Annotated in this window: 47 protein-coding genes, 2 tRNA genes and 2 pseudogenes (1 of these 51 running past the window's edge); 17 read left to right on the top strand and 34 right to left on the bottom strand. The window is 61.6% G+C overall.

The window, feature by feature from the left end:
* The 3 genes from ABID44_RS00255 to ABID44_RS00245 form a co-directional block, all read right to left on the bottom strand.
* Window positions 1-255, bottom strand: the 5' portion of a protein-coding gene (locus tag ABID44_RS00255; RefSeq protein WP_354149691.1) for a YkvA family protein. It extends 135 nt beyond the left edge of the window; 255 of the gene's 390 nt are visible here — the first part of the coding sequence; it begins with the start codon at window positions 253-255; its stop codon lies beyond the left edge, outside the window.
* 365 nt (window positions 256-620) lie between these two features.
* Entirely contained in the window at window positions 621-1,049 is a 429-nt protein-coding gene (locus ABID44_RS00250) for a hypothetical protein (protein ID WP_354149690.1), read from the bottom strand.
* 134 nt (window positions 1,050-1,183) lie between these two features.
* Entirely contained in the window at window positions 1,184-1,351 is a 168-nt protein-coding gene (locus ABID44_RS00245) for a hypothetical protein (RefSeq protein WP_354149689.1), read from the bottom strand.
* A gap of 200 nt (window positions 1,352-1,551) precedes the next feature.
* Between ABID44_RS00245 and ABID44_RS00240 the strand changes: the two genes are divergently transcribed.
* On the top strand, window positions 1,552-2,340 hold the full coding sequence (locus ABID44_RS00240; RefSeq protein WP_354149688.1) for an NAD kinase: 789 nt from the start codon (window positions 1,552-1,554) through the stop codon (window positions 2,338-2,340).
* A 188-nt stretch (window positions 2,341-2,528) separates the two neighbouring features.
* Window positions 2,529-4,040 carry a DEAD/DEAH box helicase gene (locus ABID44_RS00235; protein WP_354149687.1) on the top strand — a complete coding sequence of 504 codons (1,512 nt, stop codon included), beginning with the start codon at window positions 2,529-2,531 and terminating at the stop codon, window positions 4,038-4,040.
* A gap of 171 nt (window positions 4,041-4,211) precedes the next feature.
* Here ABID44_RS00235 and ABID44_RS00230 read toward each other — a convergent pair whose 3' ends face one another.
* The 4 genes from ABID44_RS00230 to ABID44_RS00215 form a co-directional block, all read right to left on the bottom strand.
* A complete protein-coding gene (locus tag ABID44_RS00230; protein WP_354149686.1) occupies window positions 4,212-4,799 on the bottom strand; it encodes an ABC-type transport auxiliary lipoprotein family protein in 588 nt (195 codons plus the stop codon).
* A 94-nt stretch (window positions 4,800-4,893) separates the two neighbouring features.
* Window positions 4,894-6,267: an MlaD family protein gene (locus ABID44_RS00225; protein WP_354149685.1), complete on the bottom strand. Its 1,374-nt coding sequence runs from the start codon at window positions 6,265-6,267 to the stop codon at window positions 4,894-4,896.
* Between the two features lie 14 nt (window positions 6,268-6,281).
* Window positions 6,282-7,100: an ABC transporter ATP-binding protein gene (locus ABID44_RS00220; protein WP_354149684.1), complete on the bottom strand. Its 819-nt coding sequence runs from the start codon at window positions 7,098-7,100 to the stop codon at window positions 6,282-6,284.
* Window positions 7,100-8,287: an ABC transporter permease gene (locus ABID44_RS00215; RefSeq protein WP_354149683.1), complete on the bottom strand. Its 1,188-nt coding sequence runs from the start codon at window positions 8,285-8,287 to the stop codon at window positions 7,100-7,102. The genes ABID44_RS00220 and ABID44_RS00215 overlap by 1 nt, the downstream gene beginning before the upstream one ends.
* Window positions 8,288-8,364: 77 nt before the next feature.
* On the opposite strand from ABID44_RS00215, the gene dgcA reads away from it, so the two are divergent.
* The 3 genes from dgcA (at window position 8,365) to ABID44_RS00200 (ending at window position 12,879) form a co-directional block, all read left to right on the top strand.
* Window positions 8,365-9,348, top strand: a complete 984-nt coding sequence (gene dgcA, locus ABID44_RS00210; RefSeq protein WP_354149682.1) for an N-acetyl-D-Glu racemase DgcA — start codon at window positions 8,365-8,367, stop codon at window positions 9,346-9,348.
* Window positions 9,349-9,452: 104 nt separating this feature from the next.
* The gene (locus ABID44_RS00205) at window positions 9,453-11,801 is read left to right on the top strand and encodes an NADP-dependent malic enzyme (RefSeq protein WP_354149681.1); all 2,349 of its coding nucleotides are present in this window, start codon (window positions 9,453-9,455) and stop codon (window positions 11,799-11,801) included.
* A gap of 64 nt (window positions 11,802-11,865) precedes the next feature.
* Window positions 11,866-12,879: a DUF2865 domain-containing protein gene (locus tag ABID44_RS00200; RefSeq protein ID WP_354149680.1), complete on the top strand. Its 1,014-nt coding sequence runs from the start codon at window positions 11,866-11,868 to the stop codon at window positions 12,877-12,879.
* On the opposite strand, the gene gltX is transcribed toward ABID44_RS00200, so the two are convergent.
* The 3 genes from gltX to ABID44_RS00185 all read right to left on the bottom strand — a co-directional run bounded on the left by gltX (window position 12,842) and on the right by ABID44_RS00185 (window position 16,395).
* A complete protein-coding gene (gltX, locus tag ABID44_RS00195) occupies window positions 12,842-14,215 on the bottom strand; it encodes a glutamate--tRNA ligase (RefSeq protein ID WP_354149679.1) in 1,374 nt (457 codons plus the stop codon). The genes ABID44_RS00200 and gltX overlap by 38 nt on opposite strands.
* 90 nt (window positions 14,216-14,305) lie before the next feature.
* Window positions 14,306-15,988, bottom strand: a complete 1,683-nt coding sequence (locus ABID44_RS00190; RefSeq protein ID WP_354149678.1) for an NAD+ synthase — start codon at window positions 15,986-15,988, stop codon at window positions 14,306-14,308.
* 47 nt (window positions 15,989-16,035) lie between these two features.
* A complete protein-coding gene (locus ABID44_RS00185; RefSeq protein WP_354149677.1) occupies window positions 16,036-16,395 on the bottom strand; it encodes a diacylglycerol kinase in 360 nt (119 codons plus the stop codon).
* A gap of 341 nt (window positions 16,396-16,736) precedes the next feature.
* Between ABID44_RS00185 and ABID44_RS00180 the strand changes: the two genes are divergently transcribed.
* Entirely contained in the window at window positions 16,737-17,783 is a 1,047-nt protein-coding gene (locus ABID44_RS00180) for a GGDEF domain-containing protein (RefSeq protein ID WP_354149676.1), read from the top strand.
* Between the two features lie 89 nt (window positions 17,784-17,872).
* On the opposite strand, the gene ABID44_RS00175 is transcribed toward ABID44_RS00180, so the two are convergent.
* A complete protein-coding gene (locus tag ABID44_RS00175; protein WP_354149675.1) occupies window positions 17,873-19,246 on the bottom strand; it encodes a class II 3-deoxy-7-phosphoheptulonate synthase in 1,374 nt (457 codons plus the stop codon).
* Between the two features lie 570 nt (window positions 19,247-19,816).
* On the opposite strand from ABID44_RS00175, the gene ABID44_RS00170 reads away from it, so the two are divergent.
* Together ABID44_RS00170 and mgtE are read left to right on the top strand one after the other, a co-directional pair.
* Window positions 19,817-21,712 (top strand): ABC transporter ATP-binding protein/permease, encoded by a 1,896-nt coding sequence (locus tag ABID44_RS00170; protein WP_354150171.1) that lies wholly within the window; start codon window positions 19,817-19,819, stop codon window positions 21,710-21,712.
* Window positions 21,713-21,918: 206 nt separating this feature from the next.
* The gene (mgtE, locus tag ABID44_RS00165) at window positions 21,919-23,283 is read left to right on the top strand and encodes a magnesium transporter (protein WP_354149674.1); all 1,365 of its coding nucleotides are present in this window, start codon (window positions 21,919-21,921) and stop codon (window positions 23,281-23,283) included.
* Between the two features lie 21 nt (window positions 23,284-23,304).
* Here mgtE and gor read toward each other — a convergent pair whose 3' ends face one another.
* The 3 genes from gor to rpiA all read right to left on the bottom strand — a co-directional run bounded on the left by gor (window position 23,305) and on the right by rpiA (window position 26,095).
* Entirely contained in the window at window positions 23,305-24,696 is a 1,392-nt protein-coding gene (gene gor, locus ABID44_RS00160; RefSeq protein ID WP_354149673.1) for a glutathione-disulfide reductase, read from the bottom strand.
* A gap of 110 nt (window positions 24,697-24,806) precedes the next feature.
* A complete protein-coding gene (locus tag ABID44_RS00155; RefSeq protein ID WP_354149672.1) occupies window positions 24,807-25,376 on the bottom strand; it encodes a DUF2059 domain-containing protein in 570 nt (189 codons plus the stop codon).
* A 20-nt stretch (window positions 25,377-25,396) separates the two neighbouring features.
* Window positions 25,397-26,095, bottom strand: coding sequence for a ribose-5-phosphate isomerase RpiA (rpiA, locus tag ABID44_RS00150; protein WP_354149671.1), 699 nt, complete (start codon window positions 26,093-26,095; stop codon window positions 25,397-25,399).
* 150 nt (window positions 26,096-26,245) lie between these two features.
* Here rpiA and ABID44_RS00145 point away from each other — a divergent pair, with 150 nt between their 5' ends.
* From ABID44_RS00145 to yghX, 4 genes are all read left to right on the top strand, one after another.
* On the top strand, window positions 26,246-26,926 hold the full coding sequence (locus ABID44_RS00145) for a phosphoglycolate phosphatase (RefSeq protein ID WP_354149670.1): 681 nt from the start codon (window positions 26,246-26,248) through the stop codon (window positions 26,924-26,926).
* 122 nt (window positions 26,927-27,048) lie between these two features.
* Window positions 27,049-27,123 (top strand) — tRNA-Val (locus ABID44_RS00140).
* 222 nt (window positions 27,124-27,345) lie between these two features.
* A complete protein-coding gene (locus ABID44_RS00135; protein WP_354149669.1) occupies window positions 27,346-27,627 on the top strand; it encodes a hypothetical protein in 282 nt (93 codons plus the stop codon).
* Window positions 27,628-27,742: 115 nt separating this feature from the next.
* Window positions 27,743-28,630 (top strand): YghX family hydrolase, encoded by an 888-nt coding sequence (gene yghX, locus ABID44_RS00130; RefSeq protein WP_354149668.1) that lies wholly within the window; start codon window positions 27,743-27,745, stop codon window positions 28,628-28,630.
* A 272-nt stretch (window positions 28,631-28,902) separates the two neighbouring features.
* Here the strand turns inward: yghX and ABID44_RS00125 are convergent, their stop codons facing one another.
* The 10 genes from ABID44_RS00125 to ABID44_RS00080 form a co-directional block, all read right to left on the bottom strand.
* A complete protein-coding gene (locus ABID44_RS00125) occupies window positions 28,903-29,376 on the bottom strand; it encodes a YciE/YciF ferroxidase family protein (protein WP_354149667.1) in 474 nt (157 codons plus the stop codon).
* A gap of 196 nt (window positions 29,377-29,572) precedes the next feature.
* Window positions 29,573-30,373 (bottom strand): twin-arginine translocase subunit TatC, encoded by an 801-nt coding sequence (gene tatC, locus ABID44_RS00120; RefSeq protein ID WP_378226783.1) that lies wholly within the window; start codon window positions 30,371-30,373, stop codon window positions 29,573-29,575.
* A 56-nt stretch (window positions 30,374-30,429) separates the two neighbouring features.
* On the bottom strand, window positions 30,430-31,074 hold the full coding sequence (gene tatB, locus ABID44_RS00115) for a Sec-independent protein translocase protein TatB (protein ID WP_354149665.1): 645 nt from the start codon (window positions 31,072-31,074) through the stop codon (window positions 30,430-30,432).
* A gap of 29 nt (window positions 31,075-31,103) precedes the next feature.
* Entirely contained in the window at window positions 31,104-31,319 is a 216-nt protein-coding gene (locus ABID44_RS00110) for a twin-arginine translocase TatA/TatE family subunit (protein WP_354149664.1), read from the bottom strand.
* A 155-nt stretch (window positions 31,320-31,474) separates the two neighbouring features.
* Window positions 31,475-32,206, bottom strand: coding sequence for an SMC-Scp complex subunit ScpB (gene scpB, locus ABID44_RS00105; protein ID WP_354149663.1), 732 nt, complete (start codon window positions 32,204-32,206; stop codon window positions 31,475-31,477).
* Window positions 32,203-32,994 carry a segregation and condensation protein A gene (locus ABID44_RS00100; protein WP_354150170.1) on the bottom strand — a complete coding sequence of 264 codons (792 nt, stop codon included), beginning with the start codon at window positions 32,992-32,994 and terminating at the stop codon, window positions 32,203-32,205. The genes scpB and ABID44_RS00100 overlap by 4 nt, the downstream gene beginning before the upstream one ends.
* 104 nt (window positions 32,995-33,098) lie before the next feature.
* Entirely contained in the window at window positions 33,099-34,118 is a 1,020-nt protein-coding gene (nagZ, locus tag ABID44_RS00095) for a beta-N-acetylhexosaminidase (protein WP_354149662.1), read from the bottom strand.
* A 106-nt stretch (window positions 34,119-34,224) separates the two neighbouring features.
* On the bottom strand, window positions 34,225-36,921 hold the full coding sequence (locus ABID44_RS00090) for an SPOR domain-containing protein (RefSeq protein ID WP_354149661.1): 2,697 nt from the start codon (window positions 36,919-36,921) through the stop codon (window positions 34,225-34,227).
* 101 nt (window positions 36,922-37,022) lie between these two features.
* Window positions 37,023-38,780, bottom strand: coding sequence for an arginine--tRNA ligase (gene argS / locus ABID44_RS00085; protein ID WP_354149660.1), 1,758 nt, complete (start codon window positions 38,778-38,780; stop codon window positions 37,023-37,025).
* A gap of 80 nt (window positions 38,781-38,860) precedes the next feature.
* A complete protein-coding gene (locus tag ABID44_RS00080) occupies window positions 38,861-40,093 on the bottom strand; it encodes a deoxyguanosinetriphosphate triphosphohydrolase (RefSeq protein ID WP_354149659.1) in 1,233 nt (410 codons plus the stop codon).
* Window positions 40,094-40,186: 93 nt separating this feature from the next.
* On the opposite strand from ABID44_RS00080, the gene erpA reads away from it, so the two are divergent.
* Both erpA and xth read left to right on the top strand, forming a co-directional pair.
* On the top strand, window positions 40,187-40,534 hold the full coding sequence (gene erpA / locus ABID44_RS00075) for an iron-sulfur cluster insertion protein ErpA (RefSeq protein WP_354149658.1): 348 nt from the start codon (window positions 40,187-40,189) through the stop codon (window positions 40,532-40,534).
* Window positions 40,535-40,776: 242 nt separating this feature from the next.
* Window positions 40,777-41,571 (top strand): exodeoxyribonuclease III, encoded by a 795-nt coding sequence (gene xth, locus ABID44_RS00070; protein ID WP_354149657.1) that lies wholly within the window; start codon window positions 40,777-40,779, stop codon window positions 41,569-41,571.
* 200 nt (window positions 41,572-41,771) lie between these two features.
* Here the strand turns inward: xth and ABID44_RS00065 are convergent, their stop codons facing one another.
* The 4 genes from ABID44_RS00065 to ABID44_RS00050 all read right to left on the bottom strand — a co-directional run bounded on the left by ABID44_RS00065 (window position 41,772) and on the right by ABID44_RS00050 (window position 48,982).
* Window positions 41,772-42,560, bottom strand: coding sequence for a tetratricopeptide repeat protein (locus ABID44_RS00065; protein ID WP_354149656.1), 789 nt, complete (start codon window positions 42,558-42,560; stop codon window positions 41,772-41,774).
* A 479-nt stretch (window positions 42,561-43,039) separates the two neighbouring features.
* Entirely contained in the window at window positions 43,040-44,185 is a 1,146-nt protein-coding gene (locus ABID44_RS00060) for an outer membrane protein transport protein (RefSeq protein ID WP_354149655.1), read from the bottom strand.
* A 424-nt stretch (window positions 44,186-44,609) separates the two neighbouring features.
* Window positions 44,610-47,393 carry a valine--tRNA ligase gene (locus ABID44_RS00055; protein WP_354149654.1) on the bottom strand — a complete coding sequence of 928 codons (2,784 nt, stop codon included), beginning with the start codon at window positions 47,391-47,393 and terminating at the stop codon, window positions 44,610-44,612.
* 80 nt (window positions 47,394-47,473) lie between these two features.
* Window positions 47,474-48,982, bottom strand: a complete 1,509-nt coding sequence (locus tag ABID44_RS00050; RefSeq protein ID WP_354149653.1) for an NAD(P)H-hydrate dehydratase — start codon at window positions 48,980-48,982, stop codon at window positions 47,474-47,476.
* A 299-nt stretch (window positions 48,983-49,281) separates the two neighbouring features.
* On the opposite strand from ABID44_RS00050, the gene ABID44_RS00045 reads away from it, so the two are divergent.
* The 3 genes from ABID44_RS00045 (at window position 49,282) to ABID44_RS00035 (ending at window position 51,643) form a co-directional block, all read left to right on the top strand.
* On the top strand, window positions 49,282-49,620 hold the full coding sequence (locus ABID44_RS00045; RefSeq protein ID WP_035025932.1) for a P-II family nitrogen regulator: 339 nt from the start codon (window positions 49,282-49,284) through the stop codon (window positions 49,618-49,620).
* Window positions 49,621-49,667: 47 nt separating this feature from the next.
* Window positions 49,668-51,077, top strand: a complete 1,410-nt coding sequence (gene glnA, locus ABID44_RS00040) for a type I glutamate--ammonia ligase (RefSeq protein WP_354149652.1) — start codon at window positions 49,668-49,670, stop codon at window positions 51,075-51,077.
* A gap of 476 nt (window positions 51,078-51,553) precedes the next feature.
* Window positions 51,554-51,643 (top strand) — tRNA-Ser (locus tag ABID44_RS00035).
* On the opposite strand, the pseudogene ABID44_RS00030 reads toward ABID44_RS00035, so the two are convergent.
* From ABID44_RS00030 to traA, 6 genes and pseudogenes are all read right to left on the bottom strand, one after another.
* Window positions 51,611-53,237, bottom strand: a pseudogene (locus ABID44_RS00030) (recombinase family protein). The gene ABID44_RS00035 and the pseudogene ABID44_RS00030 sit on opposite strands and share 33 nt — an antisense overlap.
* A 41-nt stretch (window positions 53,238-53,278) precedes the next feature.
* A complete protein-coding gene (locus ABID44_RS00025; protein ID WP_354149651.1) occupies window positions 53,279-53,611 on the bottom strand; it encodes a type II toxin-antitoxin system HicB family antitoxin in 333 nt (110 codons plus the stop codon).
* Entirely contained in the window at window positions 53,608-53,862 is a 255-nt protein-coding gene (locus ABID44_RS00020; RefSeq protein WP_354149650.1) for a type II toxin-antitoxin system HicA family toxin, read from the bottom strand. Before ABID44_RS00020 ends, ABID44_RS00025 begins: the two co-directional genes overlap by 4 nt.
* Window positions 53,863-53,878: 16 nt before the next feature.
* Complete coding sequence (locus tag ABID44_RS00015) at window positions 53,879-54,193, bottom strand: hypothetical protein (RefSeq protein WP_354149649.1); 315 nt, start codon at window positions 54,191-54,193, stop codon at window positions 53,879-53,881.
* Window positions 54,183-54,410: a helix-turn-helix transcriptional regulator gene (locus ABID44_RS00010; protein ID WP_354149648.1), complete on the bottom strand. Its 228-nt coding sequence runs from the start codon at window positions 54,408-54,410 to the stop codon at window positions 54,183-54,185. The genes ABID44_RS00015 and ABID44_RS00010 overlap by 11 nt, the downstream gene beginning before the upstream one ends.
* A gap of 137 nt (window positions 54,411-54,547) precedes the next feature.
* Window positions 54,548-57,506, bottom strand: a pseudogene (traA, locus tag ABID44_RS00005) (Ti-type conjugative transfer relaxase TraA).
* Window positions 57,507-57,671 lie beyond the last annotated feature (165 nt).

Below are 57,671 nucleotides of genomic sequence, written 5' to 3'. Positions count from 1 at the left end.
CGTGTTCCGAACATCCTGCGGCAGTCGTTTTGCGATGAAGCCGACCAGCAACGGCACGATCACCAGATCGTCGATCACTCCGAGCACCGGTACGGGGAAGGGGATGAGATCGATCGGGCTCAGCAGATAGAGCCCCGCAAACAGGCTCGCCGCCTTCAGGTAGAACGGTGTGCGCCGATCGCGAAAGGCGTACCACAGCATCACGGCTTCGCGGCGGAAAAGTAGGAAACGCCGTTTCAGCAGGTCCAAGATCATCGCAATTCCTGTTTTCGAAATGAACTGCTGTTTCTGAAAATTGGTTTTCAGCGCGCAGAAGTGCGTGATGTAGGGCCCTCCTGGAGGGAATCGACGCCATCCTCGAAAATATTGACGTCAGTGGCGGCGAAAAGATCGAAAGCCGGCGCAAGGCCGTGGATAATGCGTCTTCTCAATACCAACGGCGAGATGATCAAGATCACGATATCTGGAGGCGTTGCGATACGAGGCCCCCAGGACAGGGACTTTTCACGCCAATTTACGGACCTTGCGCTCTACGCAGCAAAACAAGGCGACCACAATCGTGTCGAGATCAGCCCTCGGCCGCATCGGGATGACCTGCGGCGTCAACGCTCCCGACTGATTCAAGCGGGCGGGAGCTTGAAAACCTTCTCGCCGTTGCCCTGCTTTTGCTCATAGCCGATGATGCGGAACCATCGGGCAACCTCGGGACCATCCAGCCAGCTCCGCGACAGGATGGGCAGGTTGCCGGTAAGTTCCTGTATGCGCCTTATATGCTTCTTGCAGAAACGGACAGTCGAAGCGCTGAAGAAGCCTTCACGCGCCGCGAACGCCGTCTCCGCCGCATGATCGGTCTCATGCCAGGTGATGATGGCCACCACCGTATCGCCGTCCAGCAAGGCATGGGCGCGGCCTTCCTTCAAATCCATCATCAGGCTGTCCTGCGCGCCCCGCAAGGTAAGGCCTGCCGCGACATAGTCTGCCGACATGCGACCGGAAAGGTCGCGAAATACCGTCTCAAGATCGCCGATCGTGGCCGTGCGCGCCCTCATTCCATCTCCTTCGCCGAAAGAGGCATTATGACGTCCAGAAGCGGTCTGGCCAAGCAAACTATGTCCAGCCGGACCGGATAATGGAAAAACCTGTCCCGTTTGCGTGACATGGGAATGACTGCATGGGGGAATGACTACATGGGCCGCTTGGTGGGGCAGGCCACTCCGGCCGCCTCGCCGCAGGTGAGAGATGAAGAATCCGGGCGCGCATCCACGGAATCGGTGCGTTTCGCCAGATTCGAAAACCCGACAGCAAAGGCGGCCATGATCAGCGCGACGATGAACATACGTGTAAACGGCAATGGCGGTCCCTGTCGGCCAGGCCCCCGCCCTCCGTATCCCGGGCAGCATCAACTGCATGCCTTTACGGCACCTTAAAGCCAATCCCGGGAATCGCAAACTGATCCGGGCGGCTCTCTGCCCTCCATGGACGCCTTTGCCAGTTTTCTCCAGCCGTGTTAGTTCCTCGCGGCCATTTCGATCGGGAATCATCACCAGAACAATGACAAACATGCCAGGAACGAAGAAGCCGAGGCAGTTCGCGTTCGTGTCGTCCGATGCCCAGGACGCCTGCGCCGCTCTGGCGGAACTCTCCGCCGAATATGGTCATGTCCCCGTGGAAGAAGCCGATATCGTCGTGGCGCTGGGAGGCGACGGTTTCCTCCTGCAGACGCTGCGCGACACCATGGGGTCGGGCAAGAAGGTGTACGGCATGAACCGAGGCACCATCGGCTTCCTGATGAACGAATATGCCGTCGATGCCCTTCCCGAACGTATCGGCGCCGCCATTGCCGAAACCATCCGCCCGCTCGAAATGCGCGCCACCACCATGGACGGCGAAACGGTGACCGCGCTTGCCATCAATGAAGTCGCGCTGTGGCGCCAATCTTACCAGACCGCCAAGATTCGTATTTCCGTCGACAGCAAGTTGCGTATGGAGGAACTGAGCTGCGACGGCGTTATGGTGGCGACGCCGGCCGGCTCCACAGCCTACAATCTGTCGGCCCACGGGCCGATCCTGCCGCTCGATGCGCCGCTTCTGGCGCTGACGCCGGTGAGCCCGTTCCGGCCACGCGCCTGGCGCGGCGCGCTCCTGCCCAACCGCTCGGAAGTTCGCTTCGACGTCCTGGAGGCGGACAAGCGTCCGGTAAACGCCGCAGCCGATCACACCGAGGTCAAGAGCGTCCGGTCCGTCACCGTACGGCAATCGAAAAAGGTCACGGCCACACTGTTGTTCGACCCGAGTCATTCCTGGAATGAGCGCATTCTGAAGGAACAATTCAGGTATTGATGGCGATTTTTTCGCTATAAAATCGGTTTGATTAAGCTTAGCCACGGGAAATGCTGCAATTTCGGCCCGTTTCTGTTGACAAGAGGCAGGCTTGGGCATATCGCGATGCACATTATAGCGTGTCCGTATGGCACGCCGCGACGCAGACCGCCGCGCACCTCCGAACCAGCCAAAGACAGCAAGCGAACTTGTCCTCAGACACCCAGACCGCTCAAGAAGCGTTGACATTCGCGGACCTCGGCCTGTCGCCGAAGGTTCTTTCCGCCGTGACCGATGCCGGCTACACGCAGCCGACTCCCATTCAGGCAGGCGCAATTCCCCATGCCCTTCAGGGCAAGGACGTTCTGGGCATCGCCCAGACCGGCACGGGCAAGACCGCCTCCTTCGTGCTGCCGATGCTGACGCGCCTTGAAAAGGGCCGCGCCCGTGCGCGCATGCCGCGCACGCTCATCCTCGAGCCGACGCGCGAACTCGCGGCGCAGGTCGAGGAAAACTTCATCAAATACGGCAAGAACCACAAGCTCAACATCGCCCTGCTGATCGGCGGCGTTTCCTTCGACGAGCAGGACAAGAAGCTCGAACGCGGCGCGGACGTGCTGATCGCCACGCCGGGCCGCCTTCTGGACCATCGCGAGCGCGGCAAGCTGCTGCTCAACGGGGTCGACATCCTGGTCATCGACGAGGCCGACCGGATGCTCGACATGGGTTTCATCCCCGACATCGAGCGCATCTGCGAGATGATCCCCTTCACCCGCCAGACGCTGTTCTTCTCGGCCACCATGCCGCCGGAGATCACCAAACTCACGGAGAAGTTCCTTCAGGCTCCCGTGCGCGTCGAGGTCGCCCGTGCGGCGAGCACCGCCACGACCGTTACGCAAAAGCTCGTGAAATCGGGCTCGAAGCCATGGGAAAAGCGCGATGTGCTGCGCAGCCTGATCAAGCAGGAGGAGGATACGCTCAAGAACGCGATCATCTTCTGCAACCGCAAGGTGGATGTCTCCGAACTGTTCCGCTCGCTGACCCGTCATGAGTTCAATGCAGGCGCACTGCATGGCGACATGGACCAGCGGGCCCGCATGACCATGCTGAGCAATTTCCGCGACGGCAAGCTGAAGCTGCTGGTGGCGTCGGACGTCGCCGCGCGCGGCCTCGACATTCCCGATGTCAGCCACGTCTTCAACTACGACGTGCCCATCCACGCCGAAGATTACGTCCATCGCATCGGCCGCACCGGCCGTGCCGGCCGCCTCGGCAAATCCTTCACCATCGCCACGCGCAACGACACCAAATATATCGACGCCATCGAAAAGCTGATCGGTCAGACGGTCGAATGGATGGATGGCGACCTTTCGACCGTCGAGGAAAGCGCCGCCGAAGTCGACGCGCCCCGCCGGGGCAGAGGCGCGCCGCGTCGCGGTGGACGCAAGGACGAAAGCCGCGAGAAGAAGCCGCGTGGCGGTCGCCATCATGAGGCAGCCTCCGATGACGCCAGCGCAGACGCGCAGGAACAGCCGGTGCAGAAAGCCCCAGCCCAGACGGTGAGCGCCGATCGCAAGCCGCGCGAGTGGGCCAACGACGACTCGAGGCCGGCTCGCGACAATCGCAATCATCGCCGCCGCTACGACGACGATGATGGCCATACGCCGCTTGGTTTCGGCGACGACATTCCGGCCTTCATGCTGATCGAGGCCAAGGTCTGATAAGGAAATTCTCTGACTAAAAGGGCGGATCAGGTGATCCGCCCTTTGGTTTTTTCAGCTATCGATCCGTTGGAACGTTTCCGCTTTTCCCCAAATGGCGGGAATGCTCCAACTCATTGTTTTAACGCCGTTCCGAACCCAAAACCGGCACGCACTTTTTCTGGGATCGCTCTAGATGGTGCTTGCGGTCCAGCTCGCGATCTGTGCGGCGGCATCCCGGAAAGCGCGGTCGAGCGCCGCGACATATGCCTGATTTCCCGCGCCCGAGACAGCCGCCGACGCGGTGAAGCTCCGCCCCGCCCTCACCTCGCCGGTGCGGTCGTTGAGCAGGCGCACGAACAACTCCACGACCGCCCGCTCGCCGCCTGATACCCGCACCTCGAAGGAACGGATTTCGGCTATCACCTGATAATCGATCGCTAGCCCCTCGCCCGGCTTACCGACACCGGCGAAGCGGCCCGAGCGCTGGAATGTTTCGGCCAGCCTCGCCTGAACCATCAGCGGCAGGCGGTCCGCCCATTGCGCGCCCTTCAGGTACTGGATCGAGCCGTCCGAAGGCTTGATGACGATGTTCTGGCCGTCGAACGCCTTCAACGCCGAGGGCTCGGCGATCAATATCTGGCGACGGCTGCTTCTGGCGGAATCGACGTTCGCGGCAGACAGCTCAAATGTGTCGAGCGGCGCAGGACCGCCGCCCGGCAATGCCGCACACCCGGCGAGGCCGCCGGCCAGCAGCATGGCGATGAGACGAAATTTCATGGGCCCCATGATGCGTACCCCGCCTTCAAAGGCTCGGTTTCCGGCAAAACCCGGATGATTGCGGACGGCCTTGCAAACCGGAAAGGAAACGGCGTCAACGGCGAACCCTTCCGTCATATTGCCTGACCTCGCCGTCCCCGCCTGAAAGGATGCGCTGGGGGTTGCGCTGCAGGTCGGAGACCGCCTGCTCGATCCGGTTGATGGAACGACGGCTGTCATTCACCAGCGCCTCGACATTTTGCAGACCCTTGCCCGAAAAACGCTCCAGATTGGCGGTGATCGTACCAAGCCGCGCATTGAGCGTGTCGGCCACCTGCCTGAACGACTTCAGCGTCTCCCGCGCATCGGCCATCACGCCATTTGCCTGGTCCGACCCCAGCAGATTGTCGACCTTAGCCAGAATGCCATCGACCCGAACCGAGGCGTTGTTGAGCCGCTCGGCCAGTTGCTGCGCATCCGATATCGTCTGATCGATGTCATCACCCCGGTTGCTGAATTTCTCCGTGATCTGCGCCACGTCAGCAGCCGCCTTGTTGGCGTTTTCGCTGGCGGTGCGGATGTTCGACAACGCCTCGCGGACGTCCTTCGGATCGACGCCATCCAGAACGCCATCCACCTTGGCCAGCGTCGTCTGGGTGCGTTGCGCAAACTCATTTATGGAAGCGACGGCCTTGTCGACGCCATCGATGATATCGTCGAACTTCTCGCCGGACCGGTTCAGGTTCTTCGTGAAGTCGTCGATATTGGTGACGATCTGCCTGACACGGTCCTGATCGATTGAATTGAGCAAGCCCTCGGCGGCCTTGATGGTGCCGTCAAGCTTGCCCGAAACGCCTTGAAGCTCCTCGGACAAGGCGCTGACGCTACTCAGGAATTTGTCGATGGAATCGGCATTGCCGGCCAAAGCGTCCGAGAATTTTTGGGCATTCTGCACGGTCTGCGTCAAAGGTCCGCGCACATCGGTGGCGAAACCTTCCAGTTCGGACAAAACCTTGTCGGCCCGCGAGAAGATGTCCTGCGCGGTTTGCAGCAGGTTGGTCACCGCCGAGGGGTTTGCGGTGATCTCGGCAATCCTGCCTTCCGCCTCGGCTTCATCCAGCAGCTTCGGTTCGTTACGGTTCGCGCCTTTCAGTTCGATATTGGCCTGCCCCGTGAGGCCCGCCAGGCCGATGTCGGCCTGTGTGGAACGGGTGATGGGCGTCAGGCGGTCGATCTCGGCATCGGCGATGGCGACGCTTGGATTGTCCACATCGATATAGACGCGGCGCACATCGCCAACCTTCACGCCGTTGAACAGCACGAAGCTGCCGCGCCCCAGTCCGGAGGCGGATCCGGGAATGCGCACCCGCACCATCACGGTCTCGCCGCGCTCGCCGATCGCCGCCGTCCAGTAGACGAAACCGAACGCGGCAAGAATCGCCACCAGAGTGAAGATGCCGACAATGACGTAATTGGCTCTTGTTTCCATTAGATCACTTATCGCTATGCACGACCTTTGAGATCAAGCTGCCGAGCCCGTTTTCCGCGGAAATAGGATTTTACCCACGGTTCTTCGCTCTTGAGCATATCTTCGATCGTGCCTTCGACGATGACGTGCTTCTTGCCGAGAACTGCGATCCGGTCACAGGCAGTGAAAAGCGAATCAAGATCGTGCGTCACCATATAGACGGTAAGCCCCATAGTATCGCGCAGCTTGATGACCAGTTCGTCGAACTCGGCCGCGCCGATCGGGTCGAGACCGGAAGTCGGCTCGTCAAGAAAGACGATATCGGGATCGAGCGCCAGCGCCCGCGCCAGCGCCGCACGCTTGATCATGCCGCCGGATAGCTCGGAAGGAAACTTGTATGCGGCATCCGCCGGCAGGCCGACCAGTTCGATCTTCAGCATGGCCAGTTCGTCCATCAGCTTGCGCGGCAGATCGAGATATTCGCGCATCGGCACCTGCACGTTTTCCAGAACGGTCAGCGCCGAAAACAGTGCGCCATGCTGGAATAACACGCCAAGGCGCATATCGATCCGCATACGTTCAGCGTCGCTGATTTTATCGACATCGACCCCGAACAGACGGATCGTACCGGAACGCTTGGTGGTGAGGCCGAGCACGGTCCTCAGCAGCACCGACTTGCCGGAGCCGGATGCGCCGACAAAGCCCAGGATTTCGCCGCGGCGCACCTCCAGCGAGAGATTTTCTAGAACGGTCTTCGTGCCGAAAGCGACCGTGATGTCGTGCGCGGACAGGACGATCTCGCCCTGCTCCTCCGCCTGCGGCCTCTCCACCGGATTTGCGATAACAGCCACCATCAGAAATCGATTGCCGCATAGAACATGGCGAACAGGCCATCGAGCACGATGACCACGAAGATCGCCTTCACCACCGAGGTCGTCACCTGACGCCCAAGGGATTCGGCGCTGCCCCCCACTTTCATGCCCTCGACCGAGGCGATCGTGCCGATGATGATGGCCATGAACGGGGCCTTGATGAGACCGGCCGAGATGGTGCTGACGTCGATGGCCACGCGCAACCTGTCGATGAAGGCGGCGGGCGGGATGTCGGAATAGAGCCATGCCGCCAGTATGCCTCCGCCAATCGCGGCAAAATTGGCCAGTATGGTGAGACAAGGCAGCGCGATCACCAACGCCACCAGACGCGGAAACACCAGCACACCGATCGGGTTGAGGCCGATCACCTTCAGCGCGTCGATCTCTTCACGCATCTTCATCGAGCCGATCTCGGCCGTGATGGCGCTGCCGGAGCGGCCGGCGATCATGATTGCGGTCAACAAAACGCCAAGTTCACGCAACACCAGTACGCCAACCAGATCGACCACGAAAATATCGGCCCCGAAGTAGCTGAGCTGATAGGCGCCTTGCTGCGCGACGATCGCCCCCACGATCGACGACATCAGGAACACGACGGGAATAGCGCCCACGCCCATGCGGTCGATCTGGTTGAAAATCGCCGCCGGGTTCACGGCATGGCCGCGGCCAAGCTTCATCTGCGCGCCGCGGATGGTCGCGCCCAGAATGTTCATCCCGGCGATGAAATCGTCACGCATCGAATAGACGCCACGACCGACGGCTTCGAAGAAGCGGATGACGATGTTGGCCGCGGGTTCCGGCGCCGTCTCCGTCTTGCGTCGCGAAATCTCGCATACCGCGCCCAGCAATATTGCCGCGGCATCGCTCTGGCCGATCACGCGGACCTGACTGCCCTGCCTTTCATGGGCCGAAACCAGCCGGTCGATCAGCCATGCGCCGGCGGTATCGAGTTTTTCGACGCCCGAGAGGTCGATGACCAGAGCTTGCCCCGCGGAACGACGCTCCGCCTTGCGCATCCCGCTATCGATGTCCGCCACAGTGCGTGTCGTCCAGACGCCCGAGAGCGTACAAACCAGCGCGCCGTCGCGCTCGCCGAGATCGACGCGCGGGCCATGCGTGTCGTCTCCTGCCTTAGCTGCGCTTGCGTCGCGTTTGCCGATGGTCAACATGGCACCTGTTTACCCCGGCAATGCCGGGCTGTCGATTTGCAGGCAACCTCCGAGGGGTGCCCGGGAGAAAGAAAGATATGGCGCGTGTCATTTCAGTCGAGGTCGAAAAATTCCCGATAGCGGGTAGTTTCACCATTTCGCGCGGGTCCAAGACCGAAGCTGAAGTGGTGACCTGCACGATTCGGGATGGCGAGAATGTGGGGCGTGGGGAATGTGTTCCATACAAACGCTATGGCGAATCGGTGGAGGGTGTTCAGGCCGCCATCGAAGGAATCGCCACGCAAATCGCATCCGGGCTGGATCGCCGGTCGCTGCTCGACGCCATCCCCGCAGGCGCGGCGCGCAACGCCGTGGACTGCGCTCTTTGGGATCTGGAAGCCAAGGCTTCGGGGCGAACGGTTGCAAGCGTCCTGGCTCCGCAAGCCGCGCCCCTGGAAACCGCTTACACCCTTTCCCTTGGCGAACCCGAAACCATGGCCGCGCAAGCGCGGCTCAATGCCGACCGGCCGCTTCTCAAGGTAAAGATCGGTGGTGGTGGCGACGATGCGGCTCGCATCCGCGCGGTTCGCGACGCCGCGCCGCACAGCCGCATCATCATCGACGCCAATGAAGGCTGGACGAACGCCGATGTCGAGCACAACCTCGCGGCGGCAGCAGAACTCGGCGTGGCTCTGGTGGAGCAGCCTCTGCCCGCGGGACAGGACGAAATCCTGCGCCGAATCGCCCATCCCGTTCCCATCTGCGCCGATGAAAGCGTGCATCAGGCTGCCGATCTGGATGCTCTCGCCGGTCTTTATGACGCGATCAACATCAAGCTCGACAAGGCCGGCGGCCTCACATCAGCGCTGTTGTTGCGCGATCGCGCCCGGGAACTTGGCCTGAAGATCATGGTCGGCTGCATGGTCGGAACGTCGCTGGCCATGGCGCCCGCCGTATTGCTGGCTCAGGGCGCGGATTTCGTGGACCTCGACGGGCCTCTCCTGCTCGCCCGGGACCGCCAGCCCGGCCTTGAATATCGTGGCTCTCTCGTGTTCCCCCCGACACCGGAATTGTGGGGGTGATCAATACCGATCGCGCCTGGGTCAAATCGGCGGCGCACCTGCCTCGCATTTGCCATGGTGCGTGCTAAAACACCTCTCGCAGTGAGTCAGGGGGACAGTTTTTGATGGATAACGGCAACGGCAAGAGAACACGCTCCGACATCGAGGAGGCCGCGCTGTTCTTCCACCAGCATCCGGTGCCGGGAAAGCTGGAGATCCAGGCCACCAAGGCTTTGGGCAACCAGCGCGATCTCGCGCTCGCCTATTCGCCGGGCGTGGCGGCCCCATGTCTCGAAATTCAGGAAAATCCCGAATCGGCCGCCCTCTACACCACCCGTGCAAATCTGGTCGGCGTGGTCTCAAACGGCACCGCGGTTCTTGGCCTCGGCAATATCGGACCGCTCGCCTCCAAACCCGTCATGGAAGGCAAGGCTGTCCTGTTCAAGAAATTCGCCGGGATCGACGTCTTCGATATTGAGATCGACGCGCCAGAGATCGACCAGATGGTCGACACCATCTCCGCGCTGGAGCCAACCTTCGGCGGCATCAATCTGGAGGATATCAAGGCGCCCGAGTGCTTCGAGGTGGAGGAGCGGCTGAAAGCCAAAATGAACATTCCGGTCTTCCATGACGACCAGCATGGAACGGCCATCATCGTCGCAGCCGCCATCCTCAACGGTCTGGAGATCGCGGAAAAGAAGATCGAGGACGTCAAGATCGTCACCTCGGGCGCGGGAGCGGCGGCGCTCGCCTGCCTCAACCTGCTCGTTTCGCTTGGTGCGAAGATCGAGAACATCTGGGTCACCGACCGCTTCGGCGTCGCCTACAAAGGCCGCGTCGAGGAGATGGACCGCTGGAAGGAGCCCTACGTCAAGGACACCAAGGCCCGCAAACTGGCCGATGTGATCCGGGGCGCGGACGTGTTCCTCGGCCTTTCGGCTGCCGGCGTCCTGACGCCCGATCTGCTGAAGCTGATGGCGGACAAGCCTCTGGTGCTTGCTCTTGCAAACCCTTCGCCCGAGATCATGCCTGAAGTGGCGAGCGAAGCACGGCCGGACGCCATGATCTGCACGGGCAGGTCCGATTATCCCAATCAGGTCAACAATGTACTGTGTTTTCCTTACATATTCCGGGGAGCGCTGGACTGCGGCGCCAGAGCGATCAACGAAGAAATGAAGATGGCTGCAGTGCGGGCCATTGCCGGGCTTGCCCGCGAGGAGCCATCCGATGTCGCAGCGCGCGCCTATTCCGGCGAAACGCCCATGTTCGGACCGGAGTTCCTGATTCCCTCGCCCTTCGATCCGCGCCTTATCCTGCGTATCGCCCCCGCAGTGGCCAAGGCCGCCGGCGAGACCGGCGTCGCCAGCCGCCCGATCACCGATTTCGCGGCCTATATCGACAAGCTGAACCGCTTCGTCTTCCGCTCCGGCCTGGTCATGAAGCCTGTCTTCTCCGCAGCCCGAACCTCGACGAAGAACCGCATCGTCTACGCCGATGGCGAAGACGAGAGAGTGCTGCGCGCCACGCAGGTGGTGATCGAGGAAGATATCGCACGTCCCATCCTGATCGGACGCCCGCATGTCGTGGATGTGCGTCTGAAGCGCTACGGCCTGCGTATCCGCGCCGGCGAGGACTTCGAACTCATCAACCCTGAAGACGATCCACGCTATCGCAACTATGTCGATCTGCTTATCGAGATCGCAGGCCGGCGCGGCGTTACGCAGGAAGCCGCCCGCACCATGGTGCGCACCGACAATACGGTGATTGCGGCGCTCGCCCTGCAACGCGGCGATGGCGACGCCATGCTGTGCGGACTGGAAGGGCGCTTCGGCAAGCATTTGCGCAATGTCTCCCTGATCATCGGGCCGAGGCCGGGCATCCGCGACCGCGATCTGTCGACGCTGTCCATGCTGATCACCCAGCGCGGCCCCCTGTTCTTCACGGATACTTATGTGACGGTCGATCCGTCGGCCGAGGAGATCGCGCAGATCACCGTTCTGGCGGCCGAGGAAATCCGCCGTTTCGGCATCGAGCCAAAGGCCGCGCTGCTTTCGCATTCCGATTTCGGCTCGCGCGATACGCCCAGCGCCCACAAGATGCGGCGCGCCGCCGAGATCATCCATGAGATCGCGCCGGAACTCGAATGCGATGGTGAAATGAATGCCGATTCCGCCCTGTCACCAGCGCTGCGGCAGCGCGTCTATCCGCATTCGCGCCTGAAGGGCGAAGCCAACCTGCTGGTCTTCCCCAATCTCGATTCGGCGAACATCGCCATGGCGACCGTCAAGCAGATGATGGATGCGCTGCATGTCGGCCCGATTCTGCTCGGCGCAGCCATGCCCGCGCACATTCTGACACCGTCCGTCACCTCGCGCGGCGTGGTCAACATGACCGCGATCGCTGTGGTCGAGGCGGCCCAGAAGGCGCAGGCGACCGTGAATATGGACGCCCTGCTGGCGGCGGCGTCGGAATAACGGCAAGGCCAGGTTAACCCGCCGCTGCTACCTTCATGCTCCTGCAAGAGGCAGCGAGGTTTAAGTGGCGGGTACGGTTCGCAGACTGGCGGCAGCGGTATTGTCAGCTTTCGGGCTGGCGCTCGCCTGCATCTCGCTCGTCGAAGCTGCGCCGTCGTGCCGGCAGCTCGAAGCTGAACTCGCACGCCCCTCGCCATCTGCCGGCAACCGGGCGACAGGAAAATATGACGACGCCATCGCCCGCCAACGCGACCAGATCGCCAAAACCAGCCAGCGCGCCCGCAGCGCCGGTTGCGGCTTTTCCTTCTTCGCGCGATCCGGCTCCCAATGCGGAGAACTGAACGCAACCATCAAGCGCATGCAAGCCAATCTGGCGAGCTTGCAGGCCACGCGAACGCAACTGAGCAAGGGGGCCGGGAGAACAGACCGTGCGCGCATTCTCGCAGCTCTGGAGAGCAAGGGGTGCAGGCCGAAGAAAAGCGACGCTACGGCCAGGGGCAGCGACACATCGTCTAAGAACAAGGGCGCGCAGGCGAATGCCGGGGTCGTCATTCGCGGCGCCGGTGGTTCTTCGATCTACTACCCCGCCAACCGGCCCTATCGCACCCAGTGCGTGCGCACATGCGACGGCTATTTCTTTCCGATGTCCAAATCAAGCACACCGGCCGATTTCCAGCGCGATCAGGCCCGCTGCGAGGCGGCATGTCCCGGCACGCGGGTGGAAATGTTCTACAGCGAAGCCGGTTCCGCCAATTCCGCCGACATGGTGTCCGCCGTCACGGGAAGGCGTTATGCCGACCTGCCCCGGGCACTGGTGTTCCGGCGGCTGGATATTCCGGTCGAGGCCGGATGCAGTTGCGGTGGCTCAGTCGCGCAAGGGGCGTCATTCGTGGGCGAATCAGCAGCGCCCGACACCCTGATTTCGGCGAACCCCGGTTCTTCCGTGATCGATGTGAAAGCGCCGCGCGGCAGGGAAAAGGCTGCGGCCGTTGAAACGGCGCAGCCTTTGCCGGAACGGGAAGTCGAGGAAAACCGCAAGGTCAGGGTCGTCGGGCCGATGTTCCTTCCAGACCGATAAGCGGCAGAAGCTCGGCAAGCTCAGGCCCCGAAGCCCTGCCGGTCAGCACAAGCCGCAGTGGCGCAAACAGCTCCTTGCCCTTGCGCCCGGTGTCCTTGCGCACGGCGGCGGTCCATTTCTTCCAAACGCCTTCATCCCAGGGGGCCTCGGGCAACAGATCGAACGCCTGCCGCAGGAACTCGAGATCCTCCGGTTCGAAATGCGGCTTCTCCAACGGCCCCTCATTGACGATCCGCCACCAGTCACGCGCATCGGAAAGCTTGTCCAGATTGCCGCGCACCGTATTCCAGAACGTCTCGGCGCGCTCGTCGGCGATGCCCAGCAATTGCAGCCGGTCGCGCACGTCCTCGAAAGCCATGTGATGCAGCAGCGTACGGTTCAGAACGAACAGTTCGTCCGGGTCGAACTTCGAAGCGGATTTGGATGTCGACGCCGGATTGAAATGCGCGGCCAGTTCCGTCATGGAGGCCATGGCCTGGACGTTTTCGGAGGTGCCGATCAGCACCGCCAGCGAGGCAATCGCCATCGGCTCGACGCCGGACTCCCGGAGGCTTTCCACCGACAGTGCGCCGCTGCGCTTGGAAAGACCCTCGCCTGACGAGGTGGTGAGCAGGTTGTGATGACCGAAGACCGGCGGTTCCGCGCCGAGGGCCCTGAACAGCGCGATCTGGACGCCAGTGTTGGTGACATGATCATCACCGCGAATGACGTGGGTGACGCCCATGTCGATGTCGTCCACCACCGAAGGCAGCGTATAGAGATAGGTGCCATCCTCGCGCACCAGAACAGGATCGGAGAGCGAGGCCAGATCGACGGTTTCCTCGCCTCGCACCAGATCGTTCCACTGCACCTCGGTGCGCTGCGTTTCGGATGGATCGCTGACGAAATTCGGCAACAGGAAACGCCAGTGCGGCTTGCGCCCGTCCGCCTCGAACTGCGCAATCTCTTCCTGCGTCAAGGCCAGCGCCTCGCGCCCGTAGACAGGAGGCAGGCCGCGCGTGCGCCTGATCTTGCGGCGAAGGTCGAGTTCCTCCGCTGTCTCGTAGCAGGGATAGAGCAGGCCAGCCGCCTTCAGCTTCTCCACCGCCTGATCGTACACGTCGAAGCGCTTCGACTGATATTCGATGCTGTCTGGAAAGACGCCCAGCCAGTGCAGATCGTAGAGGATGGAATCCGCATATTCCTTACGCGAACGCTCAAGGTCGGTGTCGTCGAAACGCTGGATGAAACGGCCGCTGTTCTTTTGCGCGAACAGCCAGTTGAACAGGGCCGTGCGGGTGTTGCCGATATGAATGCGGCCGGTGGGCGATGGGGCGAAGCGGACGGTGACAGTCATTCCCGGGGCCTAATGGATACAGCGGAAATTGACAAGACAACCATTGGAACAGCGCCGTATCATTTAGTTGGCGTTCTGTTGCGCGGTCTGTCAGCCACGGTCGCGGAACCTGTTGGTGATCGGATAGCGGCGGTCCCGGCCAAAATTCTTCTTCGTGATCTTGACGCCAGGCGCCGCCTGCCGACGCTTGTATTCCGCGATATAAAGCAGGTTCTCCACGCGGGCGACCGTCTCGCGATCATGCCCGCGCGCGACGATTTCATCCACGCCCATCTCGTTTTCGACGAGGCATTCGAGAATGTCGTCCAGAACGTCGTAGGGCGGCAGCGAATCCTGATCCGTCTGGTTCTCGCGCAGTTCAGCAGTGGGCACCTTGTCGATGATGTTGACGGGAATCACCTCGCCCGAAGGCCCCAGCGCACCGGGCGGCGTCTGCGTATTGCGCCAGCGCGAAATGGCGTAGACCTGCGTCTTGTATATGTCCTTGATCGGATTGAACCCACCGTTCATGTCGCCATAGAGCGTCGCATAGCCCACCGACATCTCGCTCTTGTTGCCTGTCGTCACCACCATCGAGCCGAACTTGTTGGAGACCGCCATCAACAACGTTCCGCGCGCGCGGCTTTGCAGATTCTCTTCCGTAATGCCCGGCTGCGTGCCTTCAAAAAGCTGCGTCAGCGCGTGCTGAAAACCTTCGACAGGCTCCGCGATCGGCACGATGTCGTAGCGGCAGCCGAGCGCGCGGGCGCAGTCCTCGGCGTCCTTGAGCGATTCCTTCGACGTGTAGCGGTAAGGCATCATCACGCAGCGCACCCGCTCTTCGCCCAGCGCATCGACCGCCAGCGCCGCGCAGATGGCGGAATCAATGCCGCCGGAAAGGCCGAGCACCACGTTCCTGAAGCCGTTCTTGTTCACATAGTCGCGCAGGCCCAGCATGCAGGCACGGTAATCCGCCTCCTCCTTTTCCGGAATCTGCGACATAGGCCCCTGCTCGCAAGCCCAGCCCTCGCCGTTTCGTTTCCACGTCGTGACGGCGAGCGTCTCCTCGAACTGGCTCATCTGGAAGGCGAGCGACTTGTCGGCTCCGATGGCGAAGGAGGCGCCGTCGAACACCAGTTCGTCCTGACCGCCGATCTGGTTGGCGTAGATCAGCGGCAAGCCGCTTTCGATGACCTGCCGGATGACGATCTGGTGGCGGATATCGACCTTGCCTCGATAATAAGGCGAGCCATTCGGCACGATCAGCAGTTCCGCGCCGCTTTCAGCCAGCGTCTCGCAGACGCCATGCTCGCCCCAGATGTCCTCGCAGATCGGAATGCCCAGCCGCACACCCCGGAAATTCACCGGCCCCGGCATATCCGGGCCCGGCTGAAATACCCGCTTTTCGTCGAACTCGCCGTAGTTCGGCAAATCGACCTTGAAGCGCTCGGCGATGATCTTTCCGCCATCGGCCACAATGACGGAGTTGTGCGTGCCGCTCTTGCGCTTCAGCGGCACACCGATGACGATGCCCGGCCCGCCGTCGGCGGTGTCCCTGGCGATATCCTCGGCCGCGCGCTCGCAGGCCTGAAGGAAGGCTGGCTTCAGGATCAGGTCCTCCGGCGGATAGCCGGAAATGAACAGTTCCGTGAACAGCACAAGGTCCGCGCCCTGGATGGCCGCGTCCGCCCTCGCCTGCCTCGCCTTCGCGAGATTGGCGGCGACGTCCCCAACCGTCGGATTAAGCTGGGCTATGGCGATACGGAGAATGTCGGGAGTTGTCTTGCTGGTCATGGATGCCGGTTTAGCGGGAGTCCGCGCCGAAGGAAACAGTCCGTCGCCTAAACCGGCGTGCCGAACAACCGCTCCAGTATCGCGACCAGCCATACGCCTGAAGTCAGCAGGATGGCGATAAGCACGGCGAGAGAGCCGCAATCCTTGGCGAGCCGAATGTCGATATTGAACTCCCGGCTAACCGCGTCGCAGGCGGCCTCGATGCCCGTATTGAGCACTTCGATGAGAATAAGGAACAGAACGGCGGCGATCAGAAGCGCATAACCGGCCCATGACGACGACACCAGCCAACCCACCGGGATGGCGATCAGCAGCAGGATGAGTTCCTGCTGGAAGGCCGCCTCGCTGCCCGCAAGACGCCGGAAGGCGCGCACCGAATTGAAGAACGCATCGATCAGCCGCTTCATGTCGTCATTTCTCCTGAACGCGGGCGATGAACGGAACGATTGTGACCGTTCGATGAAATGGCTGCGCTTATCCACCAAGGATCGCCAGTGGGCAACCTTGATCGCGGGCGTGGACCGATCGAAAACGCGCTTTTTTCAGCTTCGGCATCCGCACCAACCGGCATTTTAATAAAGCTTTAGCCAACAGCGGATAAGGGTTTTCGGGTGGGGCTCGTATTGGGGGCATAGGGCCCGCGACATGCCTGGGCCATCCGGATGCCCCCGATCCGGCATCTGCCTGCGGGCGGCCGGAACAAGGGGCGAACGAGTCACCTATGCAGCCGGCTGCAGCACCCCAGCAAATGCCCCAGAAGGATGCCGCAAGCACCGTTCTGGCCACCATGCGCAAGCTCGGCGTGACAGGCCTGCCCCGCAATTACGAGATTTTCTACGAAACCCTTAGCGGCGGCAATCCCGCGCTTGGTCTGGCGGTGATCGCGCTCGGCAACCGCCCGACACAGCAGCAGCTTGACGATATCAGCCGGCGTTTCTTCGCTCACCACTGCGGCCAGGGCGTCATCGAACAGGCGCGCCATGTGCTTGCCCGGGAGCTGGAAGAAGTCGCCGGGCTTCTGCGTTCCGAAAGGACGCAGGTGGAGAAGTATGGGCGCATTCTTCACGAGACCTCGGACGGGCTCGCCAATCGCTCCGCCATTTCCCACGAATTGCTTCAGAAGATCGTTGGAGCGATAGCGGCGGCGACCAGTTCGACCATCGACCGTGGCAAGCAGGTGGAAAGCGCCCTCAGCGACAAATCGGCCGAACTCGAGGCGGTGAAATGCAAGCTGGAAGAATACAAGCGCCTCGCCGACACCGATCCGCTGACCCAGATCCTCAACCGCCGAGCCTTTGATAAGGAAATTGCGCGCATCTACAGCAGTCGCAAGGACATATTGTTCAACGCGCTGATCCTCGCCGATATCGACAATTTCAAGAAGATCAACGACCGCTTCGGCCATCCGGTCGGTGACAGGATCATCCGCACCATAGCCGACATCTTCCAGAGCAGCGTGCGCCGCGACGTGTTCGTCGCCCGCACGGGCGGAGAGGAGTTCGCGCTGATCGTGGAAGGAAGCAGCGAAGACACGACTTTCGAAATAGCGGAGCGCTTGCGCAAACTGGTCGAACAAACGCAGTTCGTCGATCCGGCGACTGGCGCCGACTACGGTCCGGTAACTGTGTCCATGGGCGTGTGCATGGCAGCCGAGGCGGACACCTCCGACGACCTCTATATCAAGGCCGACCGCGCACTCTATCGCTCGAAGGTAAGCGGTCGCAACAAGGTGACGAAGCACTCGTCCCTGCCGAACCACAGCAACAACAAATGGCTGCTCTACCGCAAGGATTGAGGCTCAGCCTTCCGGCAAACCGTGAGCATACCTCAAACAAAAAGGCGCTTCACATGGAAGCGCCTTTTTACATTTTCCAGCCGTGGCTATCAGGCGGTTGCAGCCTGCTTCTGCTCCACCGGATTGTTCTTGCGCAACAGATCGGAGACCAGGAAGGCAAGCTCGATGGCCTGATCGGCGTTGAGGCGCGGGTCGCAATGGGTGTGATAGCGGTCCTGCAGTTCCTCGGCCGTGATGGCGCGGGCGCCGCCGGTGCATTCGGTGACGTTCTTGCCCGTCATCTCGATATGGATGCCGCCCGGATGCGTCCCTTCCGCGCGATGCACCTCGAAGAAGCTCTGAACTTCCTTGAGGATACGATCGAACGGACGCGTCTTGTAGCCAGCGGCGGTGATGGTGTTGCCATGCATGGGATCGCAAGACCAAACCACTGAACGGCCTTCGGCCTTCACCGCGCGCACCAGCTTTGGCAGATGCTCGTCCACCTTGTCAGCGCCGAAGCGCGCGATCAGCGTCAGGCGGCCGGGCTCATTCTCCGGGTTCAGCCTGTCGATCAGGTCGAGCAGCCCATCCGGGGTGAGCGACGGACCGCATTTGAGGCCAAGAGGGTTCCTGATGCCGCGGCAGTACTCGATGTGGGCATGATCGGGCTGGCGGGTGCGGTCGCCGATCCAGATCATGTGGCCGGACGTTGCGTACCAGTCGCCGGAGGTCGAATCGACACGGGTCAACGCCTCTTCGTAGCCGAGCAACAGGGCCTCGTGGCTGGTGTAGAAATCGGTCTCCCGCAGCGCGTGATTGGTTTCCGAGGTGATGCCGACGGCCTTCATGAAGTCCATCGTCTCGGTGATGCGATGGGCCAGCGATTCATATTTCTCGCCCTGCGGGCTGTCGGAAACGAAGCCCAGCATCCAGCGATGCACGTTCTCGAGGCTTGCATAACCACCCTGCGCGAAAGCGCGCAGGAGGTTGAGCGTCGCAGCCGATTGCCGGTAGGCCATGACCTGCCGGCGCGGATCGGGAACGCGGGACGCCGCCTCGAAATCGATGCCGTTGATGATGTCGCCGCGGTAGCTGGGCAGCGTCACCTCGGCCTTGGTCTCATTGTCGGCGGAACGCGGCTTGGCGAACTGGCCGGCAACGCGGCCAACCTTCACCACCGGCTGCGAGCCGGCGAAGGTCAGCACCACCGACATCTGAAGGAAGACGCGGAAGAAGTCGCGGATATTGTCCGCGCCATGTTCGGCGAAGCTCTCGGCGCAGTCGCCACCCTGAAGGAGAAATGCGTCACCGGCAGCCACGCTTGCAAGCTGCTTCTTCAGCTTGCGCGCCTCACCTGCAAAAACAAGTGGCGGAAAGCTGGAGAGCTGGGCCTCGACAGCCTTCAGGGCGTCAATGTCCGGATAAGCCGGAACCTGCTGGATCGGCTTTTCTCTCCAAGAATTCGGGGACCACTTCGTCATTGTCGTAACCACTCTTTATTGGGGGCACGCAGCCCATCACTCCCATATATAAGTACAGGAAACGCCGCTCCATACATGAAGCGACAGTTCTGTGCCAGTCCGCAATTTACCTTACGTTCCCTCGGCCTGAAGCAGCGGGTGCTCTTCATGACGTCAGCCGGGCTGAAATATGATTCGATTCGGCCGGGAATTTGACGACCGACGACGAAGGGAGCCACAAAACCGGCCCTTCCACGCCCTGCCGACAAAACGGCCCGGCGAATCCGATTTACCAAACGTCAACCATTCGGTCGATTCAAGATATCTCAATATCTCATTGTTTTCGTTGATATTATATCTTTCCTACAACTTACTTGCACGCATTGCGAGCTGTTGCCTCGCGGCAACGTCAGCCAGTCGACGCATGGGTTAATCCCATAATCTTCATTGAATCTGATCAAGCAGTGTTACCATTTGTAACAGATCGAACGAGGTGTGAGCGAAAACGTGTTCAGGCTCGGCAGAACACGCCCGGAGGCGAAAAGGAGCGGCGGCGAACCGAAGCCGCTTCTGCGCACGCCGGTGTCGACGATGCTTTCCTTCTGGGGCCTGATGCGGGCCTACTGGTTCTCGGACAAATGGAAGGAGGCGTGGAGCCTCACGCTGGTGGTGGCCTTCTTCACCGCACTTTCCAGCAAGGCGGGCGTATGGTTCGCGGAAGCTTCCGGCGAGCTCATCAACTCGATCGCCTATTTCCACAGCTCCACCAGCGATGCGCCCTTGGCCACGCTGCTTGGCAACGCAGCCTTCCTTGTCGCTCTGGTCATCTTCAAGGATGCGGGCATTACCGGCACCAAAAGTTTCGTTTCCGCCACGCTCCACCGGCGCTGGCGCGGCTGGCTGAACGGCAGGTTCAACGACGCGCTGCTGGATACAAACCATACCCACTTCCACGCACAGCACGGTGCGGACAGCGCGCCCGACAATATCGACCAGCGTATACAGGAGTCGATCAAAGGCATGACCGGCGGGGCGATTGGCCTCGCAATGGGCGTCATGGCGGTGGCGAGTTCGGTTTTCTTCGTGGGGCAGAAACTGCTTGAAACCTCCACCGAAGTACGCGGCTTCGAGTTCCTGGGTGAATATGGCAGCGTCGTCTTCGCCCTCGTCGCCGTGGCCGCCTATGTTCCGATGAATACGTGGATCGCGGTGAAGCTTGGCGGAATGCTGGAACGGCTTTCAATCAGGATGCAGAAAGCGGAAGGCAGCTATCGCGGCGAACTCTCCACGCTGTTGCGGCGCAGCTTCCACGTCGCTTCCGCTCATGGCGAAGCCGTGCAAAGAACCATGCACGAGCGCCTCTACACGGAAATAGATCGCACATGGGGCAGGCTGAACTGGATCAATGCAGGGTACGGTTCATTCGAGCGCATCTACAATTTTGTCGGCGCGCGCGTCGTCGCCTACGGGCCGGGGCTGCTGCCCTTCATCCATGGCCGCATCGACCTGAAAGGCTATATCACCGGGGCTGAACTGGTGAACTCGCTGATCAGCCAGTGTTCGTGGTTCATCCATGTCATGCCGGCGATCGCGACGCTGCGCGCCAACAGCCGGCGCGTCATCGATCTGGCGCAGGCGATCGAAGCTGTGCAGGATCCAGTCCAGTTCTATCGCCGCACCGGCAAATGCGAGTTCCGTTACATCTCACAGAATCCCGTATTCGGCCTGGGCATCCAGAATCTGCGCCTCAGCCATCAGGGTCAGGACAGCGAGCCGTTCCTCATTTGCGAACGGGTTGGCTTCCGGCGCGGCGAATGGACCTTCCTCAGGGGCGAGTCCGGCTGCGGCAAGACTTCCCTGATCAAGGCGCTCAACAGGCTGTGGCCCTATGGGCGCGGCGTCATTGCATTCCCGCAGGGGGTGGCCAGCTTCTACGCCGCGCAGGAAGTCAAGCTTCCGCCGGTCACGCTCAAGGAACTGGTTTGCCTGCCCGAGGCGCCGGACGATCATAACGACGCAACGGTGGCCGCCTGTCTCTACAAGGCCGGCCTTGGCGAATTCATCGAGCATCTGTGCGACGAAGCGCGCGCCGGCAAGAGCTGGGACCAGCTTCTGTCCGGCGGGCAGAAACAGAAACTCGTCCTGACCCGCATATTGCTGCATCAGCCGGGCCTGCTCTTCCTGGACGAAGCGACAGGCGCGCTCGATCCGGAAAGCAAGATCGCTTTCCATCAGGCCATCAAGGACAATTGTCCGGGCGTCACCGTCATCAGCGTGATGCACGAACCCGCGCCGCCACGCTCCGCTTCCGGCGAGGAATTCTATCACAGCGTCCTGACCATCGCCGATGGCGTCGCCACGAAGGAGCCGGTGGCGCCCGCCTTGCCGGCCGAACTCACCGAAATTCTCACCCAGCAGCCTCCCGTCCTTGCAGATGGCTGGCTCAGCCTGGCGCGACGGCGTCTGAAGACCGCCAGAAGCGGCTGATATCTTTCTCGCTCGAAGCTGCGTTATTCCCGGTTGACTTGGGCAACTGCTCTCCTATGTTGCGTCCGCTCGCGGCCTTCAACCAAATCTGCGGGCGGAAAGGTCAACCACGCCATGTCTGGCGACAGTTACAGTCGAATAAAATCGCCGTCTGCCTGATGTGACCCTTCCGGGCTCCTCTCCGGCCGACGGCAAGGAGTGAGCCCATGACCACGTTTTCGCCCGCCATGAGCGGCGACGCCATCGCCATCGCACGCGTTCTCGCCAACGATCACGTCGCGGATATTGTCGAAGCGCTCAACAACGAGCCTCGCCAACTCGCCGCGGAGCTGCTTTCGCAGGTTCCGTTCGAGCGCGCCGTCGAGATATTCGACCAGCCCGAACTGGACGACGCGCCCGAGCTGATCATCACCCTCTCGCGCGATCTTGCCGGCAGGCTGCTTGCCGAAATGTCCGCCGACCGCGCCGCCGATGTGCTGCGCGAGCTTTCCGAGCCGGTGCGCTCGGAACTGCTGCACGCCATGGCGCCGGCGTTGCGGCATTCGCTATTGTCCATTCTGGGTTATCCGGAAGGCAGCGCCGGCTCGCTCATGACCACCGAATATGTCAGCGTGCCGCCCGACTGGACGGTCACGCGCACGCTGGACTACATCCGTCAGGTCGAGCGCACCCGTGAAACCGTCTACGCCATCTATGTGGTCGATCCCGACACGCACCATCTGCTGCGCGCTTTCGGCCTGAGAAAGCTCATCACCAGCGAGCCCGACGCGCGGATCGTCTCGATCGCGCCCGACACCACGCCAGTGACGGCGCCGCCGCTGATGGACGTCGAGCAGGTCGCCCACCTCATCCGCAAATATGACCTTCTGGCCGTCCCGGTCGTCGATGACGACAAGATCCTCGGCATCGTGACCGTGGATGACGTGCTGGACACCATGATCGAGGAGAACACCGAGGACGTGCATCGCCTCGGTGGTATGGAAGCCCTGGACGAGCCCTATATGAAGATGGGCTTCCTCTCCATGATCGGCAAACGCGGCGGCTGGCTGTGCGCCCTGTTTCTCGGCGAGATGCTGACGGCGAGCGTCATGCAGCACTATGAAGTCGAGCTGGAGAAGGCCATCGTGCTAACCCTCTTCATCCCCCTCATCATGAGCTCGGGCGGCAATTCCGGCTCGCAGGCGACCTCGCTGGTGATCCGCGCGATGGCGCTGCGCGAACTGACGCTGGGCGACTGGTGGCGCGTTGCATTGCGTGAGCTGCCCAGCGGAGTCGTGCTGGGCACGATGCTCGGACTTGTCGGCATGACGCGCATCATTCTGTGGCAATATCTCGGCTTCTACGATTATGGTCCCTACTGGCACCTGATCGCGCTGACGGTGGGCCTGGCTCTGGTCGGCATCGTCACCTTCGGCTCGCTGACGGGCTCGATGCTGCCTTTCATCCTGAGGCGCATCGGGTTCGACCCGGCCAGCGCCTCGGCGCCGTTCGTGGCGACGCTGGTCGACGTGACGGGTCTCGCCATCTACTTCACGGTAGCAGCCCTGATCCTGACCGGCACCATTTTGTAAGTCAGATGAGCGGCGGGCGGGTCAGTCGATCCGCTCGCCCTTTCGCACCCGGTAGGTCGGCTTGTACATGGTGACGAGTTCCTCGGCCGCAGTCGGGTGAACGGCCATGGTGCGGTCGAAATCGTCCTTGGTGACACCGGCCTTGAGGGGGATACCGAGCAGTTGCGCCATCTCGCCGGCGTCCGGGCCCATAATATGCGCGCCGACCACCTTGCGCGAGGCGGCATCGACGATCAGCTTCATCAGCATCTTTTCGTCGCGGCCCGAGAGCGTATTGCGCATGGGGCGGAACGAGGCCCGATAGACCTCGATTTCCTCAAAAGCCTTTACCGCCTCATGCTCCGGCAGGCCGACCGTGCCGATCTCGGGCTGCGAGAAGACAGCCGTTGCGATCAGATCATGATCGGGTGCGGTCGGATTATCTCTGAAAGCGGTCTCGACGAAGCACATCGCCTCATGGATCGCGACAGGGGTAAGCTGCACACGGTCGGTGACATCGCCGATAGCCCAGATGTTGTCGACATTGGTGCGCGAATAGCCATCGACGACAATCGCGCCGGTCACGGAAGTTTCGACACCGACCGCCTCCAGCCCCAACCCTTCCGTGTTGGGTGAGCGCCCCATGGCCAGCATGAACTGGTCTACCGTGCGCGTCTCGCCATTGCTCAGTTTCACGTCGAGCCGGCCGTCATCACGGCGCACGACCTCCTCCGCGACCGCGCGGCAGACAATTTCGACGCCCTTGTTCGCCATCGCCTCATGGAGACAGGCACGCAGATCGTCATCGAAATGATTGAGGATTTCCACGCCCCGATAGACCAGCGTCGTTTCCACACCAAGACCGTGAAAAATGTTGGCGAACTCGACCGCGATGTAGCCGCCGCCGCCGACCATGATCGATTTCGGCAAGGTCTCCAGATGAAACGCTTCATTGGAGGTGATGCAGTGCTCATTGCCTTTCAGCGCCGGGTGTGGCGATGGACGTCCGCCGGTGGCGATCAGTATCTGGTCGACGGTGACGGTGCGCCCGTCCGCCACCAGCCGCACGGTATGGCGGTCGACCAGTTCGGCGCGCGTGTCGAGGATCGTAGCCCCCGAACCCTCGACATTGCGGCGATAGATGCCTTCCAGGCGCGTGATCTCGCGGTCCTTGCTGGCAAGCAAGGTGTTCCAGTCGAATCTCGCGGGCGGAACGTCCCAGCCGTAACCGACGGCGTCCTCGAAATGCTCGCTGTATTGCGAGGCGTAGACGAACAGTTTCTTCGGCACGCAGCCGCGGATGACGCAGGTGCCGCCGAAGCGATATTCCTCGGCCACGGCCACACGCTTGCCGAGCGCAGCGGCCACGCGCGCCGCGCGTACGCCCCCCGAACCTCCACCGATGACGAAGAGGTCGTAGTCGTAAGCGGCCATATGCGGAATCCTTCAGGCGGGAACGATGCTTACAGGTAGGACGCAACCACCCAAAAGAAAAGCCCGGCACAGGCCGGGCTCGATGCGACATTGCGTCAGCGGAATGCGGATCAGTCGCCGCTTGCGGGAGCCTGCCCTTCGGCCGGGGCTTCCGTGCCGTCCGCCGGCTCGACCTGTGCGCCTGGCGCGGCCTGCAAGACTTCACCGACCTCCAGCGCCAGATCGCGCGCTATGCCGTTCTGCCAGATTTCGGCTGCGCGAGCCAGTTCGCGCGAAACGATCGGGCCGCTTTCGAGAAGCTTCTTGCCGGCGGCCGAATTGTAGAATGCCGCAATGGCCTGGAGATCCTCCTCGGAAAACACCCTGGCGTAGGCGGTGGCGGCCTCACGCTCCAGATCGGCGCGGCGGGAAGCCAGTTCAAGCGCCTTGGCCGAAACCGTGCTGCTGATCAGTTCCTGCAGGTCCGGGTTCTTCTGGATCAGGCTGGCCTGAAGTGCGGCGGCCGCCTGTGGCAGGATGCCGTCGAAGGAATCGGTGGCGTTGATGGATGCTACGGCGTCACGGGCAGCCTTCAGATGGCTCTCCGAAATTTCCTGCGCGAATGCCGGCATGGCGACAGCCATGACAAGAGTTGCCGCGACGGCGGCTGCAAGACGACGAATCCGGTGCTGAAATTTCATGACTGACAGGGCTCCCTGATTTACCGGACGGCTTGGATTGTCTCGATGCCGTCGCTGCCGGCGACAATCGCCGCAGACGCCAGCCCGATGAAAAGACCGTGCTCCACCACGCCCGGAATGGCGTGCAAAGCGTTGGATAGCGCTCTTGTATCCGGAATGCGGCCAAAAGATGCATCCAGGATGAAATGATCGCCGTCTGTAACAAATGGCTGCGAACCCGTCATCCGCAATTTGATGTCGCCTGACAGGCCGAGCCTGCTTGCGGCGGCCGCGACAGCAATCTCGGTGGCGCGCAAACCGAAGCGGTTGACCTCGATCGGCAGTGGAAAACGGCCCAGCGTTTCCACCACCTTCGTTTTATCGGCGATGACGATCATGCGCGCCGAAGCCGCAGCCACGATCTTTTCGCGCAACAACGCGCCGCCGCCGCCCTTGATCAGGCTCAGTTCCGAATCGATTTCGTCCGCACCATCGACGGTCAGATCGAGCTCCGGCGTTTCTTCCAGCGTGGAAAGCGGCACGCCGAGTTCGCGGCACAGCGCAGCCGTGCGCTCGGAGGTGGGAACGCCGACGACCTGCAATCCGGCGGAAACCTTTTCCGCCAGAAGGCGCACGAATTCCTCGGCGGTCGAGCCCGTGCCGATGCCAAGCCTCATGCCGCCTGAGACATGTTCCAGCGCCTTGCGCGCGGCTTCGATCTTCAGCTGCTTCTGGTCCATCGGAAGGTCTGCCCTGTTTTGCGATGCCGGCTCCTAGCACTTTTGCCGATCCGGTCAAAGCTCTGTGTCGAACCCCGATGCTCACACCGAAGCTTGCCTGCCCGAAGACGACGGGCTATCGCCTGAAGGAAACAGAATGCAGGGAAAGAAATGGCCAGACCGATCATAGTTTTCGACCTCGACGGAACGCTGGTCGACACCGCGCCCGACCTGATGGACAGTCTCAACCATACGCTGGCCGCTGGCGCGCTTTCGGCCGTTGACGAGCCCTCGTTCCGGCGTTTTGTTGGCAATGGCGGACGGGTGATGATCGAACGGGCGTTCGCCGCGCAAAATCGCCCGCTGGACACCGAGGAACATGACCGGCTGCTGGGCGTCTTCCTCGAACATTACACCGCCAACATTCCCGGCAGATCGCAGCCGTTTCCCGGTGCGACCGACGCCATCACGCGCTTCGAATCCGAAGGTTACATTCTGGCGATCTGCACCAACAAATATGAAGCCAATTCGCTTGCGCTTATCGATGCGCTCGGGCTGAGCAGGCATTTTGCGGCGAATTGCGGGCAGGATACATTCCCGTTCCGCAAACCGGATCCGCGCCATCTCACCGAAACCATCCTGCGCGCCGGCGGCGATCCGGGCCACGCGGTGATGGTCGGCGATTCCCGGACAGATATCGATACGGCCAAGGCGGCGGGTATTCCGGTGGTTGCGGTGGATTTTGGCTACACCGACCGGCATGTGAGCGAATTCGATCCTTCCGTCGTCGTTTCACATTTCGATGAAATCACGCTCGATCTGGCTCACAACCTCATAAAGTCGGCGAATTGACGCCCGCGCTTCTGCGCCTTGCAGACATGTGAAAATGTTTGCGTTTCCGTGCTCGCGGGGAGGTTGACAGAAAGGGATGCCGCCCCTTATATCGCGGCGCGCTTGGCCGAAAGGTTGCGAGCGGGCGATTAGCTCAGCGGGAGAGCACACCCTTCACACGGGTGGGGTCGTAGGTTCAATCCCTACATCGCCCACCATTTTCCGTTCACAGGAAAATGGTTTTCCTTTTGCTACGTTTTATCTCCTTTCTTCTGTTCTTTATGGCGGCACTTACCGGGCCCTCGCTCCCTCTGTTGACACGCATTGCGCCTTGGGCATGCTGATGACGGGGTGCACCACCGGGTGCGAGCGGCAGGCAGGCGCAAATGTATGAGAAACTGTCGGAGAACTTTCTTTCGAGGCGGAAATTTCTTGCACGGATGATGGCTCACGCAGCTTTCGTGCTTGTGCTGATGGCCGCCTCAATACTGGCAGGCGTCGTCGGCTTCATCCTTCTTGAAGGAAAGGAGATCGAAGACGCGGTCCTGCATTCAGCCTACATGCTGAGCGGCCTGGGTCTGCTGGAGGTTCCCAACAGTTTCGCAGGCAAGCTTTTCATCGGTTTCTACGGCCTTTACGCCAGCATGTTCTTCCTTGCGGCCTTCGGCATCATCTTCGCACCGGTCGTACACCGTATTCTGCACAAGCTGCATCTGGATTGAGGACGGCGACGGTCCGGGAACCGCAACTGCGTCTTTCCTTCAAACGAATTTGTGAACGCCAGCCTGTGACAGGCTTGCCTATACTGGTCCACCGCCAAAACGAGGAGGAACAGGCATGACCCGTCTCACAGCAAAAGACTTCCCGCAGGAACTGCTCGAACTTTACGATTATTATGCGCACGGCAAGATCACGAAGCGTGAATTCCTCGACCGCGCCGGCAAGTTCGCGGTGGGCGGCGTGACCGCGGCCGCAATCCTTGCCTCACTCAGCCCGGACTATGCGCTGGCCCAGCAGGTCGATTTCACCGACCCGGACATCATTGCGGAATACATCACCTATCCCTCCCCCAATGGCCATGGCGAGGTACGGGGATATCTGGTTCGCCCGGCGGCGGCGTCTGAGCCGGTAGCCGGCGTGGTGGTCGTCCACGAGAATCGTGGCCTGAACCCTTACATCGAAGACGTGGCGCGCCGCGTTGCGAAGGCAGGGTTCGTCGCGCTGGCGCCCGATGGGCTGACCTCCGTTGGCGGCTATCCCGGCAATGACGAGAAGGGGCGGGAGTTGCAGCAGCAGGTCGCCCCCGACAAGCTGATGAACGATTTCTTCGCGGCGATCGAATTCCTGATGGGAAACGACGCCACTACCGGCAAGATCGGTATCACAGGCTTCTGCTACGGCGGCGGTGTCGCCAATGCGGCGGCGGTCGCCTATCCGGAACTCGGCGCGGCCGTGCCATTCTACGGACGCCAGGCGAGCGTCGAAGACGTGCCGCGCATTCAAGCGCCCTTGCTGATTCACTACGCCGAACTGGACACTGGCATAAACGAAGGCTGGCCCGCCTATGAAGCAGCGCTCAAGGAGAACGGCAAGACGTATGAGGCCTACATCTATCCCGGCGTCAATCATGGCTTCCACAATGATTCGACGCCGCGTTACGACGAGGCCGCCGCGAAACTGGCGTGGGAGCGAACGATCGACTGGTTCAAACGTCATCTGGCCTGAGAACATGTGAGTTTGACCACGAGAGCGCTGCAGCTACAGGCGCGGACTGATCAGAAATCAGGGAGTCGTCTCGCACGCAAACGCGCGAGGATCGGTTGATTTCAGCCATCACGTTCGTCATTGTGGCGGGCCGGGGGTGGCGCGGCCATGCTGCCGATACCGACACGCCTATCATGAACTCGGCGTCGGTCCTGACAATCGCGTGCCGAAGTGAGGCCGCCATTGCGGCCGGCCCCATGCACCTTTGGCAAGGTGTTCCCTGTAGGCGGCGGTTACTTCTTGTTCAGGGATGAAACGGCCAGATTGGTGAGCTTGTTATTGGCCGCCTTTTCCTGATCAAGAATTTCGCTCAGCAGGTTGTGGGCTTCCGTATTGCCCAGTACTTTGGCCCATTCCCGCAAGGAGCCATAGCGGGCGATCTCGTAATGTTCGACAGCCTGACACGCTGCCAGCAACCCAGCATCAAGCGCGTTGCCCGAAGCTTCTTCCATCAAGCCTTCGCTTTCCTTGACAAGTCCTTCGATAGCATCGCATTTCTCGCCTGCCGGCTCCACGCCGATGGTCTGGAAAACCTTTTTCAAGGTCTGGATCTGGCCCTTCGTTTCCTTCAGGTGCCCATCAACCGCCTTTTTCAGATCGGCGCTTTTCACCGCCTTGGAGACTTTTGGAAGCGCCTTGGTCAGCGCGTTTTCAGCATAATAGACATCCTTGAGCGTATGCTCGAACAAATCTGCCAGAGTTTTCATTGCTTGGTCCTCGTGAAGAAAAGAAGCTCCCGCCTTCTCCAGCAATGAAAGGAGCCGCCTTCTGGTTCCACTGACGCTGCGGACATGGGTCAGAAACAAAAACCCGACGCCCTCCTTCAGGGCATCGGGTCAGATATTTCAGGCCGCCGCCTGAGGCAGTTCAAGGTGGGGATATGGCCCGTGACAGACGGCTCGTTCAGGCTGCCTGATCCGGAGGCGCGGGGTCTGCGGATGCGGGTTGCTCGTCGCTCTCCGCTTCGCGCTCCGCCTCTTCCCTGGCTCGGGATCGCTCGATCATCCGGGCCATCCAGATCGAAATCTCGTAGAGAATGATGGTCGGGACGGCGAGTCCGATCTGGCTGAGGGGATCGGGCGGGGTCAGGATGGCCGCCACCACGAAAGCGATCACGATTGCCCATTTGCGCTTGTCGACCAGCGCCTGCGAAGACAACAGACCCACGCGCGCCATGAGGCTGGTGACGACCGGTAACTGGAACACCAGGCCGAAGGAGAAGATCAGCGTCATGATGAGGCTGAGATATTCGGAAACCTTCGGCAGCAGGGAAATCTGCACCTCCCCCTCGCCGCCGGCCTGCTGCATGGTCAGGAAAAACCACATCACCATCGGGGTGAAGAAGAAATAGACAAGCGAGGCGCCGATCAGGAACAGGATCGGCGATGCAACCAGGAAGGGCAGGAACGCGGCGCGCTCGTTGCGGTAGAGACCGGGCGCGATGAACTTATAGATCTGCGTGGCGATCAGGGGAAAGGCGATGACCATGCCGCCGAACATGGCGAGCTTGATCTGCGTGAAGAAAAATTCCTGCGGAGCCGTGTAGATGAGCTCGACTTTGGTCGGGTCCAGGCCCGCCCAGCTCGTCGCCCATTTGAAGGGAATGACAAGCACGTTGAACAGCGTCTTGGCGAAAAAGAAGCAGAACAGGAACGCGACGAAAAACCCGCCAATCGACCAGATCAACCGGGTCCGCAGTTCCATGAGATGTTCGATGAGCGGCGCCGACGACTGGTCGATCTCATCCTTTTTGCTGGCGCTCACTTGGGCGTCCTCGTCGTCTTGCTTGCACTGCCGGCGCTACGGGATTTTGCGGCGGGCTTCCCAGCCTTTGGGCCTGCTGCTGCGGGGGCCTTGAGCGCCGCCGTCTTCGGGCTTGCCTTCTTTGCCGGAGGCGCCTTGGCCTTGGCCGGAGGCGCCTTGACGGCCGCCGCCTTGTCGTTCGCTTTGCCGGCGGCCTTTCTCGTTCCCTTGCCCGGTGACCTGGCCGTCTTCGTGGCGACATCGGCGGCCTGCGCGGGAGGCGCGGAGCCATCGGTCATGGCCGGGAAAGGCGCATCGGCGGCAGCCGGCGTCACCTCCGGCACAGGCGTCGCCTTGGGCTTGGCGGCGTCATCGAGACTGGCCTTCACATCCGACGCCGCCTTTTCGAACGGGTTCAGTTGCTTGCGGATTTCCGCCGCCGGATTGAGGCCGCGGAGCGAATCGACAGACTTCTTGACGTCATCGAGCTCGGCTTCCTTCAACGCTTCGTTGAACTGCCGTTGAAAATCATTTGCCATGCCGCGCATCTTGGTCGTCATGCGACCGAAAGTACGCAGCATCTGAGGCAAATCCTTGGGTCCGACGACCACGATCATCACAACCGCGATCACCAGCATTTCGGACCAGCCGACATCAAGCATAGCTATTCAACCCGGGTACGGAAACGGAATCAGCTCTTGCCGGCTTTTTCCTTGGTGGGGGAAACCGTTTCATCGGAACGATGCTCGACGGTGCGCGTGTCGTCATCGTCGTCGGCCATGCCCTTCTTGAAGCTCTTGATGCCTTTGGCCATATCGCCCATCAATTCCGGAATCTTGCCGCGGCCAAACACCAGCAGCACGATCACCAGCACGATAAGCCAATGCCAAATCGAAAACGAACCCATTGCACTCTCTCTAGTAAGTGTTCCTGCAACTGATCTATGCGCTTTCGCGCCGCGTTTCAAACGCTACCGAAGCAATCTTCACGAATGATTTGCGAATGTCACGCGCTTTCGGCCTGTAAGGTCGCGCAAAAGCGCGCACCGCCCGGCCGCACGCCTCAATCTTCCGTGACACGCGGCGTCAACAGACCGAGGTCCTCCAGGTCGATGTCGGTCAGCGGCTCCTCATCCTCGGCCAGCATATCGGCATCGACGGGCGGTAGCGGTATGGTGAAATTGGCTGGCATCCGGCTGGATAGAAGCCCCGCGCCCTTCAATTCCTCGATGCCGGGCAAATCACGCAGTTCCTCCAGCGAGAAATGATCGAGAAACGCCTCACTCGTACCGTAGGTGACGGGTCGTCCAGGCGTCTTGCGGCGACCGCGCATGCGCACCCATTCGGTTTCCAGCAAAGTGTCGAGCGTTCCCTTCGAAGTTTCAACGCCGCGGACTTCCTCGATCTCCGCGCGGGTCACCGGCTGATGGTAGGCGATGATGGCCAGCACCTCCAGCGCGGCGCGCGACAGCTTCTTTTGCTGTACGGTGTCGCGACTCATCAGGAAGGCGAGATCACCCGCCGTGCGAAACGCCCAGCCTTCGCCGATCTTCAGGAGATTGACGCCGCGCATGGCGTAGATCTGCTGCAACTCGCGCATGGTGGCCGCCAGATCGACGCCTTCGGGCAGACGCGCCGCCAGTTGCTTTTCGCTGACCGGCTCGGCGCTGGCGAAAACGATCGCCTCCGCCATCCGCACGATTTCTTCCGCGCCCGGCGAACTTACATGTTTCGTGTCCCGCGCTTCATCCTCACCCGGAAAGAGAATGACGGAGGCGTTGCTGCCGTCGCTCATGACGACGCCTCTCCTTCGGCCTGGCGCTCTCGTCCACGCAGGTAGATCGGCGCAAAAGGCTCCTGCTGGCGCACCTCCGCCCTGCCCTCGCGAACCAGTTCCAGCGAAGCCGCGAACGAGCTGGCGATCGCAGTGCGCCTGTCCTCAGGCGAAGCGAGATACCGGATCAGGTAGCCGTCGAGAGCGGCCCAGTCGTCCAGTTCGCCGATCATGCGGGTCAGGATATCGCGTGCCTGCTTGAGCGACCACACACCACGCCGCGCGATCTGGACGTTGGTGACCGCTTGCCGCTGCCGTTGCGTCGCATAGGCGCTCAGCAGGTCATACAGCGTCGCGGAATACTGGTTGCGTTTCTCGACGATGACGAGTTCGGGCATGCCGCGCGCAAAGACATCCCGCCCCAGCCGGTTACGATTGACCAGCCGCACGGCCGCGTCACGCATGGCCTCCAGACGGCGCAGACGGAACTGCAACACAGCCGCCAGTTCCTCGCCGCTCTGTCCCTCCTCGCCCGGCTGCTTGGGAATGAGCAACTTCGACTTCAGGAAGGCGAGCCACGCCGCCATGACCAGATAGTCGGCGGCGAGTTCGAGACGCAGCGCCCGCACCTTGTCGATGAAAAGCAGATATTGTTCGGCCAGCGCCAGAACGGAAATGCGCGCAAGATCAACCTTCTGGTTGCGAGCAAGGTGCAAAAGCAGGTCGAGCGGGCCTTCGAACCCCTCGACATCGACAACCAGCGCCGGGTCGTCGGTACGCCGTTCATCGTCCGCCCACAGCCGCTCCATGGGCGTAGGCCTCGGTGCCTTCTGCTCCCCTGTTGCCGGTTGCGCCACGCTTTTTGCTCTCCGATCTGCCCGCCGGGCGGTTGCTTCCGCCCCGGCCAGCGGCGTCAGGCCACCGCCGCGAAATACTCCCCGAACTCCGCCCGAAGCTCTTCCTCGCCCCCCTCGTCACGAACGCCGATCACGGACAGCGCATGTTCAGCTCGCCTCAGCGCCTCGCCTTCCAGCACCCTCGCCTTCGACGCGACGGCGGCCATCTCTTCCATGACGCCATTGCAGTGAAGAACGATATCGACGCCGGCCGCAAGGATTGCCGCAGCCTTGGAGCCGAAATCCCCAGAAAGCGCCTTCATCGAGATATCGTCGCTGATCAGCAGTCCGTCGAAACCGATCTCGCCCCGTATCACCTCCTCGACCACCCTGCCAGAAGTGGTTGCCGGGGCCCTGGAATCGATGGCGCTGAACACGACATGCGCGGTCATCGCCGCAGGCAGATCGTTCAACGCCTTGAAGGGGGCGAAATCGTGTCGGCGCAGGTCATCGAAGGATTCATGCACTGTCGGCAGCTCGAAATGCGTATCGGCCGAAGCCCGGCCGTGACCGGGGATATGCTTCATGACCGGCAGCAGGCCGCCGGCCATCAGGCCCTCGGCCGAGGCGCGGCCAAGTTCGGCCACGGTCTCCGGGTCGCGGCCATAAGCGCGCTGGCCGATGACGTCGCTCGCACCTTCCACCGGCACGTCGAGCACCGGCAGGCAATCCGCGCTGACGCCGTAGCGGGCGAGATCGAAGGCGTGCATGCGCCCATGCAGCCAGGCGGCGCGCAGGCCGGCTTCCCGATCGCGCCGGTAGATTTCGCCAACCGCGGCGGCGGGCGGGTAGTTCGGCGCCAGCGGCGGACGCAGCCGCTGCACCCGGCCGCCCTCCTGATCGATGAAAACGGGAGCGTCCTCGTGCCCGACACAATCGCGCATCGAGGCGACCAGATCGCGGATCTGCTCAGGCTCGCTGATATTGCGGGCGAACAGGATGAACCCCCACGGACATTCCCCTCGATAGAAGCGAATCTCCTCGCGGGTAAGCGAATGGCCGGCGCAGCCGAGAATGAGCGTCTTTGATTCGGTCATATCCCGAATCTAGAGGGTTCGGGCCGGAAAGGGAATCGTCCCTTCCAAATGAGAAAGGGCCGGCGCGTATTTGCACCGGCCCTTTGCGAAACGGAGAGCTTGCGTCTTACTTCGAAACGAAGCAGGCGCCGCCGGCCGCCTTGTACTTTTCGCAAAGGCTGATCGCCTCGGCGCGCGAATCCGCGGCGACGCGCACGCGGTAGAAGGTGCCCTTGCCCGCCACCTCGGCCTTCACGATGTTGACGCTGCGGCCCTGCAGCACGCCGGCATAGCGGCGTGCGAGATCCTGATAGGTGGACTGGGCCGCCTCCACGCTGGGCTGCGAAGCAATCTGCATGGCCCAGGCGCCGGCTGCCGCGGCGTTGGGATCAAGAGCGGCGACCTGACCGGGCTTCACCTCGCCGACGATATCGACCGGCTGTTCGGCCGGGCGCTGCGGCGCGACCGGCGCGGCGGACGGCGTGCTGGCGGTTTGCTGCGGATTGACGGCCGGCGTAACTGCGCCTGTCTGCTCAGCGCCGGGAACACTGACTGTCTGCGGCGCAGGGTCTGTCGGCTCCGTGGCGGCGATCTGCTGGGCGGGTTGCGGATCCTCACGCGCCACCAGCGTGCCATCAGGGCGAACGACCATGGTGCGAACCTTGCGCGGCGCGACGGCAGGCGTCTCGTCCACGGCGGATTCGTCGTCTACCTGCGCCGGTTCGATGCGGTCTTCGGATTTCGCCGGCGCGCCCTCGCCCACGATGCGGGCATCGGGAGCACGGGCCGCGACGTCAACCGGCTGCTCGGCGTCGGAAACCAGTGTCTCCTGCGTGGGGGCCACAGGCTTTCCGCCCTTGGCCACCATGTCGTAGACCTTGTTGTCCTGATTGGGAATCACCGCGCCGCCGGGGTTCTCCGGCTTGACCTTGATCGGGCTTTCGTCGGCCTTCACAAGAACGGGCGCATCGCCGGAATCGCCACCGCCGAAGGACAGGGCGAACGCGCCAATGCCACCGACCAACGCCACCGCGCCGACAACGGCCGCAACCAGAAACATGCGGCTGCGCGGACGCTGCTCGTCCATATCGTCTGCTTCGGACATCGCCTCACCGGCGTCGGGATCGTAGTCGAAACCATCCTCGACACCTTGCTGAGCCGCATAAGGCTGCCGGGAGAATTCATTGAAATCAAAGCCCCCGAAAGCCTCGGGGGTATCGTCGGCAGGCTGGTTCGAAACTCCGGCCGAAACCGGAGCAGCGGCGTGCGTAGCCGTTTGCTGGCCCGGAGCCTCGAAGGAGGACGCAGACTCGTCCGGGCTCACCTCGTTGACGTTCATCTCGCCCATGAGGCTGGTGAATTCGGCATCGAGGTCGTCATAGGCAGGAGCCTCGGCCTTGTCTTCCTCGAAGGGCACGTCGGGAATATCGAGGTCGTCGGCGAGCGCAACGGCCTTCTCCGGTATTTCAATGGTTTCCAGTTCCGGCATCTCGGTAGCCGGCTGGCGTGGCGCAGGCTGTGCGACAGGCGCAGCGTGCCCGAACTCCGGGGAAACTGCCGCGTGAGACGGCGAGGAAACCACATAATCCGGCGCAACGGCGGCAAATGCCGGTTCAGGCTGTTGCGGCTGATAGGCTGCCGGCTCCGCCTGCTGGTCCTGGGCCGGCTGCTGGCGAATAAAAGGCGTGCCCCGGCTCCAGCTCTGCGCATGGGCAGAAGCGGCCGCGACCGCCGCAGCGGGAACGAACGGCTGCAGAGCCTCCACAGGGTCAGCCTGCGTTTCCGGAACAAATGGCTGAGGAGCGGGTTGGGGCTGGGCATCAAAAGCCGCAAGGTCCAGATCGAGATCGAAATCCTCATGAGCCGGATCGGAGACGTGCTCAACGTGAACGTCGAGCGGCTTCTCAAGCTCGAACCCGGGCTCGTAAGCCGGCTCAGGACGCGCCGACATCCGGTTCAGCAATGCACTGAGTTCGTCCTCCAGCGAGACTTGCGGCGCTTCCGCCACCGCTTCAGGCTGAACACTTTCAACGAACTGCTGCGCATAGTTTTCCGCGACCGGGCCTTCCGGGGCGAACTGCTCGCTGGTCCGCTCCGCGGCGTCGTCAAAAACGGCAGCCGCCAGGGCTCGCTCAAATTCGTCGCCATTGTCACCGAATCCGGCGTCATCGAAACCGGTGGCGATGGGCTGCTGCGCCGGGACTTCCGCCTGCGGCTCGTCAAAGGCAAAATCCGCATCGTCGAAAGCGAGAAAATCATCCTCTGCCAGGGCAGGTTCCGAAAATTCCGCAGCGAGCGGCTCGTCCGGTCGGACCAATCCAGCATTGGCGTCCGCACGGGTTTCGGTCAATTCCGATGCCAGCATATCGTCGAAATCGGCGAAGTCCGACCGGTCATCGGCAATGAAATCCACCGGCGCGGCATGCGCCTCTGCGGAAGCCTCGTCGAAAGCAGGTTCGTCCAGGAACAGATCATCGGCCAGAGACGAGGCTGCTGCCTGATCGAAATCCGGCTCTGCGTCGAAATGGGCATCATGGGGCTGCGGGTAGCCGGCTTCATGCGCAGATGTATGAGCCGGCGTCGCCTCAGGCGCATAGACGGCTTCCGGCTCAGGCGGCGGCTCATCGCCAAACTCGCCCATCAGCTCCTTTTCCAGATCGATGGCGAAGTCATCTTCAGCGACGACTTCGGAGCGGGACTCGCTTTCGGGCTTGACCGGAACGCGCGGATCAAAACCCATGATCCGGGTCAGTTCCGCGAACGGATCATCTTCCGCGATGTTGTCGTCGCGGTCTGCTATCCTCTGCTGGGTTCTGTCTGCCATCGTCGTTCCCGAACTCGCACAATCGGACGCCATCGACGTCGCGTAAGGTTGGCCCCTACCAGCGCAATGTGGGCAAATGGTGACAGGTGATTCGCTGAAGTCTAACGCATTTCCTTCGGAGCATCTGCGCCGACAAGCGTCAGACCGGATTGAAGCACATCCGCAACGGCCTGCACCAGCCCTAGTCTGGCAAGAGTCAATTGTGGATCGTTAACCTTAACAAAACGTAAGTCCGGGTTATCCGTGCCTCGATTCCAGTGCGCATGGAACGTGCTGGCGAGATCATAGAGGTAGAACGCCAGCCTGTGCGGCTCCTGCGAGGACGCGGCCTGCTCGATAAGGCGCGGGTATTCCGCAAGCTTGCGCACCAGCCCGATTTCGCCCTCGTCGGACAGGCCGGAAACCGCCGCGGCAAGCGTTGCCCGCTCCGGCGCATCGATGCCCATCTGCTCGCGCGCCTGCCTGAACACGGAGTGACAGCGCGCCGAGGCGTACTGCACGTAGAAAACCGGATTGTCCTTCGACTGTTCGGTCACCTTGGCGAAATCGAAATCAAGCGGCTCGGTGTTCTTGCGATAGAGCATCATGAAGCGGATCGGGTCGCGTCCCACCTCCTCCACCACCTCGCGCAGGGTGACGAAATCACCGGAGCGCTTGGACATGCGCACGGGTTCCCCATCGCGGAAAAGCTTGACGAGGCTGCACAGCAGAACCGTCAGCTTGATGGCGTCGCCGCCCACCGCCCGCGCCAGCGCCTCCAGCCTCTTGGCGTAGCCACTGTGGTCGGCGCCAAGCACATAGATCAGATCGACGAAACCGCGATCCACCTTGTCCTTCAGATAGGCGACATCCGCCGCGAAATAGGTGTAGGAGCCGTCCGACTTGACCAGCGGCCGGTCGAGATCGTCGCCGACGGCCGTGGAGCGGAACAGCGTCTGTTCCCGATCTTCCCACTCCTCGGGTTTTTCGCCCTTGGGCGGCGGTAGCTTGCCCTTGTATATGTGGCCTTTCAGCGTCAGGTCGTTGATGGCGGAACGGATCGCGCCAGCATTGTTGGCGTGCAGCGTGCGCTCCGAAAAGAACACGTCGTGATGCACGTTGAGCAGCGCCAGATCTTCCTTGATCATGGCCATCATGGCGTCGATGGTGCGGTCCTTGATGATCGCCAGCGCTTCGTTCTCGGGCATTTCGAGCAGTTTGCGGCCGAATTCCGCCACCAGCGCCTGACCGACCGGAACCAGATAGTCGCCCGGATAGAGACCCGGCGGAATCTCACCCACCGTCTCGCCAAGCGCCTCGCGATAGCGCATCATCACCGAACGCCCGAGCACGTCGATCTGGGCGCCGGCGTCGTTGATGACGTATTCCTTGGTCACATCATAGCCGGCGAAGCCCATGATGTTGGCCAGAGCGTCGCCGACGACCGCGCCACGGCAGTGGCCGACATGCATGGGGCCGGTCGGATTGGCCGAAACATATTCGACGTTGACCTTGCGCCCGCCGCCCGCATTCGAGCGGCCGTAATCGGTCGCCTGGCCGATGACGCCGATCAGATGGCGGTGCCAGAAAGCGTCGGTGAGACGCAAATTGACAAAGCCCGGTCCGGCCACTTCCGCGCTGGCGACGTCATCATCTTCCTTCAGGCTGGCCACGAGACGTTCGGCCAGCGCGCGCGGGTTCTGCCCTGCCGGCTTGGCGAGCACCATGGCGGCGTTGGTCGCCAGATCGCCGTGGCTTGCGTCACGCGGCGGCTCCACGGCGACGCGCGAAAGATCGAGCGACGCCCCGTCCTTGTCTTTCAGATCGAGCGCCTCTACGGCCTGGATGATCCGCGCGGTGAAGTCGGCGAAGATGTTCATGACGGGGCTTTCGATAACAGCGTAAACTTGCTTCACGCATTCCAACGTGAAAATCACAATAAAAGTGAAGTTTTCTGCGCCTAGCTCAAATCCGGCGTGTGGTCAAACAGCCGTCGGTGCTCTTTTTGCGCGTAGGTGTCGGTCATGCCGGCGAGGAAATCGGCGACGTGGCGGGCCTTGATGCGATCTTCCGCAAGGTCGAGCCCTTCGCGCCAGCCTTCCGGCATGGCGCGCGGATCGGCGAAATAGACATCGAACAGGTCGCAGACGATCCTTTCCGCATTGGCGCGCACCCGCATGACTTCCGGGTGCCGGTAAAGGCGCTTGTAGAGAAAGGCTTTCAGCTCCTTTTCCTCCGCCGCAATCCGGGGCGTAAAGGCGACTATGGTCTCACCGGCTTCACGCACCGCCTCGGCGCTGCCGGGGCGCAGCCGGGCCAGATTCCCGGTTGCAGCCGCAATCACGTCCTCGACCATCATGGTTATCTGGCGCCGCATCAGTTCATGGCCGATCCGCACGTCGTCAAGCGCCGGGTAGCGATCCCGCACCGCACGCAAAATCCGGCCCGGCAGCGCCAGGTCTTCCAGCATGTCGAGTTCAAGCAGGCCCGCGCGCAAACCGTCGTCGATGTCATGGGTGTTGTAAGCGATGTCGTCGGCTATCGCCGCACATTGCGCCTCGATCCCGGCGAAACGGTCGAGTTCGAGGTCGTGCAATTCATTGTAGGAGCGGATGGTGGCCGGCAGCTCCCCGTGCAGCCCTTCGCCTTTCTCACCGATCAACGGTCCGTTGTGCTTCACCAGACCTTCCAGCGTCTCCCAGCTCAGATTGAGCCCGTCGAATTCGGCATAACGGCGCTCCAGCCGGGTGACGATCCGCAGCGACTGGGCATTGTGGTCGAAACCACCCCACCGGGTCATCTTTGCGTTCAGCGCGTCCTCGCCCGTATGGCCGAAGGGCGTGTGGCCGAAATCGTGAACCAGCGCCACCGCCTCGGCGAGATCCTCATCGCCGCGCAAGGCACGCGCCAGCGCCCTGGCGATCTGCGCCACCTCGATCGAGTGCGTCAGCCGCGTGCGGTAGTGATCGCCCTCATGAGCGATGAACACCTGAGTCTTGTGCTTGAGGCGGCGGAAGGCTGTCGAATGGATGATGCGGTCGCGGTCGCGCTGGAACGGCGTGCGCGTCGGACTTTCCGGCTCCGGGACCAAACGCCCGCGCGTACGGGCCGGGTCGGTCGCATAGGAGGCTCGCGGCCGATAACCGAAACCGATGTCGCCGAGCCTCTCATGACCGGGCTTTCGTTCGTCCATGCTCTCCTCAGTGACGCCGCGCCGGCGACCGATTGTTGACTTGATGGCACGACGTACATACCTATCAAGCGAAATCAAACGCAAGGTGACGCCATGGGCGCGAACGCCGCAGACATTGTGAATGTCGAAGTAACCGAAGCCGCTGCAAAGCGCATTGCAGGCATCGTCTCCAAAGAACCCGGCAAGACTGCGCTGCGCGTTTCCGTGGAAGGCGGCGGCTGTTCCGGCTTCTCCTACAAATTCGATCTCGTCGAAGGCCCCGACGATGGCGACACCGCAATCCAAAGGGACGGCGCAACCGTGCTCATCGATGACATCTCGCTGGTTTATTTGGGCGGATCGGTCATCGATTTCGTTGACGATCTGATGGGCCAGTCATTCCAGATCAGGAATCCGAATGCGGTCGCGTCCTGCGGCTGCGGCACCAGCTTCTCCATCTGATTTTCCATCGACGCATTTACAAAAGGCCGCCCGCCAGCGGCCTTTTCATTTGGACGCCACGCGATCAGGCTTCGGCCGAAAGCGCCGCCTGTTTGAACCCATGCGCATCGATGCTGTTGACACATGCGCCTTCCCTTGCGCAACGGCCGGAAACGGGTTCCCCAAGCTGCCGCGATGGTGCAGGATCGCAGCGACATGGCGACAGGCCATCAAGAACCGTTTGAGATAGTCGCGAGAACTTCATGAAAATCGCCACCTGGAACATCAACGGCGTGCGCGCCCGCATCGGCAATCTCACGCACTGGCTGCGCGAAAGCGAGCCGGACATTGTCTGTCTTCAGGAAATCAAGTCTGTCGACGAGCAGTTTCCCAGGGCTGAAATCGAGGCGCTTGGCTACAATGTCGAGACTCACGGCCAGAAGGGCTTCAACGGCGTGGCGCTGCTTTCCAGACTGCCGTTCGATGAGGTGAAGCGCGGTCTTCCGGGAGACGACGAAGACGAGCAGGCCCGCTTTATCGAGGGGGTGTTCTCCACGTCCGGCGGCGCGCTTCGGGTCGTCTCGCTCTATCTGCCCAACGGCAATCCGATCGACGACCCGGTGAAGTTTCCCTACAAACTGTCATGGATGGAACGACTTGAGCGCTGGGCGCGCGAGCGGCTGGAGCTTGAGGAAGCGCTCGTTCTGGCCGGGGACTACAATGTGATCCCGGAGCCGGTCGACGCGAAGAACCCGCAAGCCTGGGTGAACGACGCCCTCTTCCAGCCGCAGAGTCGTCGGGCGTTCCGGCGTCTGAAGAATCTCGGTTTCACCGAAGCCGTTCGCGCCGTCACCGACAAGCCCGACATCTATACCTTCTGGGATTACCAGGGAGGAGCGTGGCAGAAAAACAACGGCATCCGCATAGACCATCTGCTGTTGTCGCCGGAAGCCGCCGATATGCTGGGTTCGGCTTCCATCGAAAAGCATGTTCGGGCGTGGGAGAAGCCCTCCGACCATGTGCCGGTGGCGATCTCCCTCAAGCTTGAAGCGGCCTGAGCCCTTCAAGCTGAGGTTTCGATTCAGCGCAGGCGTCTATCTGTCTGATAGGGAATCAAAAAAGACTTCCCCCTCAGGGCGAAGGCTGGAGCATTTCCAGCAAAAGTGTGAAGCGGTTTTGCGCCCGGGAATGCGGCCAGAACAAAGAGATAGGGCGCTTCTGCCGATTCAGTGAAAACCAGAACCGCGCCAGAAAAACGCTACTGGTTGATGCCTCTGGACAGCATATCGTCCGCCAGCGCGATCGCGGTGCGGCGATCGGCTTCGGCAGCCAGAGCGAACGCTTCTTCCTGCATGTTGCGGATCCAGCCCTGATCGGCCGGTTGAGCGCGCTCGAGCGCTGCCGTCATCATTGCGAGGCCACGCACCACCTTGCCGCTGTGGAAGAGCAGGTTGCCAAGGGTAGCCTGCGCCCCGGCATGGCCTTTCTCGGCCGCGAGCTGTAGCCAACGGCCGGCCTGTCTGGCGCTGGCCTTCATGCCGCCCTCGCCGTTCAGGAACATCTTGCCCATCTCATACTGCGCGTTGGGATTACGGTAATTTGCAGCAGCGCGCATGAAATATTCCTGCGCGGCCATAGGGTCAGGCTGAACGGGAGTGCCCGGTATGCCGTTCTTCATATAGTCACCGAGCGCCACCAGCGCATCCGAGACATAGCTTTCTTCCGGCGAACCCGGCTCCACGTCCTGATCGGCTATCTCGCTGAAGAACTTGAAGGCTTCATAATCGTTGCGGGCGACGCCATCACCCTCGGCATACATGCGCGCGAGCTTCCAGGTGGCTCCGATCTGACCATTCTCCGCAGCATAGCGGTAAGCCTCGACCGCCTGCTCCTTGTGTCCGCTGTGATAGGCGGAGAATCCAAAACGGAAGACCGCAAAGGGATTGGATTTTGGCTTCACGCCGGTCTTGTCGTCGAAAACCTTGTCGTCAAACGCCAGCGCGCGATCGGCGCCGGAGATCGAAGCGCAGGCCACGATCGCGCCCACGACACAACAGCGGAGCACCCATGCGAAGACCCCCGGGGCATCGGGTCTTGCGTCCGTCCGCAACGAGCATGCGAGCGTCCTCCCTTCCATCACAGGGAGCATAATCGAGCCTGAGCGGGAAATAACCGGGACTTCCATACTCTTCCTTGCGCCTGCCACTCCGCCGGCCTGCAGTTCCATCGTGAGCCGATGCGTCTGCGCGCCGAATATTCCGCGGGACCCCTTGTTATGTCTTTCCGCTTTTTCCGGGGCCTTAAGGAAGTGCTCCGGGTTTATGGCGGGAAGTGGGCGGTTCTCGCTGCGGCAGGCCTAGCACAAGGGAAGTTGAACGACTGTTGCAGAATCACAACAAACTCGACACGTCGCTAATCGATGGTGAACGATGGCTGCCAAAAAGATTCCGGAAAGATCGGCAACTCCTTGACGTAAAAGAGAAAAGCCCGGCATAGCCGGGCTCCCATTCTACAAGGGATCAATCCTCACCACTTCATACTGTAGCCGGCGAGACCCGAGAAAGACCAACCATTACCCACGGCGTATAGCCCGGTCGTCTTGGTCTCCTTCACCGACCCCACATGCGAGACACCACCACCAAGTCGGAGTTCTCCGCCAAACTGGTCTTTCATGATCAGGCCAGTCCCCAGCGTGACGACATCGCCATACAAATCATGACCGGTGGACACACCACGGTCCCACATAAGGAAGGCCGTTCCGGAAATCTTGTCGGTGAAGGAATGGCCGATACCGCCCATGACGGTCCAGCCGTCGCGCCAGTAGTATTCGTTTTGAGTTTGGAGAGCACCATTGCCAACGTCGAGCGTGAGGGTTTTGTTGACGGACCAGTCAGTCCATTTCACCGAGCCATAGGCCAGCCAGCCCGGCGCAATACCTGTCTGGAATTTGGCCTCGACGCTTTGCGGCAACTTGCCTTCGCCGCCGGCGCCGAGTCTGGTGCCTAGTAGATTTCCATATCCATCAGCTTCGATTTTCGTGCCCGAGCGATACAGCAACTGACCGCGTAATGCGATTTCCGGAATCTCGTAAGCAACACCTGCCCGCCAGCCCCAAGCAGTTCCGGAAAGCTCAGAGGTCAAAGCCGTTACAAAGCCATCAGGTGCAAGCGGATTAATTGCCCCGACGGTCAAATCATAATCGAAGTCTTCAACAAAAGCGCCGCCGAGAAATGACACGCGGCCCTTTTGGAGATCAAAACCTACCGCACAGGTTGCACCGTATTCCATAACTGTGAAAGTTTCCTCAAGTTTACCTTGAGCTCCGGGGACAGACGGCACCGTAAGGCGCGGAGAATCAAAAGAGGAAGCTGCGCCATAGGCATTCGCAATCGTGCCCGCACAGGACAGATTGTCCGAGATGCGGAACTTGGCTGCCAGCGACGGCATCACATAGGTGTCGGCATAGTCATGGCCGACGTTGGACGGGCCGCTGATGATCTTTCGCTCGGGGCTCACCACCGTGATGCTGGTGCGAGCGTTGAAATTGCCCTGCTCGAACAGAATGTCCGTATCCGCGGCACCACGGTTGAAACCACCTGCGTCAGCTGCAGCAGCGCCAAGAAGAGAAAGCGCCGTTGCTCCCGCAAGCGCCGCGAAACCCTTTTTATTCATGAATTCCTCTCCCCGAAAATTCGCAATTACCAGCTAGACTCAATTCAGCCCGATGACGCAAGATCGATGCTCATGACGTACAAGTACGAACCTCCCGTGAACCACCAGACAGTCTTGGCGACATCTTTTCAGAAGGGAAGAAATCGCCATTTTCCAGCACCGAATCCCCTGAACTTGAAACATATAAAGCCAGATACCTTTCAAAAATCCGAATATCGGGCTTCTGCGACCCAGATTGTTACATTCTGGCAACAATGGGTTCAAATCTTCCGTTTACGTCAATTCTTACCTTGCGGCAGCCGGCATCGAGCCGGGTGACGAAACGTAAGATATCCATCGGAAACAGCTTCGAATCACCCGCAAAGAAAAAGGCCCGAAGACCGAAACCGGTCACCGGGCCTGCATTCTTCTCGCGCAGTTCACTTCAGCCGGCGGAGCGCACCCGCTCCAGTGCAACGGCAAGCCGTGACTGGGTTTCCTCGAATTCAGCGAGCTTTTCACGCTCGGCCGTCACCACCTCTTCAGGAGCGTTGGCGACGAACTTTTCGTTCGACAGTTTTTTGGCCAGCCGCGCGATTTCCTCGGTAACCTTGGCGACGTCCTTCCTGAGGCGCGCTTCTTCAGCCTTGAGATCGACCAGAGCGCCGAGCGGCAGGCATATGGTCGCCTCGCCCAGCACAAGCTGGGCCGAGCCCTTCGGCGCGGCATCCGCCAGCGAAATATCGCCGACGCGGGCAAGACGGCGAATAGCCGTTTCATGACGGACCAGCCGTTCTTGCGTGGACTGGTTGGCGTCCACCACGACCAGCGGCGCAATTGCAGCCGGCGGCACGTTCATTTCGGAACGAACGGAGCGGATGCCTGAAACAAGATCGACCAGCCAGTTGATGTCGGCCGCCGCTTCTCCATCCTCGAATTCGGGGGCCGGCCATTTCGCATGGCACAGCAATGTCGAGCGCTCGCGCCCTTCGCCCGCCGTCTGCGCCCAGAGTTCTTCGGTCATGAAGGGCATCATCGGGTGCAGCAACTTGTAAATCTCATCCAGCACGAAGGCGAAACAGGCACGGCTTTCGGCCTTGGCTTCGTCGTCGTCGCCCATGAAGACAGGCTTCAGCAGTTCGACATACCAGTCGCAAACGAGATTCCAGACGAAGCGATAGGCCGCCCCCGCCGCCTCATTGAAACGATAGGTGGTGACGCCCTCGGTGACGGCGCGCGCCGTGCGTGTCAACTCCGTCAAAATCCAGCGGTTGACCGCCAGTTTGGCGTCGCCCAGCCAGAAGTCGTCGTTGCGCGCCACACCGTTCATCTGCGCGAAGCGCGTGGCGTTCCACAGCTTGGTGCCGAAATTCCGGTAGCCGGCGATGCGGGCCGGATCGAGCTTCACGTCGCGTCCCTGCGCGGCCATGATGGCCAGCGTGAAGCGCAGCGCATCCGCCCCATATTCGTCGATCAGCTCCAGGGGGTCGATGACATTGCCCTTGGATTTCGACATCTTGGCGCCGTGCTTGTCACGCACCAGCGCATGCACATAAACGGTGTGGAACGGCTCCTCGTCCATGAAATGCAGGCCCATCATCATCATCCGGGCCACCCAGAAGAAGATGATGTCGAAGCCGGTCACCAGCACGTCGGTCTGGTAATAGGCCTTCAGTTCGGGCGTCTTGTCCGGCCATCCGAGTGTGGAGAACGGCCACAGCGCGGAAGAGAACCACGTGTCCAGCACGTCCTCGTCACGGGTGAGGATCGCGCCCGGCTCATAATTTTCCAGCCTCTCCTCGACCCACGCCTTCCACGGCCCCTCATGGGCGAGATAGTGCTGGATGGCGGCGTCCAGAGCTTCTTCCTCGCTCTTTTCCACGAAGATATGGCCATCGGGGCCATACCATGCCGGAATCTGGTGCCCCCACCAGAGCTGACGCGAAATCGTCCAGGGCTGGATATTCTCCATCCAGTCGAAGTAGGTCTTCTCCCAATTTTTCGGGACGAAGTTGGTGCGCCCCTCACGAACCGATGCAATGGCCGGCTTGGCGAGCTCGGCGGCATTCACATACCACTGGTCGGTCAGGAAAGGCTCGATCGGCACCCCGCCGCGATCCCCATGCGGAACCATATGACGGTGCGGCTCGACCTTTGCGAGGAAGCCTCCCTCCTCCATGATTCTGACGATCAGCTTGCGCGCCTCGAAGCGGTCCATTCCGTGAAGCTGGTCCCACACGCCCTCCCGCAGGGGCGTAACCTCGACACCTTCAAGGAAATCGTCATTGTCCTTGATGTCGATGGTCGCCTCGACCGTGAGGATGTTGATGGCGCGCAGCTTGCGCCGCTTGCCGACCTCGAAATCGTTGAAATCGTGCGCCGGCGTGATCTTGACCGCGCCCGTGCCCTTCTCCGGGTCCGAATATTCGTCGGCGACGATCGGGATGGAACGACCGACGATCGGCAGCACCACGTTGCGACCGACCAGATTCCTGTAGCGCTCGTCATCCGGATGAACCGCGACGCCCGTATCGCCCAGCATGGTTTCGGGACGGGTGGTGGCCACGGTGACGTAGGTGGCCGGGTTCTCGGGATCGTAGGTCTCGCCTTCGACCGGATAACGGAAATGCCACAGATTCCCGTCGACCTCCTTCTGCTCGACCTCAAGATCCGAGATGGCGGTCAGCAGCTTCGGATCCCAGTTCACAAGGCGCTTGTCCTTGTAGATCAGCCCTTCCTTGTAGAGCGTGACGAAAACTTCGAGCACCGCCTTCGACAGGCCTTCATCCATGGTGAAGCGCTCACGCGACCAGTCGCACGACGCGCCCAGCCGCTTGAGCTGATTGAAGATCGCCCCGCCCGACTCGGCCTTCCACTCCCACACCTTCTCGATGAAGTCCTCGCGGGTGAGGTCGCGGCGGTGGATCTGCTTTTCCGCAAGCTGCCGCTCCACAACCATCTGCGTGGCGATGCCGGCATGGTCCATGCCCGGCTGCCACAGCACGTTCTTGCCGCGCATGCGCTCGAACCGCACCAGAATATCCTGCAGCGTATTGTTGAGGGCGTGGCCCATATGCAGCGAGCCGGTGACGTTTGGCGGCGGGATGACGATGGTGAAGGCTTCCGCCCCTTCCTCCGCGCCCGCGCCGGCGCGGAAGGCGTCCGCCTCGTCCCAGGTTTTTGCGATTTTAGGCTCGACGGTTTTCGCGTCGTAGGTTTTTTCAAGCATGGAATTGGGGTCCAGACTGTCGGGATTCGTCGTCACGGTAAATCGGATGGGCTGGCGCGAGTCAACTTGCTGTTGGTGAATCAACTTTCTGTTGAATATGTCAACTCGCGCAACACCGGCGCCAGAGCCAGAGGCAGATCCTCGGCGATCAGCCCCGGTCCGAAGCGCGCGCCCGCTTCAGCATGTATCCACACCGCAGCGCAGGCCGCCCCAAAAGCCGGCATGCCCTGCGCCAGCAACCCGGCGATCAAGCCTGCCAGAACGTCGCCCGAGCCGGCGGTCGCCAGCCATGGCGTACCGTTGGCGTTGATGGCGGCGCGTCCATCCGGCGCGGCAATCACCGTATCCGCCCCCTTGGCGACGACCACGCCATGCGAGCGGGCGGCGGCTTGCCGCGCCCGCTCCAGTTTGGACAAGCCCTCATCCGCCGCCAGATCGGGAAACAGCCGGGCGAACTCGCCGTCATGCGGGGTCAGCACCAGCGCTGGCGCGTCCGGCGCGGCCGCCGCCGTAAACAGTGCCGAGGGCTCTTCACGGAAAGACGTGATGCCGTCGGCATCCAGAACCAGACCTTCAACGCCCGCCCGCACAGCCAGCACGGCCAGCGCAAATTCGCGCACCTTGTCGCCCACGCCAAAGCCGGGACCCAGCACGAACGCCGACGGCCGCCGGTCCCCAATGAATGCCTCCACCTCGGTCCCGTCATCCGCCTTGCGCAGCATGATTGAGGTGAGATGCATCGCGTTCACGGCCAGCGCATTCCCCGGCGAAAGCACCGTCACCGCCCCTGCCCCGCTACGCGCGGCTGCAAGCGCGGAAAGACGCCCTGCACCTGTGGACGCCGGCCCGCCCGAAAAAACGCCGACATGGCCGCGCCTGTATTTATGCGTATCGACGCCCGGCACAGGAAACTCTCCAAGCCATAGTTGCGGGCAATTCCTGAAGGTGCACACCTGCAATTCGTCGATGACGGCATCCGATATGCCGATGTCGGATAGAACCATCTCCCCGCAATATTCCCTGCCGGGCATCAGCAGGTGGCCAGGTTTCATGCGGGCGAAAGTGATGGTCAGCTCCGCCCGAAAAGCCGCTCCCATCACCCTGCCGTTTGCACCGGAGATTCCGGAAGGCAGGTCGATGGCGACCACCGGCAGGCCGAAAGTTATGGCCAGTTCGATCGCACGGACGGTGTCGCCTTCAATCGCCCTGGAGAGCCCTGCTCCATACAGCGCATCGACAATGATCGAGCCTGTTGTGGGCAAAAACCCTGCAAGGGGCATCGGCCGCAGCGGGCACTCCCCGGCAGCGAGCGCCGCATCGCTCCCCGGTCGCGGCTCCCCTGACGACCATAGCGAAACGGGCACGCCGCTTTCAGCCAGCAGCCGCGCCACGACATAACCATCTCCGCCATTGTTGCCCGGGCCGCACAACACATGCACCCGCTCAGCCGCCGCATATCGTCTCAGCACCTCGCGAGCCACGCAAGCGCCGGCGTTGCGCATCAGCTTTATTCCATCGAACGGCCCGGCTTCGATGGCCTTGCGATCGGCTTCTCCCATTTCGGCCGGCGTAAGGAGTTCATTGCTCATGAGACGGCTCCCGCAGGCCGGAAGATGATGACTTGCTCACACTAGCAGCGCACATCGTCCGGGACGATGGGGTTGCGCGTGAAACCTGCTGCATCGAAAACGCACATATTGCCTGAATTTTGTGCAACTGCGCGCTGGACATTGCCGCGCGGCTGCCTTTCGATGGCGATCGCCAGTTCCCCCTGCCGCTGAAACCCGCGAAAATCTCGCTGAAGATCACGGTAAAATGAAATTGGCACGGTTCATGCTTGAGATTTGCGCGAGCGGTTTCACACCCTTTGCCATTGGAGGTCCAGTTCATGAAGAAGATCGAAGCGATCATAAAGCCGTTCAAGCTCGACGAGGTGAAGGAGGCCCTTCAGGAAGCCGGCCTGCAAGGCATCACCGTCATCGAAGCAAAGGGCTTCGGTCGCCAGAAAGGCCATACCGAGCTTTATCGCGGCGCGGAGTACGTCGTCGACTTCCTGCCGAAGGTGAAGATCGAGCTCGTTCTGGGCGATGACGCGGTCGATACGGCCGTGGAAGCTATCCGCAAGGCGGCCCAGACCGGGCGCATCGGCGACGGCAAGATCTTTGTTTCCAACATCGAGGAAGTGGTCCGCATCCGTACCGGCGAGACCGGCACCGACGCCATCTGACGCGCATCCTCTCCATCCTCCCATCTCAAGCCAAGGAAAGCCTGAAAATGACCACAGCCGCCGACATCATGAGGCAGATCCGGGACAACGACGTGAAGTTCGTCGATCTGCGCTTTACGGATCCGAAGGGCAAGCTCCACCACGTCACCATGGACGTCGCCGAAGTCGAGGAAGACATGTTCGCCGATGGCGTGATGTTCGATGGTTCGTCGATCGGCGGCTGGAAGGCGATCAACGAGTCCGACATGGTGCTGATGCCCGACCCCGAGACGGTGCATATGGATCCGTTCTTCGCCCAGTCCACCATGGTTATCCTGTGCGACATTCTCGACCCGGTGTCGGGCGAGGCCTATAATCGCGACCCGCGCGGCATCGCCAAGAAAGCCGAAGCCTACATGAAGGCCGAGGGCATCGGCGATACGATCTTCGTGGGGCCGGAAGCCGAGTTCTTCATCTTCGACGACGTGAAGTACAAGGCCGATCCCTACAACACCGGCTTCAAGCTTGATTCCACAGAGCTTCCCTCCAACGATGACACCGACTATGAGACCGGCAATCTCGGCCATCGCCCCCGCGTCAAGGGCGGCTATTTTCCGGTCCCGCCGATTGATTCGTGCCAGGACATGCGTTCGGAGATGCTCACGGTCCTGACCGAGATGGGCGTGCGCGTCGAAAAGCACCACCATGAGGTCGCCGCCGCCCAGCACGAACTCGGGATCAAGTTCGATACGCTGGTACGCAACGCCGACAAGATGCTGATCTACAAGTATGTCGTGCATCAGGTCGCCAACGCCTATGGCAAGACGGCCACCTTCATGCCGAAGCCCGTTTTCGGCGACAACGGCTCGGGCATGCATGTCCACATGTCGATCTGGAAGGACGGCAAGCCGACCTTCGCCGGCAACGAATATGCGGGCCTGTCGGAAAACTGCCTCTATTTCATCGGCGGCGTCATCAAGCACGCCAAGGCCGTCAACGCCTTCACCAACCCGCTGACCAACTCCTACAAGCGTCTGGTTCCCGGTTATGAGGCGCCGGTGCTGCTGGCTTACTCCGCCCGCAACCGTTCGGCCTCTTGCCGAATTCCGTTCGGCTCCTCGCCCAAGTCGAAGCGTCTTGAGGTGCGCTTCCCCGATCCGGGCGCGAACCCCTACCTCGGCTTTGCCGCGCTGCTGATGGCCGGTCTCGACGGCATCAAGAACAAGATTCACCCCGGCCAGCCTATGGACAAGGATCTTTACGATCTGCCGCCAAAGGAACTGAAGAAGATCCCGACCGTTGCGGGTTCGCTGCGCGAGGCGCTTCAGAATCTGGACAAGGACCGCGCCTTCCTGAAGGCCGGCGGCGTGTTCGACGATGATCAGATCGATTCCTTCATCGAACTGAAGATGGCCGAGGTGATGCGCTTCGAGATGACACCCCATCCGGTCGAGTTCGACATGTACTACTCGGTCTGATCACCGGTCATCACTTTGCAGGCCACTTCGGTGGCCTGCATCCATTCCCTGGGAGCCGCCATCGAGACGGCTTTCCTTTTCAACGATCTGTTTGCAGGCGGAACGGCGGGAGATGCGCGCCGCGCGATGCTCCCTCACGCGATTGCCGCTCCTGAAGGCTGCGATCTCGGGCTGCGATCCGGGCAGGCGCAGGCACTTCCGGCGGCCGTTCTTCCGCTTCCTGCGCTTCCTGCCGCCTCCCGGGCTTCGGTTATCCGGGCGGCTGAGAATTCTTGGCGCATAAACAGATTGTTTGTCGGTTATGTCTTGGCATTCGCTGCAGGATCGACTAGATGAGCCCCGCGTCCGTTGCTTTGCTTCGACGCAGCGGATATGCGGCCTTGGGTCAGGGGCGCACAGCGGTTTCATACCGATATCCGTGGGGAGTGTGCATTCCCGACCAGCACGGCGAAACCGGCCGATGTCTGCACACATACGGAGAGGTGGCCGAGTGGTTGAAGGCGCACGCCTGGAACGCGTGTATAGGGGCAACTCTATCGAGGGTTCGAATCCCTCTCTCTCCGCCACTTCAGTCCCTGAGTGGGCACTGAGTTTACGCCATTACCCGCCACCAGCGTCTGTAGCAGCCGGGACTTCGATCCCATGATACGAACCTCGCCCTCTGCGACCTCGACGCGCTGTACAAGCGCGCGCAGGTGCGGCGATAGCCGCCACCTTCCAGCCGGATACGCTCGCGGGCGGTTGCGGCGAACTTGCGCAGCATTTCCGGCGTCACAGCCTTCTGGCCGGTGTTCTGGAGCATGGCTTGCGCCCGGTCTGCATCGGCCTTGGCCTGATCGCGTATGGCCTTGAGGCCGTCGATGCGATCTTTCAGCGCCGGGTCGTCCAAGTTTGCCACGCCCGCCTCGATGGCGTCATAGAGCCGCTTGAGGCGCAATTCCGATTCGGCTGAGCGCTTGTTCAACTCGGCGATATGCTCGCGGCGGCGCTCGGCGTGTTCTTCCCTGCGGTCGAGCGCGGCGGCAAGCACTGTTTCCAGCCGCTCGGGCTGGAGAATCTGCTGCTCAAGGTGATCGGCGACCAGAGCGTCCAGCTTGTCCATCGGCACGGCCATGCCCTCGCAGGCGGTTGGCCCCTGCCGCGCCTTCATCGAGCAGGAATAGTAGCGATAGCGCCCGCCCTTGCCGGTGCGGATGGTCATGGCCCCGCCGCACTTGGCACAATGGATCAGGCCGGTCAGCATGGTCGGGCCGCCGATGACGCGGGCAGGCATCACCTTGGGATTGCGAGCCTTGAGCAGCCTCTGAACTGTGTCGAACATCTCCTTGTCGATGATCGGCGGGACAGGAACCGTCACGATCTCGCTGACTGGCTTCAATTCCTTGGTCTTGCTGCGCTTGTTGAACTCATGCTCGCCCATGTAGGTGCGGCGGGTGAGGATGCGGTGAACCTGACCGATGCCCCAACGCCCGCCGTCGCGGGTGAAGATGCGGCGGCTGTTGAGATACGAGACGATATTCTTAACGCCCATCTGCCCGGTCGTGCCGTCGCCTTCCAGAGCTAGACGATAGATCAACCGCACCGTGTCGGCGTGCAGCGGGTCGATCTCGATCTTCTTCTTGACCTTCGCGCCGCGCTGCTCGGCGGCGACGGTGCGATAACCGATAGGAGGAAGCGAGCCGTTCCAGAAGCCTTGGCGCGCGTTCTCTTTCAAGGCCCGCATGACGTGCTTAGCGTTTTCCTTGGACTGGTATTCGTCGAACAGCGCCATGATCTGCCGCATCATGACGTGCATGGGGTCATCCCCCATTTCCTGTGTGATCGAAACCAGCTTCACGCCGTTCTTGGCGAGCTTCCTGACATAGAACTCAAGCTCAAAGTGATCGCGAAAGAACCGGCTGAACGAATGGACCACGACCACATCGAAGGGCGCGGGCTTGGACGTCCCGCCTCGATCATGCGCTGGAACTCGGGGCGACGGTCATTGGTCGCCGATGCGCCCGGTTCGATGAAGGTTTCGACCAGTTGCAGGCCGCCCGCCTCGCAATAGGCTTCACCCTGCCGCTTCTGGTCAGGAATGGAAACGTCATGCTCGGCCTGCCGCGCTGTCGAAACGCGCAGGTAAAGGGCGGCGCGTAGCGGCACGGTAGAAGCGGTCATAATCTGTCTCCTTTCAAAGCCGGTCGTCCCGAACAGGGCCGCTATTCAGCGGCCTCCCTGATCGTCCCGACGATCCATTCATTCAGGCTCTTGCCCGATGCTGCTGCGGCAATGACTGCGGCGGCATGGTCGTCAGGGGTGAGGCGAACATTGAACTTGCCGGAGAACTTTCGGCGCGGCTCGATGCCCTTCTCCCGGCACATTTCCAGATAGACGGCCAGCGATTTGCGGCCTTCCTCGATCAGGTCGTGGACGCTCTCGGCATAGAAGTCGGCCCCACCATTAAGGCCAACAAACTCGCCGCGCAGCATCTGAATCTCGGGATCGAAAGCGATAACCGCCTTCTCGCCATCGATTTCAACGACATTGTTCATGGCTTTACTCCGTGTTCGTCCAGCCATTTACGGATGCTGGGAACCGCACCTTTGTCCGTATCCTGTGACGGATGCGGGCGATGAAAGACGCGCACTTCGCCGAACAGGAACACGCCAACGCGCGAACCTTCCCGCTCGCTGACTTCCGCCCCGAGGCTCACAAACAGCGCCTCTATGTCGGCCCAGCGGATCGAGCCGTTGACCGGGCGGGCGAAGATCAGTTCCAGCGTGGCTCTGTGACGCTTTTTCATGGAGTATCCAGTATCATTATTTAGTACCGTTTTCAAGATCAATCTCAGGCCCTGTGTCGGGCGATCCGGTGTCGGAGCCGAACATTTCACCGAAGAGATCGCCGAACCATCGCTCGAAAACCTCGATCTCGGCTTCCGTGACCGGAACGGGATCGGGCCAGTCGTCGGTCACGGTCCATGTGCTGAGGTCATGCTTGGGCGGCCTGCCGGGGAACGGCCACGGATAGCCCAGTAGTTCCTCAAGCTGCTCCGACGCCGTAGGCGGTCGTTTGCTACGCCGGGAACGGGATGCCGTCACTGGCTTGCGGTCGCCGCTGCGGTCAGAAGTCATCGAGGAAGTCAAATTCGTTGAACGAACGCTGCCGCCATCCGGCAGGGTTGGCGACCCAGCGATTGATATCGGATTCCTTCCATCCCGCGCCGTTGGTACTGATCTTGATCTGGGGTGGAAAGGTGCCTTCGGCGATCTTGCGATAGATGGTGGACCGGGACAGCCCGGTGCGGGCGAGAACGGTCTTCAAACGGACGATACGGTCTGGTTGACGCATGGCTGCGCTGCCTCCTGCTGGTTGTTTCTGGCTATTGCAGAGACCAGTGAGAGCAACGAATTATCGTTGTACAAGAGGTATTTAGCCGTCGTAGTGCTGCGGCGTACAAAGGGCGGCAAAAAGGTAGGTTCTACGATCTACAAACCGATGCCCCGGCCCCTGCCGAGACCATGACTGAGGGCGAGTTGCCGCCCGAGCCTCATGCCTGAGTCGAAATCCATGCTGATGCCGAGTTGCTTCTTGCGGCCTTCGAGCAGAGATTCCATCTGCGGATCGCGTTCGAGGCTCATCGCCATGTTGCCCATCTCCGCGCGCGCCGCCTTGTGGCCGGAATAATCGCCCGCCGCATATCTGTGCTCGCCCGCCTGCCTGAGTTCCTGAAAGCGCTCCACGAAACGATCCGCGCGCCAGTTCGGATCACGGGCCGGATCGGTGCGGATTTCTGTTTCGAGTTGGAGAGCGCGGATTGCGCGGTCGATCCTGCCGCCGCCTGCCTCACGGGCAAGGCCGTTGTCCTTGCTGTAGGCGGCTTCTGCGTCCTGCCAGCCGTGCGGGCGAACCTCCTCGAAGGCGCGCCGCGCCGCGCCAAGCTCGCGCCGCTGCTCATCGGAAGGGGGCAGACCCTGCTGCTTGGCGTCGAGGATCGCATCGGATGCGCGCGCATGGCGAATGAGCGCCTGCCTGCGGGCGCGGCGGGCGTAAGGCGTTCTCCGGGTCTTCCGCTACCTTCGTGTCCGGCTGCCGAGCCGCGTCCGAAGCAGGCGCGTCACCTACCGCCAGGTGCAGGCCATCGAACATGTCGCGCACCTTGTCGGGAACCTGTTTGACGATCTCGACAGCGCGCTGCATCCGCTCGCGGAAGCTGATGCCGCGCCGCTCGGCGTAGCTTTGGGCCGGGTCGGCGCGTTCGTAATCCGACGCCATGTCCTTCGCCCGGTCCCGCGACAGCGTGCGGGCAAGCCGGTTCTGATCAGCGAAGTCGTCACGACCGTAATGCAGGTCCATGCCGTTACGGTGCCGTGACAGCGCGACATAGCTGCCGTGTTCGTCCATGCCCGGTGTCGCCAGCACATGGGTTCGGTCCACGGTCATGCCCTGCGCTTTGTGGATGGTGGCGGCATAGCCGTGGTCGATGCGATTGTAGTCTTTCAAGTCAAAGGCGACGGAACGGCCATCGTCGGTGCGCACGGTCATGCTCTGCGTGCTGACCTGCTCGATGGTGCCGAGCGTGCCGTTCTTGACGCCAAGCCCGCGTTCGTTTTGCAGGAACATGACGCGATCGCCGGCGGCGAAGTGCCTTTCGCCGCGTTCGACCGTCACGCGCACGTCCTCGCCCAGATCGCCAGCCTCCCGCATCCGGTCGCGGGCGGCCTCGTTGAGTTCGCGCACCTCGGCGTTGGTGTGGGTGAGGATGATGCGGCTGCTGTCCGGCGCGGGCTGCCGGTCGTGGTCCCAACGGTCGATCAGATCGTCGCGCGCCTGTTCCCGGCTCTGCGCCTCATGCATCATGCCATGATTGTCATAGGCATGGATCGCCGCGCCGATCCTGCCGGTCGCCAGATCGCGGGTGGCGTCTCGCTGCCAGTCCTCGCGCTGGCGGCGAACCTCGCCGATCTCCGCGCCGCCATGACGCTCATGGATCGAACGGAACGCCGCGCCCGCCTCGATGGATTGGAGTTGCTGCGGATCGCCGACCAGCACAACTTTTGCACCAGTCTCGGCGGCATGGGACAGCACACGCTCCATCTGCCGCGTGCCGACCATGCCCGCCTCGTCAATGACAAGCACATCGCGGCTGGTGAGCATGTCCCGGCCTTGTCTCCAGCCGTGTTCCATGCTGGCGATGGTGCGGGACGCGATGCCCGATCCGCTTTCCAGATTCTCGGCGGCGATGCCGGACAAGGCAATGCCCCGCACCTCGTAGCCTGACGCTTCCCATGCCTCACGGGCCACGCCGAGCATGGCGCTCTTTCCCGTCCCGGCATAACCGACGACAATGCCAAGGTCGCGCCCGTCCGTGACATGCGTCAGTGCATCCGCCTGCTCACCGGACAGAACAAGGCCGCGCTGTTCGGCACGCACAAGTGCGGCCTCTCTGTCCCTGTCGCTGACCTCGTGCAATTCCTTCCCGGCCATCAATTCCGCCGCACGGTGCAGGCCCTGTTCGGCTTCGATCATCTCGCGGGTGGTGAACCGATCCTCGCCGCGTCCGTCCTGACCGAGTTCGACCAGATCGGGCGCATTGCGCATCGCGCCCATCACCTCGTTGAACTGGTCCAGCCCGTCGCTGTGGCGATGCGCGAACTTCGCCATGTCGCGCTGCGTGAAGGTGGATTGCTGATGCGTGATCGCGTCCAGCGCCAGGGATGGATCGGCGATGATGCGCGCGCCGTTGTTGCGGGCGATCTCCCGGTGCATGTCGGCGCGGTCGGCGGCTTCTAGTTCTTCGCCTTCGATGCGCTGCGCGGGTGCGCCGATCTGTGTCTGCGGCTCAAGGCCGATCCCCTGCGCCTCAAGGCTGCGATGGTCGATGCGGGCGTCAATGTCGAGTTCGGTCAATCGCTCGTTGACATGCTCGGCCCATCGTTCCCGCCAACGCTCCACCATCTCCGTGCGGTTCCAGTCGCGGACCTTCTGCCCGAAACCGTTCTCGTCCACGCTGCGCATGGTCAGCATGGCATGGGCATGGGGTTTCGGCATCCCGTCCTCGCCAATATCCCAATGCACATTCAGGTCGGCGACCATGCCCTGATCGACAAATTCGGCCTGCGCGAAGTCGCGGGCAAGCTCGATGCCCTGCACCTGTGTCATCTCGCGCGGAATGGCGAACTCCACCTCGCGCGCAAGCTGGGCGTCCTTGCGAACCTCGAACGCCTCGACATCGTTCCAGAGCCGTTCACGGTCGGACCAATGCTCGGGCGCTCCATCCGGCAACAGCACCTCGGAATGAATGACGCCGCGCTTGCTGGAAAAGTCCTGCACGCGGCCGATGCGCTCGTCGCGTAGCCGCGAGGCTGAGCGGTAGGCGGCGGACGCCACCGCGCTTGATCCGGCCTTGCGGCCGATGACCTTGACGTGAAGATGATAGATCGCCATCGCGATCAAGCATTGGCACGGCCAAGCGCACGTCGGAACGACGTATAAGCGCGCCCTCCCTCGAAAAAATTGAGGTGGTCCCGGTTTCCGAGACAGGGGCATAAGGTGGATCGACCGATGAAAAGGACGATCCAGCATGAAGACACGCAGACGGTTCTCGGCCGA

This window comes from Aquamicrobium ahrensii, from assembly GCF_040545755.1.
Lineage (GTDB): Bacteria > Pseudomonadota > Alphaproteobacteria > Rhizobiales > Rhizobiaceae > Mesorhizobium > Mesorhizobium ahrensii.
This window is presented reverse-complemented; position numbering and strand designations above follow the sequence as displayed.

Bases quoted from the DNA above. Each gene is read 5' to 3' on its own strand.
- ABID44_RS00250 (WP_354149690.1), bottom strand. From the start codon at position 1,049: ATGAGGGCGCGCACGGCCACGATCGGCGATCTTGAGACGGTATTTCGC.
- ABID44_RS00240 (WP_354149688.1), top strand. From the start codon at position 1,552: ATGACAAACATGCCAGGAACGAAGAAGCCGAGGCAGTTCGCGTTCGTG.
- ABID44_RS00230 (WP_354149686.1), bottom strand. From the start codon at position 4,799: ATGAAATTTCGTCTCATCGCCATGCTGCTGGCCGGCGGCCTCGCCGGG.
- ABID44_RS00225 (WP_354149685.1), bottom strand. From the start codon at position 6,267: ATGGAAACAAGAGCCAATTACGTCATTGTCGGCATCTTCACTCTGGTG.
- ABID44_RS00220 (WP_354149684.1), bottom strand. From the start codon at position 7,100: ATGGTGGCTGTTATCGCAAATCCGGTGGAGAGGCCGCAGGCGGAGGAG.
- ABID44_RS00215 (WP_354149683.1), bottom strand. From the start codon at position 8,287: ATGTTGACCATCGGCAAACGCGACGCAAGCGCAGCTAAGGCAGGAGAC.
- dgcA (WP_354149682.1), top strand. From the start codon at position 8,365: ATGGCGCGTGTCATTTCAGTCGAGGTCGAAAAATTCCCGATAGCGGGT.
- ABID44_RS00205 (WP_354149681.1), top strand. From the start codon at position 9,453: ATGGATAACGGCAACGGCAAGAGAACACGCTCCGACATCGAGGAGGCC.
- gltX (WP_354149679.1), bottom strand. From the start codon at position 14,215: ATGACTGTCACCGTCCGCTTCGCCCCATCGCCCACCGGCCGCATTCAT.
- ABID44_RS00190 (WP_354149678.1), bottom strand. From the start codon at position 15,988: ATGACCAGCAAGACAACTCCCGACATTCTCCGTATCGCCATAGCCCAG.
- ABID44_RS00185 (WP_354149677.1), bottom strand. From the start codon at position 16,395: ATGAAGCGGCTGATCGATGCGTTCTTCAATTCGGTGCGCGCCTTCCGG.
- ABID44_RS00180 (WP_354149676.1), top strand. From the start codon at position 16,737: ATGCCCCAGAAGGATGCCGCAAGCACCGTTCTGGCCACCATGCGCAAG.
- ABID44_RS00175 (WP_354149675.1), bottom strand. From the start codon at position 19,246: ATGACGAAGTGGTCCCCGAATTCTTGGAGAGAAAAGCCGATCCAGCAG.
- ABID44_RS00170 (WP_354150171.1), top strand. From the start codon at position 19,817: ATGCTTTCCTTCTGGGGCCTGATGCGGGCCTACTGGTTCTCGGACAAA.
- mgtE (WP_354149674.1), top strand. From the start codon at position 21,919: ATGACCACGTTTTCGCCCGCCATGAGCGGCGACGCCATCGCCATCGCA.
- gor (WP_354149673.1), bottom strand. From the start codon at position 24,696: ATGGCCGCTTACGACTACGACCTCTTCGTCATCGGTGGAGGTTCGGGG.
- ABID44_RS00155 (WP_354149672.1), bottom strand. From the start codon at position 25,376: ATGAAATTTCAGCACCGGATTCGTCGTCTTGCAGCCGCCGTCGCGGCA.
- rpiA (WP_354149671.1), bottom strand. From the start codon at position 26,095: ATGGACCAGAAGCAGCTGAAGATCGAAGCCGCGCGCAAGGCGCTGGAA.
- ABID44_RS00145 (WP_354149670.1), top strand. From the start codon at position 26,246: ATGGCCAGACCGATCATAGTTTTCGACCTCGACGGAACGCTGGTCGAC.
- ABID44_RS00135 (WP_354149669.1), top strand. From the start codon at position 27,346: ATGATGGCTCACGCAGCTTTCGTGCTTGTGCTGATGGCCGCCTCAATA.
- yghX (WP_354149668.1), top strand. From the start codon at position 27,743: ATGACCCGTCTCACAGCAAAAGACTTCCCGCAGGAACTGCTCGAACTT.
- ABID44_RS00125 (WP_354149667.1), bottom strand. From the start codon at position 29,376: ATGAAAACTCTGGCAGATTTGTTCGAGCATACGCTCAAGGATGTCTAT.
- tatC (WP_378226783.1), bottom strand. From the start codon at position 30,373: ATGGAACTGCGGACCCGGTTGATCTGGTCGATTGGCGGGTTTTTCGTC.
- tatB (WP_354149665.1), bottom strand. From the start codon at position 31,074: ATGCTTGATGTCGGCTGGTCCGAAATGCTGGTGATCGCGGTTGTGATG.
- ABID44_RS00110 (WP_354149664.1), bottom strand. From the start codon at position 31,319: ATGGGTTCGTTTTCGATTTGGCATTGGCTTATCGTGCTGGTGATCGTG.
- scpB (WP_354149663.1), bottom strand. From the start codon at position 32,206: ATGAGCGACGGCAGCAACGCCTCCGTCATTCTCTTTCCGGGTGAGGAT.
- ABID44_RS00100 (WP_354150170.1), bottom strand. From the start codon at position 32,994: ATGGAGCGGCTGTGGGCGGACGATGAACGGCGTACCGACGACCCGGCG.
- nagZ (WP_354149662.1), bottom strand. From the start codon at position 34,118: ATGACCGAATCAAAGACGCTCATTCTCGGCTGCGCCGGCCATTCGCTT.
- ABID44_RS00090 (WP_354149661.1), bottom strand. From the start codon at position 36,921: ATGGCAGACAGAACCCAGCAGAGGATAGCAGACCGCGACGACAACATC.
- argS (WP_354149660.1), bottom strand. From the start codon at position 38,780: ATGAACATCTTCGCCGACTTCACCGCGCGGATCATCCAGGCCGTAGAG.
- ABID44_RS00080 (WP_354149659.1), bottom strand. From the start codon at position 40,093: ATGGACGAACGAAAGCCCGGTCATGAGAGGCTCGGCGACATCGGTTTC.
- erpA (WP_354149658.1), top strand. From the start codon at position 40,187: ATGGGCGCGAACGCCGCAGACATTGTGAATGTCGAAGTAACCGAAGCC.
- xth (WP_354149657.1), top strand. From the start codon at position 40,777: ATGAAAATCGCCACCTGGAACATCAACGGCGTGCGCGCCCGCATCGGC.
- ABID44_RS00060 (WP_354149655.1), bottom strand. From the start codon at position 44,185: ATGAATAAAAAGGGTTTCGCGGCGCTTGCGGGAGCAACGGCGCTTTCT.
- ABID44_RS00055 (WP_354149654.1), bottom strand. From the start codon at position 47,393: ATGCTTGAAAAAACCTACGACGCGAAAACCGTCGAGCCTAAAATCGCA.
- ABID44_RS00050 (WP_354149653.1), bottom strand. From the start codon at position 48,982: ATGAGCAATGAACTCCTTACGCCGGCCGAAATGGGAGAAGCCGATCGC.
- ABID44_RS00045 (WP_035025932.1), top strand. From the start codon at position 49,282: ATGAAGAAGATCGAAGCGATCATAAAGCCGTTCAAGCTCGACGAGGTG.
- glnA (WP_354149652.1), top strand. From the start codon at position 49,668: ATGACCACAGCCGCCGACATCATGAGGCAGATCCGGGACAACGACGTG.
- ABID44_RS00025 (WP_354149651.1), bottom strand. From the start codon at position 53,611: ATGAACAATGTCGTTGAAATCGATGGCGAGAAGGCGGTTATCGCTTTC.
- ABID44_RS00020 (WP_354149650.1), bottom strand. From the start codon at position 53,862: ATGAAAAAGCGTCACAGAGCCACGCTGGAACTGATCTTCGCCCGCCCG.
- ABID44_RS00015 (WP_354149649.1), bottom strand. From the start codon at position 54,193: ATGACTTCTGACCGCAGCGGCGACCGCAAGCCAGTGACGGCATCCCGT.
- ABID44_RS00010 (WP_354149648.1), bottom strand. From the start codon at position 54,410: ATGCGTCAACCAGACCGTATCGTCCGTTTGAAGACCGTTCTCGCCCGC.